56 protein-coding genes and 2 pseudogenes (1 of these 58 running past the window's edge) are annotated in these 56,897 nt (G+C 68.4%); 17 read left to right on the top strand and 41 right to left on the bottom strand.

Annotated features, from left to right (window positions below; translation table 11 throughout):
* The 4 genes and pseudogenes from ON31_RS18360 to ON31_RS18370 form a co-directional block, all read right to left on the bottom strand.
* Positions 1–1,674, bottom strand: a 1,674-nt coding sequence (locus ON31_RS18360; protein ID WP_115061578.1) for a DEAD/DEAH box helicase, incomplete at its 3' end; no start/stop codon positions are given.
* A gap of 175 nt (positions 1,675–1,849) precedes the next feature.
* Positions 1,850–2,005 (bottom strand): annotated as a pseudogene (locus tag ON31_RS35695) (pyrimidine/purine nucleoside phosphorylase); the annotation flags it as partial.
* A gap of 37 nt (positions 2,006–2,042) precedes the next feature.
* Positions 2,043–4,532, bottom strand: coding sequence for a RelA/SpoT family protein (locus ON31_RS18365; protein WP_039815311.1), 2,490 nt, complete (start codon positions 4,530–4,532; stop codon positions 2,043–2,045).
* 241 nt (positions 4,533–4,773) lie between these two features.
* A complete protein-coding gene (locus ON31_RS18370; protein ID WP_039815313.1) occupies positions 4,774–6,372 on the bottom strand; it encodes an ABC-F family ATP-binding cassette domain-containing protein in 1,599 nt (532 codons plus the stop codon).
* Between the two features lie 242 nt (positions 6,373–6,614).
* Here ON31_RS18370 and ON31_RS18375 point away from each other — a divergent pair, with 242 nt between their 5' ends.
* A complete protein-coding gene (locus ON31_RS18375) occupies positions 6,615–6,905 on the top strand; it encodes a hypothetical protein (protein WP_063821525.1) in 291 nt (96 codons plus the stop codon).
* A gap of 95 nt (positions 6,906–7,000) precedes the next feature.
* Complete coding sequence (locus ON31_RS18380) at positions 7,001–7,294, top strand: hypothetical protein (RefSeq protein ID WP_051037444.1); 294 nt, start codon at positions 7,001–7,003, stop codon at positions 7,292–7,294.
* 16 nt (positions 7,295–7,310) lie between these two features.
* Here ON31_RS18380 and ON31_RS18385 read toward each other — a convergent pair whose 3' ends face one another.
* From ON31_RS18385 to ON31_RS18410, 6 genes are all read right to left on the bottom strand, one after another.
* A complete protein-coding gene (locus tag ON31_RS18385) occupies positions 7,311–7,883 on the bottom strand; it encodes an adenine phosphoribosyltransferase (RefSeq protein WP_029924278.1) in 573 nt (190 codons plus the stop codon).
* Positions 7,884–7,915: 32 nt separating this feature from the next.
* On the bottom strand, positions 7,916–9,613 hold the full coding sequence (locus ON31_RS18390) for an ABC transporter substrate-binding protein (protein WP_039815385.1): 1,698 nt from the start codon (positions 9,611–9,613) through the stop codon (positions 7,916–7,918).
* A 471-nt stretch (positions 9,614–10,084) separates the two neighbouring features.
* Positions 10,085–11,287, bottom strand: coding sequence for a protein translocase subunit SecF (secF, locus tag ON31_RS18395; protein WP_039815315.1), 1,203 nt, complete (start codon positions 11,285–11,287; stop codon positions 10,085–10,087).
* A gap of 2 nt (positions 11,288–11,289) precedes the next feature.
* The gene (gene secD, locus ON31_RS18400) at positions 11,290–13,080 is read right to left on the bottom strand and encodes a protein translocase subunit SecD (RefSeq protein ID WP_039815317.1); all 1,791 of its coding nucleotides are present in this window, start codon (positions 13,078–13,080) and stop codon (positions 11,290–11,292) included.
* Between the two features lie 98 nt (positions 13,081–13,178).
* Positions 13,179–13,556, bottom strand: a complete 378-nt coding sequence (yajC, locus tag ON31_RS18405; protein ID WP_039815319.1) for a preprotein translocase subunit YajC — start codon at positions 13,554–13,556, stop codon at positions 13,179–13,181.
* 90 nt (positions 13,557–13,646) lie between these two features.
* Positions 13,647–15,140 (bottom strand): flavin-containing monooxygenase, encoded by a 1,494-nt coding sequence (locus tag ON31_RS18410; protein WP_039815321.1) that lies wholly within the window; start codon positions 15,138–15,140, stop codon positions 13,647–13,649.
* 38 nt (positions 15,141–15,178) lie between these two features.
* Here ON31_RS18410 and ON31_RS18415 point away from each other — a divergent pair, with 38 nt between their 5' ends.
* Together ON31_RS18415 and ON31_RS18420 are read left to right on the top strand one after the other, a co-directional pair.
* Positions 15,179–15,853: a TetR/AcrR family transcriptional regulator gene (locus ON31_RS18415; protein WP_051037445.1), complete on the top strand. Its 675-nt coding sequence runs from the start codon at positions 15,179–15,181 to the stop codon at positions 15,851–15,853.
* 168 nt (positions 15,854–16,021) lie between these two features.
* Positions 16,022–16,573 carry a DivIVA domain-containing protein gene (locus ON31_RS18420; RefSeq protein WP_039815324.1) on the top strand — a complete coding sequence of 184 codons (552 nt, stop codon included), beginning with the start codon at positions 16,022–16,024 and terminating at the stop codon, positions 16,571–16,573.
* A 196-nt stretch (positions 16,574–16,769) separates the two neighbouring features.
* On the opposite strand, the gene ON31_RS18425 is transcribed toward ON31_RS18420, so the two are convergent.
* The 9 genes from ON31_RS18425 to ON31_RS18465 form a co-directional block, all read right to left on the bottom strand.
* Complete coding sequence (locus tag ON31_RS18425) at positions 16,770–17,579, bottom strand: TetR/AcrR family transcriptional regulator (RefSeq protein WP_051037446.1); 810 nt, start codon at positions 17,577–17,579, stop codon at positions 16,770–16,772.
* Positions 17,576–19,111, bottom strand: a complete 1,536-nt coding sequence (locus ON31_RS18430; protein ID WP_051037447.1) for a cytochrome P450 — start codon at positions 19,109–19,111, stop codon at positions 17,576–17,578. Before ON31_RS18430 ends, ON31_RS18425 begins: the two co-directional genes overlap by 4 nt.
* Positions 19,112–19,205: 94 nt before the next feature.
* On the bottom strand, positions 19,206–19,409 hold the full coding sequence (locus ON31_RS18435) for a hypothetical protein (protein ID WP_029924266.1): 204 nt from the start codon (positions 19,407–19,409) through the stop codon (positions 19,206–19,208).
* Between the two features lie 88 nt (positions 19,410–19,497).
* A complete protein-coding gene (locus ON31_RS18440) occupies positions 19,498–20,931 on the bottom strand; it encodes a sensor histidine kinase (RefSeq protein WP_051037448.1) in 1,434 nt (477 codons plus the stop codon).
* Between the two features lie 143 nt (positions 20,932–21,074).
* Complete coding sequence (gene ruvB / locus ON31_RS18445; protein WP_029924264.1) at positions 21,075–22,166, bottom strand: Holliday junction branch migration DNA helicase RuvB; 1,092 nt, start codon at positions 22,164–22,166, stop codon at positions 21,075–21,077.
* Between the two features lie 9 nt (positions 22,167–22,175).
* A complete protein-coding gene (ruvA, locus tag ON31_RS18450) occupies positions 22,176–22,781 on the bottom strand; it encodes a Holliday junction branch migration protein RuvA (protein ID WP_039815327.1) in 606 nt (201 codons plus the stop codon).
* 289 nt (positions 22,782–23,070) lie between these two features.
* Positions 23,071–23,589 carry an O-acetyl-ADP-ribose deacetylase gene (locus ON31_RS18455; RefSeq protein WP_029924262.1) on the bottom strand — a complete coding sequence of 173 codons (519 nt, stop codon included), beginning with the start codon at positions 23,587–23,589 and terminating at the stop codon, positions 23,071–23,073.
* A gap of 151 nt (positions 23,590–23,740) precedes the next feature.
* Positions 23,741–23,941: a hypothetical protein gene (locus ON31_RS18460; RefSeq protein WP_147287151.1), complete on the bottom strand. Its 201-nt coding sequence runs from the start codon at positions 23,939–23,941 to the stop codon at positions 23,741–23,743.
* Positions 23,938–24,153, bottom strand: coding sequence for a hypothetical protein (locus tag ON31_RS18465; RefSeq protein ID WP_029924260.1), 216 nt, complete (start codon positions 24,151–24,153; stop codon positions 23,938–23,940). The genes ON31_RS18460 and ON31_RS18465 overlap by 4 nt, the downstream gene beginning before the upstream one ends.
* A 402-nt stretch (positions 24,154–24,555) precedes the next feature.
* On the opposite strand from ON31_RS18465, the gene ON31_RS18470 reads away from it, so the two are divergent.
* Both ON31_RS18470 and ON31_RS18475 read left to right on the top strand, forming a co-directional pair.
* Positions 24,556–25,443 carry a helix-turn-helix domain-containing protein gene (locus tag ON31_RS18470; RefSeq protein ID WP_039815333.1) on the top strand — a complete coding sequence of 296 codons (888 nt, stop codon included), beginning with the start codon at positions 24,556–24,558 and terminating at the stop codon, positions 25,441–25,443.
* A complete protein-coding gene (locus tag ON31_RS18475; RefSeq protein WP_039815334.1) occupies positions 25,440–25,649 on the top strand; it encodes a DUF397 domain-containing protein in 210 nt (69 codons plus the stop codon). Before ON31_RS18470 ends, ON31_RS18475 begins: the two co-directional genes overlap by 4 nt.
* A 7-nt stretch (positions 25,650–25,656) precedes the next feature.
* On the opposite strand, the gene ON31_RS36775 is transcribed toward ON31_RS18475, so the two are convergent.
* The 4 genes from ON31_RS36775 to ON31_RS36780 all read right to left on the bottom strand — a co-directional run bounded on the left by ON31_RS36775 (position 25,657) and on the right by ON31_RS36780 (position 29,667).
* Positions 25,657–26,424, bottom strand: coding sequence for a hypothetical protein (locus ON31_RS36775; RefSeq protein WP_147287150.1), 768 nt, complete (start codon positions 26,422–26,424; stop codon positions 25,657–25,659).
* A gap of 23 nt (positions 26,425–26,447) precedes the next feature.
* Positions 26,448–29,021, bottom strand: coding sequence for a TPR repeat domain-containing protein (locus ON31_RS18480; RefSeq protein WP_157533724.1), 2,574 nt, complete (start codon positions 29,019–29,021; stop codon positions 26,448–26,450).
* 40 nt (positions 29,022–29,061) lie between these two features.
* On the bottom strand, positions 29,062–29,385 hold the full coding sequence (locus ON31_RS18485) for a hypothetical protein (RefSeq protein ID WP_029924255.1): 324 nt from the start codon (positions 29,383–29,385) through the stop codon (positions 29,062–29,064).
* Positions 29,386–29,457: 72 nt separating this feature from the next.
* Entirely contained in the window at positions 29,458–29,667 is a 210-nt protein-coding gene (locus tag ON31_RS36780; RefSeq protein ID WP_039815338.1) for a hypothetical protein, read from the bottom strand.
* Between the two features lie 205 nt (positions 29,668–29,872).
* Between ON31_RS36780 and ON31_RS18495 the strand changes: the two genes are divergently transcribed.
* Entirely contained in the window at positions 29,873–30,328 is a 456-nt protein-coding gene (locus ON31_RS18495) for a DUF4383 domain-containing protein (RefSeq protein ID WP_029924254.1), read from the top strand.
* Between the two features lie 73 nt (positions 30,329–30,401).
* Here ON31_RS18495 and ON31_RS18500 read toward each other — a convergent pair whose 3' ends face one another.
* Genes ON31_RS18500 through ON31_RS18510 form a run of 3 tightly spaced genes read right to left on the bottom strand, consistent with a single transcriptional unit; the run spans position 30,402 to position 32,730 of the window.
* Entirely contained in the window at positions 30,402–31,157 is a 756-nt protein-coding gene (locus tag ON31_RS18500) for a YebC/PmpR family DNA-binding transcriptional regulator (protein WP_039815340.1), read from the bottom strand.
* A 54-nt stretch (positions 31,158–31,211) separates the two neighbouring features.
* A complete protein-coding gene (gene pdxT / locus ON31_RS18505) occupies positions 31,212–31,835 on the bottom strand; it encodes a pyridoxal 5'-phosphate synthase glutaminase subunit PdxT (protein ID WP_029924252.1) in 624 nt (207 codons plus the stop codon).
* A gap of 46 nt (positions 31,836–31,881) precedes the next feature.
* On the bottom strand, positions 31,882–32,730 hold the full coding sequence (locus tag ON31_RS18510) for an acyl-CoA thioesterase (RefSeq protein ID WP_029924251.1): 849 nt from the start codon (positions 32,728–32,730) through the stop codon (positions 31,882–31,884).
* 85 nt (positions 32,731–32,815) lie between these two features.
* On the opposite strand from ON31_RS18510, the gene ON31_RS18515 reads away from it, so the two are divergent.
* Positions 32,816–33,427 (top strand): nucleoside/nucleotide kinase family protein, encoded by a 612-nt coding sequence (locus ON31_RS18515; RefSeq protein ID WP_039815341.1) that lies wholly within the window; start codon positions 32,816–32,818, stop codon positions 33,425–33,427.
* A 96-nt stretch (positions 33,428–33,523) separates the two neighbouring features.
* Here the strand turns inward: ON31_RS18515 and ON31_RS18520 are convergent, their stop codons facing one another.
* Complete coding sequence (locus tag ON31_RS18520) at positions 33,524–34,141, bottom strand: TetR/AcrR family transcriptional regulator (RefSeq protein ID WP_039815342.1); 618 nt, start codon at positions 34,139–34,141, stop codon at positions 33,524–33,526.
* A gap of 90 nt (positions 34,142–34,231) precedes the next feature.
* Between ON31_RS18520 and ON31_RS18525 the strand changes: the two genes are divergently transcribed.
* From ON31_RS18525 to ON31_RS18535, 3 genes are read left to right on the top strand one after another with little or no spacing between them, the layout of a single operon-like run.
* Positions 34,232–35,254 carry a hypothetical protein gene (locus ON31_RS18525; protein WP_039815393.1) on the top strand — a complete coding sequence of 341 codons (1,023 nt, stop codon included), beginning with the start codon at positions 34,232–34,234 and terminating at the stop codon, positions 35,252–35,254.
* Positions 35,251–36,066 carry a methyltransferase domain-containing protein gene (locus ON31_RS18530; RefSeq protein WP_039815343.1) on the top strand — a complete coding sequence of 272 codons (816 nt, stop codon included), beginning with the start codon at positions 35,251–35,253 and terminating at the stop codon, positions 36,064–36,066. Before ON31_RS18525 ends, ON31_RS18530 begins: the two co-directional genes overlap by 4 nt.
* A 41-nt stretch (positions 36,067–36,107) precedes the next feature.
* Positions 36,108–37,139: an alpha/beta fold hydrolase gene (locus tag ON31_RS18535; protein ID WP_051037449.1), complete on the top strand. Its 1,032-nt coding sequence runs from the start codon at positions 36,108–36,110 to the stop codon at positions 37,137–37,139.
* Positions 37,140–37,159: 20 nt separating this feature from the next.
* On the opposite strand, the gene ON31_RS18540 is transcribed toward ON31_RS18535, so the two are convergent.
* Positions 37,160–37,597, bottom strand: a complete 438-nt coding sequence (locus ON31_RS18540) for an SgcJ/EcaC family oxidoreductase (protein ID WP_081592552.1) — start codon at positions 37,595–37,597, stop codon at positions 37,160–37,162.
* 88 nt (positions 37,598–37,685) lie between these two features.
* Here ON31_RS18540 and ON31_RS18545 point away from each other — a divergent pair, with 88 nt between their 5' ends.
* The gene (locus ON31_RS18545) at positions 37,686–38,516 is read left to right on the top strand and encodes a helix-turn-helix domain-containing protein (protein WP_039815345.1); all 831 of its coding nucleotides are present in this window, start codon (positions 37,686–37,688) and stop codon (positions 38,514–38,516) included.
* Between the two features lie 113 nt (positions 38,517–38,629).
* On the top strand, positions 38,630–39,466 hold the full coding sequence (locus ON31_RS18550) for a hypothetical protein (protein ID WP_039815346.1): 837 nt from the start codon (positions 38,630–38,632) through the stop codon (positions 39,464–39,466).
* An 18-nt stretch (positions 39,467–39,484) separates the two neighbouring features.
* On the opposite strand, the gene ON31_RS18555 is transcribed toward ON31_RS18550, so the two are convergent.
* From ON31_RS18555 to ON31_RS18565, 3 genes are all read right to left on the bottom strand, one after another.
* The gene (locus tag ON31_RS18555) at positions 39,485–40,333 is read right to left on the bottom strand and encodes an MHYT domain-containing protein (RefSeq protein ID WP_081592553.1); all 849 of its coding nucleotides are present in this window, start codon (positions 40,331–40,333) and stop codon (positions 39,485–39,487) included.
* A 229-nt stretch (positions 40,334–40,562) separates the two neighbouring features.
* The gene (pdxS, locus tag ON31_RS18560; protein WP_029924241.1) at positions 40,563–41,480 is read right to left on the bottom strand and encodes a pyridoxal 5'-phosphate synthase lyase subunit PdxS; all 918 of its coding nucleotides are present in this window, start codon (positions 41,478–41,480) and stop codon (positions 40,563–40,565) included.
* Between the two features lie 131 nt (positions 41,481–41,611).
* Positions 41,612–42,292, bottom strand: a complete 681-nt coding sequence (locus ON31_RS18565) for a winged helix-turn-helix transcriptional regulator (RefSeq protein ID WP_051037450.1) — start codon at positions 42,290–42,292, stop codon at positions 41,612–41,614.
* An 80-nt stretch (positions 42,293–42,372) separates the two neighbouring features.
* Here ON31_RS18565 and ON31_RS18570 point away from each other — a divergent pair, with 80 nt between their 5' ends.
* Positions 42,373–43,512 (top strand): acyl-CoA dehydrogenase family protein, encoded by a 1,140-nt coding sequence (locus ON31_RS18570; RefSeq protein WP_039815348.1) that lies wholly within the window; start codon positions 42,373–42,375, stop codon positions 43,510–43,512.
* 17 nt (positions 43,513–43,529) lie between these two features.
* Here ON31_RS18570 and ON31_RS34745 read toward each other — a convergent pair whose 3' ends face one another.
* Together ON31_RS34745 and ON31_RS18580 are read right to left on the bottom strand one after the other, a co-directional pair.
* Complete coding sequence (locus tag ON31_RS34745) at positions 43,530–43,997, bottom strand: aggregation-promoting factor C-terminal-like domain-containing protein (protein ID WP_029924238.1); 468 nt, start codon at positions 43,995–43,997, stop codon at positions 43,530–43,532.
* 254 nt (positions 43,998–44,251) lie between these two features.
* The gene (locus ON31_RS18580; RefSeq protein WP_051037451.1) at positions 44,252–44,959 is read right to left on the bottom strand and encodes an EthD domain-containing protein; all 708 of its coding nucleotides are present in this window, start codon (positions 44,957–44,959) and stop codon (positions 44,252–44,254) included.
* Positions 44,960–45,146: 187 nt separating this feature from the next.
* On the opposite strand from ON31_RS18580, the gene ON31_RS18585 reads away from it, so the two are divergent.
* Positions 45,147–46,424: a hypothetical protein gene (locus ON31_RS18585; protein WP_051037452.1), complete on the top strand. Its 1,278-nt coding sequence runs from the start codon at positions 45,147–45,149 to the stop codon at positions 46,422–46,424.
* Between the two features lie 66 nt (positions 46,425–46,490).
* Here the strand turns inward: ON31_RS18585 and ON31_RS18590 are convergent, their stop codons facing one another.
* The 8 genes and pseudogenes from ON31_RS18590 to ON31_RS18625 all read right to left on the bottom strand — a co-directional run bounded on the left by ON31_RS18590 (position 46,491) and on the right by ON31_RS18625 (position 54,789).
* Entirely contained in the window at positions 46,491–47,534 is a 1,044-nt protein-coding gene (locus tag ON31_RS18590; RefSeq protein ID WP_029924235.1) for an NUDIX hydrolase, read from the bottom strand.
* Positions 47,534–48,658, bottom strand: coding sequence for a glycosyltransferase family 4 protein (locus ON31_RS18595; protein WP_039815350.1), 1,125 nt, complete (start codon positions 48,656–48,658; stop codon positions 47,534–47,536). The genes ON31_RS18590 and ON31_RS18595 overlap by 1 nt, the downstream gene beginning before the upstream one ends.
* Before the next feature lie 257 nt (positions 48,659–48,915).
* A pseudogene (locus tag ON31_RS18600) lies at positions 48,916–49,851 on the bottom strand (phosphatidylinositol mannoside acyltransferase); the annotation flags it as partial.
* Positions 49,848–50,519, bottom strand: coding sequence for a phosphatidylinositol phosphate synthase (gene pgsA / locus ON31_RS18605; RefSeq protein WP_039815352.1), 672 nt, complete (start codon positions 50,517–50,519; stop codon positions 49,848–49,850). The pseudogene ON31_RS18600 and the gene pgsA, both read right to left, overlap by 4 nt.
* Before the next feature lies 1 nt (position 50,520).
* Positions 50,521–51,114, bottom strand: coding sequence for an ATP adenylyltransferase (locus ON31_RS18610; protein WP_029924231.1), 594 nt, complete (start codon positions 51,112–51,114; stop codon positions 50,521–50,523).
* A gap of 26 nt (positions 51,115–51,140) precedes the next feature.
* Positions 51,141–53,198 (bottom strand): threonine--tRNA ligase, encoded by a 2,058-nt coding sequence (gene thrS, locus ON31_RS18615; protein WP_039815354.1) that lies wholly within the window; start codon positions 53,196–53,198, stop codon positions 51,141–51,143.
* Between the two features lie 458 nt (positions 53,199–53,656).
* A complete protein-coding gene (locus ON31_RS18620; RefSeq protein ID WP_039815356.1) occupies positions 53,657–54,394 on the bottom strand; it encodes a (2Fe-2S)-binding protein in 738 nt (245 codons plus the stop codon).
* A complete protein-coding gene (locus ON31_RS18625) occupies positions 54,361–54,789 on the bottom strand; it encodes a TIGR02611 family protein (protein WP_039815359.1) in 429 nt (142 codons plus the stop codon). Before ON31_RS18625 ends, ON31_RS18620 begins: the two co-directional genes overlap by 34 nt.
* 291 nt (positions 54,790–55,080) lie before the next feature.
* On the opposite strand from ON31_RS18625, the gene ON31_RS18630 reads away from it, so the two are divergent.
* Together ON31_RS18630 and adh are read left to right on the top strand one after the other, a co-directional pair.
* Complete coding sequence (locus ON31_RS18630) at positions 55,081–56,313, top strand: transcriptional regulator (RefSeq protein ID WP_255222165.1); 1,233 nt, start codon at positions 55,081–55,083, stop codon at positions 56,311–56,313.
* 92 nt (positions 56,314–56,405) lie between these two features.
* A protein-coding gene (gene adh / locus ON31_RS18635; protein WP_039815363.1) for an aldehyde dehydrogenase crosses the window boundary here: on the top strand, positions 56,406–56,897 show its 5' portion. The gene runs 1,032 nt beyond the window's last position; only the first 492 of its 1,524 coding nucleotides appear in the window; the start codon lies at positions 56,406–56,408; the stop codon falls past the right edge of the window.

Below are 56,897 nucleotides of genomic sequence, written 5' to 3' on the forward strand. Positions count from 1 at the left end.
GCGGCGGCCGGTCTGGCGGGCCGCGGGCTGACCACCGGTGCGCGTACGCTGCGGGCGAGCCGAAGCCTGTGACCGTGTGCTCGACTCAGCGACGCGGTCGGCGTGACGCGTCACCTCCAGCCGAGCGGCGCGCCTCGGAGCTTGCGACCGAGTACCGCTCGCATCGGCGGTGGTCCGGTCGGCATGACGCGGTCGGCCACCGCGAGCCGGTGTCTCCGAGCCGGTACGGGCCGACTCGGCAGCGCGCGTAGCCGACCGGTCGGCGTGACGCGTGCGCGGTGGACGGGCCGGAGCCTGGGAGCCACTGCCGCGCGAATCGGCCGTGCGGGTGGCCGTTCCGGTACCGATGTGGCGGCCGCGACCGGGGGATTCGCCCGTGCCGCGGGTGCGGCCGGAGTGGGCGCGGCGGGCATCGGACACCGTGGCCTTGCGGGCGGCGGGACGCCGATCGCGTTCCGGCGATGTCGCGGCGGGCTCGGGGCGGGCGGTCACCAGCGGAGCGATGGGGCCGACCAGGGTGGTCACCTCGGCCGAATTCCCGGTCACCCGTTGCGGGGTGGCGGTGATGGCCGCCTTGCGGAGCAGGGCGGCGACGTCGCGGCGCTGCTCGGGCAGGACCACGGTCACCACATCGCCGGAGCTGCCCGCGCGGGCGGTGCGGCCGGAACGATGCAGGTACGCCTTGTGTTCGGCGGGCGGGTCCACGTGGACGACCAGTTCCACGTCGTCCACGTGCACACCGCGGGCGGCGATATCGGTGGCGACCAGCACGCGGGCGGTACCCGCGGCGAAGGCGGCGAGGTTGCGGTCGCGCACCGCCTGGGAGAGGTTGCCGTGCAGATCGGTGGCGGGAATGCCAACGGCCGTCAGCTGTTTGGCCAAGCGGCGGGCGTGGTGTTTGGTGCGCATGAACAGGATGCGGCGGCCGGTGCCGGAGGCCAGCACCTGCACCAGATCGCGTTTGGCGCCGGCGTCGGTGACCTCGAAGATATGGTGGGTCATGGCCGGAACCGGCGAATGCGCCTCATCCACGCTGTGCGACAGCGGATTTCGCAGGAAGCGTTTAACCAGTTTGTTCACGCCGTTGTCCAGGGTGGCGGAGAACAGCAGCCGCTGACCGGTATCCGGAGTGGCCGCGAGAATACGGGTCACGCCGGGTAGGAAGCCGAGATCGGCCATATGGTCGGCCTCGTCGAGCACGGTGATGCGCACCGCGTCCAGCGAGACCAGGCCCTGCTTCATGAGGTCCTCGAGGCGGCCGGGGCAGGCCACCACGATCTGCGCGGTCTTCAGCGCGCGCGCCTGCCGATTCTGCGGGACGCCACCGAAGATCGTCGTCACCCGCAGCCCGCACGCGGTGGCCATGGGTTCCAGGGTCGCGGCGATCTGGGTCGCCAGCTCCCGCGTGGGGGCCAGGATCAGCCCGGCCGGACGCGCGGGCGTGACCGCCACACCGGCGAGCCGGTGCACCATCGGAATGGAGAAGGCGAGGGTTTTACCGCTGCCGGTCTTACCGCGCGCCAGCACGTCGCGACCGGCGAGGGTGTCGGGCAGCGTGGCCGCCTGAATCGGGAAGGGCGCGGTGATCCCGTTCGCGGACAGCGCGTCGATCAGGTCGGTGCGCAGGCCGAGCGCGGCGAAGGTGGTGGCAGGGCTCGATGAACGAGTCGTCATGGGTATTCGGGGTGCCTTTCGAGCATCTGGGGTGACCGCAGCGGTGCACGAAAGAAAGACATCCACGACGGAAAGGAGTACAAGATCAGTACTCGACTCCAGAACTATAGCTCACCCCGGCCGCTCGGGGCGGACAATGTGTCCCGTCCCGCACCGGCCGGGGGTGCGTTGACGGTCAGCCGTAGTGGCAGACGTAGTGCACCGGCGAGAGCACCTCGATCTGGAAGGAGCTGTTCGCGGGCACGTCGAAGGACTGCCCACCCCGGTAGGTGACGGCCTCGCTCGCCCCCGCGAGGGTGATCCGGCACTCCCCGTCCAGGAGCTCCATGACCTCGGGCGTGGCGCCGCCCCCGGGAACCTCGGGGAGGTCAGGCCGCGGAGGTCACGCGGTAGACGTCGTAGACGCCCTCCACATTGCGGACCACGTTGAGCAGGTGGCCGAGATGTTTGGGGTCACCCATCTCGAAGGTGAACTTGGAGATGGCCACCCGGTCACCGGAGGTCATGACCGAGGCGGAGAGGATATTGACCTTCTCGTCGGCGAGCACCTTGGTGACGTCGGAGAGCAGCCGGGTGCGATCCAGGGCCTCGATCTGGATGGCGACCAGGAAGACCGAGGACGGGGACGGTGCCCATTTCACCTCGATGATGCGTTCCGGCTCGCTGCGCAGCGAGTCGGCATTGGTGCAGTCGGTGCGGTGTACCGACACCGCACCGCCGCGGGTCACGAACCCCATGATCTCGTCACCCGGCACCGGGGTGCAGCACTTGGCCAGCTTGGCCACGGTGCCGGACGCGCCCGGAATCTCCACACCCGCGTCACCGGTGCCACGCTGGCGCGCCGGAACCGTGGAGGGCGTGGACCGTTCGGCGAGTTCGTTCTCCACATCGCCGACGCCGCCGAGCTGTGCCATGAGCCGCTGCACCACATGGTGCGCCGACACCTGGCTCTCGCCGACCGCTGCGTAGAGCGCCGAGATATCCGGGTAGTGCAGTTCGTGAGCCAGCGCCGACATGGCGTCGGCGCTCATCAGGCGCTGCAACGGCAGGCCCGAACGCCGGACCTCCTTGCTGATGGCCTCCTTGCCCGCCTCGAGGGCCTCTTCGCGGCGCTCCTTGGCGAACCACTGCCGGATCTTCGCCTTGGCGCGCGGGGAGACCACGAAGTTCTGCCAGTCGCGGCTGGGTCCGGCGTTCTGCGCCTTGGAGGTGAAGATCTCGACGACCTCACCGTTCTCCAGCTGCCGTTCCAGCGCGACCAGGCGGCCGTTCACGCGCGCTCCGATACAGCGGTGGCCGACCTCGGTGTGCACGGCGTAGGCGAAATCCACCGGGGTGGACTTCTGCGGCAGCGTGATCACATCGCCCTTGGGGGTGAACACGAAGATCTCGGGCGATTTCAGATCGAAGCGCAGCGACTCCAGGAACTCGGCCGGATCGGCGGCCTCCCGCTGCCAGTCCAGCAGCTGCCGCATCCACGCCATGTCATCGACCTCGGTCGAATCATTGGAGTGTTTGCCCTTGGTTTCCTTGTACCGCCAGTGCGCGGCGATGCCGAACTCGGCGGTCCGGTGCATGTCCTGGGTGCGGATCTGCACCTCCAGGGGTTTGCCGTCCGGACCGACCACGGTGGTGTGCAGCGACTGGTAGACGCCGTAGCGCGGCTGGGCGATGTAGTCCTTGAACCGGCCCGCCATGGGCTGCCACAGCGAGTGCACCACGCCGACCGCGGCATAGCAGTCGCGCACCTCGTCGCAGAGGATGCGGATGCCGACCAGGTCGTGGATGTCGTCGAAGTCCTTACCCTTGACGATCATTTTCTGGTAGATCGACCAGTAGTGCTTGGGGCGGCCCTCGACGATGGCATTGATCCGGCTGGCGGCGAGGGTGTTGACGATCTCGGCGCGCACCTTGGCCAGGTAGGTGTCGCGGGAGGGCGCGCGGTCGGCGACCAGGCGCACGATCTCGTCGTATTTCTTGGGGTGCAGGATCGCGAAGGCAAGATCCTCCAGCTCCCATTTGACCGTCGCCATACCGAGCCGGTGCGCCAGCGGCGCGATGACCTCGAGGGTTTCGCGGGCCTTCTTGGCCTGCTTCTCCGGCGGCAGGAACCGCATGGTGCGCATATTGTGCAGCCGGTCGGCCACCTTGATCACCAGCACGCGCGGGTCGCGGGCCATGGCGATGATCATCTTGCGAATGGTCTCGGCCTCGGCGGCCGCGCCCAGGTTCACCTTGTCCAGCTTGGTGACGCCGTCGACCAGGTGCGCGACCTCCTGACCGAATTCATTGGTCAGCTCGTCGAGCGAGTAGCCGGTGTCCTCGACGGTGTCGTGCAGCAGTGCGGCCACCAGCGTGGTGGTGTCCATGCCCAGCTCGGCCAGGATATTGGCCACCGCCAGCGGATGGGTGATGTACGGATCGCCGGATTTGCGGAACTGATGCGCGTGCTTCTCGTCGGCCACGTCGAAGGCCCGCTGCAACAGCTGCAGGTTGGCCTTCGGATACAGCTCGCGATGGACGGTCGCGAGGGGTTCGAGCACCGGCTTGACGGCGGCGATACCGCGCTGGCCGGTCATGCGGCGGGCCAGGCGGGCGCGCACGCGCCGGGAGGCGGAGGTCGGCACCGCGGCGGGCGCGCCGCCCTGCCGTTGCGCCACGGGGAGGCTTGGGCGCTGTGACGTCGCACCGCCCTGGCGCTGAGCCGCCGGATCACCCTGGCGCTGAGCCGCCGGATCGCCCTGGCGCTGTGATGTCGGATCGCCCTGGCGCTGGGGCATGGAATTAGGGGTGGGCGGGGTGGCCGATGCGTCATTGTTCGATTGCCCGGCATTCGCCTGTTCCAAATGCTGAGTCATGCCACACCACCTCTCCCGGCCGCGATCGGAACACCATATCGGACCGTGCAACCACCCGGACCACCAACTTTAGTCCGGGTTTCGTCTCGGGGTCGCCGACGGTGACTACCGCCCGTCCGGACGTGCCCATACCGACGTGATCACCCCCCTTTCTACCGTGTTCGGGGCGGCGTTGCGTACGGATTGCTCCGCACCCGACGCCGCCCCTCGCCCCGGGGCCGCGGCACCCGGCCAAACCTCGCTACTCGGACGGGATTTCGGCCAATCCGTGTGCCGACAGCTCCATGCGGCGGGTGACCCCGATCTCGTCGAGAAAGCGCGGATCGTGGCTGACCACGATGAGCGCACCCTGGAACGCGGCGAGGGCCTCGGTGAGATGCCGCAGGCTGGGCAGGTCCAGGTTGTTGGTGGGCTCGTCGAGCAGCAGCAGCTTCGGCGCGGGTTCGGCCAGCAGCAGCATGGCCAGCGCCGCCCGCAGCCGCTCCCCACCCGACAGTGCCTCGGCGGCCACATCGGCGTCCGTTCCCCGGAACAGGAAGCGGGCCAGTTGGGCTCGAATCCGTTCCGCGGACGCGTGCGGCGCGGCGGCGGCCACATTCTCGAACACCGTCTTCGACTCGTCGAAGATATCGAGGCGCTGCGGCAGCATGCGCCAGGGCACCTTCGGCGATTCGTCCCGGATGCGGTGCAGGAGCGTGGTTTTGCCGGAACCGTTGCGGCCGGTGAGGGCGATCCGCTCCGGTCCGGAGACCTTCAGGGTCACCACCGGGCCGTTGGCGAGGGTCACCTCCTCCAGGTCGATGACATCCTGTCCGGGGTAGAGCAGGGTGGCGGGCAGGTCGACGCGGATCTCCCGGTCGTCGCGCAGCAGCTCCTGTGCCTGAGTGAGCTGATCCTTCGCCTCCTCGAGCTTGCCGATGTGGTTGTTGCGCAACTTGCCCGCCGACACCTGGGCCTGGCGTTTGCGTTCGGCCATCACGATCTTGGGTTCCCGCTTGGTATCCCACATCTTCTGGCCGTAGCGCAGGCGGCGGTCGAGTTTGATCCGCGCCTCGACCAGTTCCCGCGCCTGCTTGCGCACATCGCCGCGGGCGTCGCGGACGGCCGCCCGGGCCGCCGCCTGCTCGGCCGCCACAATCTGCTCGTACTCGCTGAAATTCCCGCCGAAACACCGGATCTCGCCGTGGCGCAGTTCGGCGATGCCGTCCACGCGCTCCAGCAGTTCGCGGTCGTGGCTGACCGTGAGCACCGTGCCCGCGAACTGCCCGATCACCTCGTAGAGGCGTTGGCGCGCAACCTGGTCCAGGTTGTTGGTGGGCTCGTCGAGCACCAGCACCTCGGGTTCACGCAGCAGCTCGGCGACCAGGCCGAGCAGCACCGTCTCCCCGCCGGAAAGGGTGTCGAGACGGCGGTCCAACTGCCCGACATCCCCGGCGACATAGTGCAATCCGAGTTTGCCCAGCAATGCCACGGCCTGCTCCTCGACATCCCAGCGGGTACCGATCAGCTCGAAATCGGCGTCGGTGCCGGCACCGGATTCGATGCGGTGCAGCGCATTCCGGATCGGTGCGATGCCGAGCACCTCGTCCACCCGCTGTCCGGCGGACAGGCCGAGATCCTGCCGCAGATACCCGAGCCGTTCGGGCGGGGTGATCGAGCCACGCTGGGGCCGCAATTCTCCGGCGATCAGGCGCAGCAGCGTGGACTTGCCCGCGCCGTTGCTCCCGACCAGACCGATATGCCCCGGTCCGAGGGCGGCATCGAGGCCGTCGAATACCGGTGTGCCGTCGGGCCAGGTGAAGGTGAGATCGGAAATGGAAACGACAAACGTACTGGACATGCACACTCCTCGAGGTAGGCGAAAGAGAACGCGGCGCGCGAATGCGGGCCACCGGGGCGCTACCTCAGAAGATCAACGTGCATAACTCCGATCGTGCGGCAATGAGACGTTTCCAAGTTATCCAGGCCAACCCGACCGTGCAAGGGGTTATTTCGAGACCCAGCTCACGACGTGGCGGCGAATCGATAGCGACACGCACGCGGCCGGTTCTGTGGCTCGGCGTGGCGGGAATATCCTGCGCTATGGCCGCTTCGTATCGCACCAATGAGGGCACCGCCCGCATCATCGGCGGCGTCGGAACACTCTTCGCGGTCGTCGAGGCCGCCTACATCCTGCTGTTCGTCTTCGAGGCCGATCCGGCCAACAAGCTCTACACCTTCGTCGAGTCCTGGGCGAACCCCCTGGCATTGTTCTTCCCCGGCCTCTTCCGCACCGACAGCACCAAACTCGACGTGGTGTTGAACTATGGTCTGGCCGCCATCTTCTGGCTGGTCGTCACCAGTTTTCTGGCCCGGCTGGTGGCCCGGCTCTGAACTGCCCGCCCGGTGCGGCCGACTGATCAGAACGTTTCGGTCTCGATGCCTGTCAGGGGCTGTTTCGACCGGCGCGAGCGGGGAATTTCGAACGTATGCCGTACACGTACTACCGCGAGAGCACCGCCGCTCGGATCATCAGTACGGTCGGTGCGGTCTTCGCACTGATCGAGGGCATCTACATCCTGCTGCGGGTGTTCGATGCCGACCAGTCCAATCCGTTCTACCGATTCATCGAGAACCTGGCCGAACCGCTGGCGCTGTTCTTCCCGGGACTGTTCGAGACCGGGAACGCCAATCTCGACATCGTGCTGGACTACGGACTGGCCGCCGTCTTCTGGCTCGTCGTCACCGGCATCCTGGCCCGGCTGGTCTCCGGCACCAGGTGACACCGATTTCCGATCGTCAGAGCTTGACCACGGAGGTCAGCGGATAGTCGCCCTGACGATCCCGCCCGCCGAGGAAGCCCAGTTCGAGGACCACCGCGGCGGCGACCACCTGCGCCCCGGCCTCGGTGAAGATGTCCGCGGCGGCCGCGAGCGTACCACCGGTGGCGAGCACGTCATCGAGCAGCAGCACCTTGCGCCCCCGCAGTTCCACGCCGTCGGCGGGAATCTCCAGTGCGGCGGAACCGTATTCGAGCGAGTACTCGCGGGAGAACACCGGCGGCGGCAGCTTGCCCGCCTTGCGCACCGCGATCACGCCGGTACCCAGCAGCGCCGCCACACCCGCACCCAGCAGGAAGCCGCGCGCGTCCACGCCCGCCACCAGATCGGCGTCCGGCGCGCACGCGGCCAGACAGTCCAGGACCGCCCGGTAGCCCTCGGCATCGGCGAATACCGGCGTCAGATCCGCGAACCGCACACCCGGGGTCGGGAAATCGTCGTGCCAGCGGGTCAGCCGCTGCACCGCCGCCTCGGCCCGCGCCGCCCGCTCACCGACCCGCTCGGGCGTCTCCACCAGTTCGTGCTTGCTCATCTACACCCACTCCTCGTCACCACGCCGCAGCCTCACCGCTTCAGTACCCAGCGGTCCATGTTCCAGCCCGCACCGGCCCGGGTGGGGTTGGCGATTCCGTTCTCCATACCGTCACCGAAGGCGATGGTGCGCGGTGTGGCGAACAGCGGAATCGACGGCATCTCGTTCCACAGCAGGTTCTCCTGCTCGGTCAACAGATTCAGCACTACCGTCGAGTTTCGCTCCGCCGCAAGCTGATCCGCGATGGCATCGTAGCGGGGGTTGACGAAACCCCCGAAATCGAGGCCCTGGCCGCTATGCAGCGCCGCGACGGCGGCCACGCCCGGCAGCGACCCGGCCGGTCCCGGTGCGGCGGCGGTTCCGGCCAGTACGGCGTCCACCGCGCCCTCGCGCAGCTGGGCCGCCGTGAAGTCCGGTGTCGAGGCGTCAACCACCGTGATGCCGGCGGCCTTGCACGACTCGGCGATGAGCTGGATGGTCCGCGCGCGCCGCTCGTCGGGCGCCGAGTAACCGACGCGAATGGTCGGATTCTGGAGGTTCGCCGCGCCCAGGGCCTTCTTCGCCGCGGCGACATCGGGATTCTCGTACCGGTCCGCCGCGCCGGTCACCGCCGAGTAGTACAGCGAATCCTGTTGCAGGATGCGCGAATCCAGCGGTCCGGCACCCAGCCCCGAATCCACCTCGAAATCCGGATGGCCGAGCTGGTTGTAGAGCTCCTGGCGCGGGGTACACAGCGCCAGCGCGCGCCGCGCCTCCGGAGAGGTGAGGACACCGCCGGTCGACAGCACCAGCTGTTCGGCGCCGCGACTGGGCATGTTCCCCACCGTGAAGCCACTCAGGTCCGCGTCACCCAGCGAGCCGGCACCGACGTCGAGTACACCGACCTCCTTGTCGGCGACCTTGGACTTCAGGTCGAAGTTCTTGGGCCACACCACGATGCGCGGTGTCTTGGCCGCATTGCCCCACCACTTCTCGTTCTTCACCAGGACCAGGCCGTCGTCGGCGGTGAACGATTCGATCCGATACGGCCCCGACGACGGGAGCAGGGTGGCGTCGATCTCCCCGGGGGTGAGGATCCAACCGGTATTCCAGAACTCGGCGATCCGCTCGGCCGCCGCGGTATCCCCGGAGAGCAGGGCGGTGGCCGCGTTCGGCACGTTCGCCGCCTGCGCCGCCACGTGGGCGGGCATGAGTTCACCGGCGCTGAACAGCGTCTTCCAGTCGGCGTAGGTGCGACCCGGCCGGAAGGTCACGGTGGCGTCCTTGGAGCCGGGCTGGCATTCCACCCGCTCGATATCGGAGTAGCCGAGCGTGCTGGCGGCATCGAAGAGCGGAACCGGCCCGCCCGGACCGGGTTTCGTGAAGCGGCCGCCCCGCGCCGACCAGGCCAGCACCAGATCGTCGCAGGAGGTCGGGGTGCCGTCGGACCAGACGCCGTCCGGATTGAGCCGGTACTGGATGGTCTGCGTCTCCCCCGGCACCTCCTTGGCGGTGCCGGTATCGGTGTCGGCGACCTGCTGCCCGTCCGGACCGGTGTAGAAGAAGCCGGTCAGTACGCGCGAGAACACCGCCGCCGTACCACTGTTGGCCCCCAGGGTGGAACCGCCGTTGTACGAGGCCACCACCGCGTCGACGCCGTAACCGATGGACGGCACCTGGTTCTTCCCGGCGCAGCCCACCAGCGCCCCGGCCGCCACCGCGCCCGCGGCCACCACGGCCGCACCGCGCACCGACCGCCGCGCCCGCGCCGGACGTCCGACCCGCCACGCGCGCCCGCCGGTCAGAGTTGCCCCGGTGTCGGTCGGGCGCACCGCCTGTTCCACGCCTCCGGCCGCGGTGCGCCCGGCGGATTCCGTCTCGCACGCTGCGGACTCGGATGCCCACGTGCCCGGCTCGGATGCACGCGCACCGATCTCACACGCACCAGGTTCGGCTGCACTGGTGGCGGTATCGGGCGCGGGAGGCACCGCCCCGGCAGCAGTGCCGCACACGGCGGTATCGGCCGCGCGCTCCGCATGTTCCGGTGCTCCCACAACGGTGCCGCACGCGCCGGATTCCGTAGCGTGCGTTGGGAACTCGGTCGCGCGGGCAGCGGTATCCGCCTGGGGCGGCACCGGCCCGGGAAGCCGGTGTGCGCCCGTGTCCCTCTCGTGTTCCGCCGCTTCGGTTTCGCGCCGTCGCACTCCAGTTACCCCCTGCGCTCAGTGCCGTCGCTTGTGTCGTTTTCCGCTCGGCCGGGCGCCGGGGCGCGGTCCCTCCGACGTCCGCGAGCGCGGGGCCGATGCTTCGCGCGCCGCGACGGGGCGGCTGGCCGAGCCCGCGCGCTGGGCGGCGGCGGAACCCACCCGGGTGGTCGTCGCGCCGGAGCGCTTGGCGAGCACCTTCCTGGTGTGCGCGGCCACCGGCCCGAAGCGTTCCTTGATGCTCACCAACAGCGGCACCGCGAAGAAGATCGACGAGTAGGTGCCGACGATCATGCCGACCAACTGCACCAGCGCGAGATCCTTGAGGGTGCCGACGCCGAGCATCCACACCGCGATCACCAGCAGGCCGATGATCGGCAGGATGCCTATGACGGTGGTGGAGATCGAGCGCATCAGCGTCTGGTTGGCCGCCAGGTTGGCCTGTTCGGCATAGGTGCGCCGGGTCAGGTGCAGCACACCGCGGGTGTTCTCCTCGACCTTGTCGAAGACGACGACATTGTCGTAGAGCACGAAGCCCAGAATGGTGAGCAGACCGATCACCGCCGCCGGGGTCACCTCGAAACCGACCAGCGAGTAGATGCCCGCGGTCACGATGAGGTTGAAGAACAGCGAGGTGATGGCCGCGACGGACATATCGCGTTCGAAGCGGATCGCGATATAGATCATGGTCAGGGCCACGAACACCAGCAGCGCGATCACCGCCTGCCGGGTGACCTGACCACCCCAGGTCTCACTGATCTCGGCGATGCTGATGGCCGCCGGACTGGGATTGCCCGAGGTGTCCTTGGGCTGGAACGCCTCGAACAGCGCGTTCTGCAACTGCGCGGAGTCGGCGGCGTCCAGCGTGTCGGACCGCAGCTGGATGGTGGCGGTCTCCCCGGAGCCCACCCGCTGCACGGTCACCGGATCGTGGCCGAGCGTATCGCGGTACACCTGCTCCACCTGCTCCACGCTGGTGCCCTCGGCGGGCAGCTGGATGCGTGAACCACCGGCGAAGTCGATGCCGAGGGTGAAGCCGCGCACCGCGATGCTCAGCAGCGAGATGAGCACGAAGGTGGCGCTCAGCGCGTAGAAGAACTTCCGGCGGCCGACGATCTCGAATCCGCCGGTGCCGGTGTAGAGCCGTTCGAAGAATCCGTGACGCGGCGCGTCGGTCGGTTCCACGTAGTCGATGTCGGAGTCCATCACCGAGTTGCTCATCCTCACGCCTCCCTGGCCGCGACGGCGGCAGCGGCGGCCTTGCGCTCGCGGGCGATCTGCGACACCACGCCGAGACCGTTGACCGAGGGCTTGGCCCAGAACGGTGACTTGGACGCCATCATCATCAGCGGCGCGGTCACCAGGTACAGCACGATCACGTCCAGCACGGTGGTGACACCGAGGGTGAACGCGAAGCCCTTCACCTGACCGGCGGCCAGGATGTACAGCACGACGGAGGCGATGAGGCTGACCGTCTTACCGGAGAGGTTGGTGCGCTGGGCGCGCTGCCAGCCGCGCGGCACCGCCGAGCGGAAGGTGCGGCCCTCGCGCATCTCGTCCTTGATGCGTTCGAAGAACACCACGAAGGAGTCGGCGGTCAGACCGATACCGATGATCAGACCGGCGATACCGGCCAGATCGAGGGTGAAGCCGATCCACCGGCCCAGCAGCACGATCAGACCGTAGACGGCCGCACCGGCCATGAGCAGCGAGAACCCCGCCAGCAGACCGAGCAGTCGATAGACGAGCAGGCAGTACAGCAGCACCAGCACCATGCCGATCGCGCCCGCGATCAGACTGGCCTTGAGCGAGTACAGGCCCAGCGTGGCCGAGACGGATTCGGCCTCGGAGGTGGTGAACGACAGCGGCAGCGAACCGTACTTCAGCTGGTTGGCCAGCTCCTTGGAGGTTTCGCCGGTGAAGTTGCCGGAGATCTGGGTGCTGCCGCCGAACTGGTTGGCGGCCTGCACGACCGGGGCGCTCACGACCTGCGTATCGAGGGTGAAGGCCAACTGCTGCTGGTAGAACTCGTTGGTCAGCTTGCCCCAGGTGTCGGCGCCGCCGGACTTGAACTCGACGTTCACCACCCAGCGCGACTGCTGCGGATCCAGTACCGCGGAGGCGTCCTTGATCTCCTGGCCGTCCAGGCGGCTCGGGCCGAGCGTGTACACGTACTGGCCGTCGGTGCTGCACGTGACCAGCGGCAGGTTCGGATCGTCGTTACCGGCCAGCGGGTCCGGCTTGCTGCAGTCCATGGACAGCATGGCCAGCTGCTGGGTCTGCGGATCGGTGCTCTGCCGCAGGGCCTTCGCGGCGGCGATCTCCTGCTGCACGTCCTGCGGGGTGCCGCTCGGCTCCGGAGTGGGGGCGGGCTCGGTGGTCGGCGCGGGTTCCTGCGTCGGCGCGGGCTCCTCCGTCGGCGTCGGCTCGTCGGTCGGGGCCTGCGCCGGGAACACCCGGTTCTGCGGGGCGGGCGCCTCCGCGCCGTCCGGCGCGGGCGCGTCGGTGGTCACGGGCGCGTCCGGCGACACCGGGGTGTCGGCGGGGGCGTCGGTCGCCGGGGTCTCACCCGGTGCGGGCGTGTCCTGCGGCGGGGCCTGCTCGCCCGGAGGCTGCTGACCTTGCTGCTGCGCCGGAATCGGCTGGCCGACCACCGGGCGCACGTACAGCTTGGCGGTGGTGGCGAGGGTCTTCGCCTGGGAGCCGCTGTCACCCGGCACCGTGATGACCAGATTGTCACCGTCGATGACGACCTCGGACCCGGAGACGCCGAGACCGTTGACGCGCTGCTCGATGATGCTCTGCGCCTGACGCAGGCTGTCCTGGCTGGGCTTGCCGCCGTCGGGGGTGCGCGGGGTCAGCGTGACCCGGGTACCACCCTGCAGGTCGATACCCAGTTTCGGGGTGGCGGCCTTGTCTCCGGTGAAGAAGATCAGCAGGTAGATCACGGCCACCAGCGCGGCCCAGACGCCGAGCAGGCGCCATGGATGCGCCGATCCCTGGGAAGGTGGCACGGTTCGTATCTCCTAGGCGGGAAGAGTTGCGGGGGTGGGCGGACACACCTCGGCCCCGCTGCCCACCCCTGGCGGGCGGGCAGCGGGGCTCGGGGCGATCAGTCCTTGGTCAGCCGGGTGGTCTCGTCGGACGGCGTCGACTCGATGCGCTCGGCGGTCTGCGTCGGGGTCTCCTCGACGGTCGCGGCCTCGGTGAGCTCGCTGGATTCGGTGGCCTCCACCTCGTCCGCGCGAACCTCGCGAATCGACTGCCGTAGCCAGGTCGTGACGACGTCCTCGGCGATCTCCAGATCGACGGTGAGGTCGTCGAGATCGACGACGGTGCCGTACAGACCCGAAGTGGTGGTGACCCGATCGCCGACCTTCAGGGAGTCCTGCATCTCGGTGACCTTGGCCATCTCACGCTTCTGGCGACGAACGCCGAGGAACATCGGGACGAGCAAGGCAACCAACAGCAGCGGAAGCAGAAGGTCCATTCTCGAAGTCAGCCCCTAGTCATGGTCGGATGGGTGCGTATCCCCCACAGTCTGCCAGCTGTCGGAGCCACTGCCACATCGGCACCACCTTTAGGCGGGGATCCGCTCGTAGGTGTAGTCGTCCAGCGGGAAGCTCACCGCGTGGCGGTGGGTGGTCAACGTGCTGTTGGGGCGCAGCAGCGCCGCTTCGCCGTGCTGGTTGAAGTAGTAGCTGCGGGCGGTCGAGCACTGGCCGCCGTAGAACACCGAGGAGCCCAGCTTGTCGGTGACGGACTCCAGGAAGGCGGCGTTGGCCGCCTCGGTGACCTCGAAGACCTGGGCGCCGCGGCGGAACATCTCACCGAACAGGCGGCCCATATGCTTCATCTGCGCCTCGATGGTGGTGAAGTACGACAGGCCGCTGTAGGAGTACGGGCTGTTGAGCGAGACGAAGTTGGGGAACTTCGGGATCGAGATGCCCTCGTAGGCCTGGAAGCGGTTGTCGCGCCAGTACTTTCCGAGGTTCACCCCGTCGCGGCCGATGATCTCGATGGCCGGGAAGTTCACGTCCCACAGATTGAATCCGGTGGCCAGCACCAGGGTGTCGATCTCGGTCTTGTGCCCGTCCGCGGTGACGATGCCGTCGGGTTCGATGTGGTCGATGGAGTTCGTCTCCAGCCGCACATGCGGTTCGTTGAAGGTCTTGAAGTAGTGATTGGAGAAGGTGGGCCGCTTGCAGCCGAAGTCGTAGTCGGGGGTCAGCTTCGCGCGGGTTTCCTTGTCGCGCACCTGCGCCCGCAGATGTGCCTTGGCGAGGGCGGCGGCGGCCTTGTTCAGCGGCTTGGCCTGCTTGAAGTGCAGCACACCGACCACCATGAGCGCTTCCAACATGGTGGTGTTCACCAGGCGCGCACCCTGCTGGGTCACCGGGAAGCGCTCGAACAGCTGCCGCACCGGCGCGGGAATGGGGGCGTCGACCTTGGGCACCACCCAGATCGGAGTGCGCTGGAAGACGGTGAGCGCCGAAACCCGCTTGGCCAGTTCGGGAATGAGCTGTACGGCGGTCGCGCCGGTGCCGATGATGGCTGCCTTGCGGCCGGTGAGGTCGTAGTCGTCCTCCCACGCCGTGGTGTGGATGATCTTGCCCGCGAAGCTGTCGATACCCGGGAACGGCGGGGTGTAGGGCTGGGACAGGAATCCGGTGGCGGCGAGCAGGTAACGCGCGGTGAGGGTTTCGCCGTTCTCGATCGACACCACCCAGTGCTGCTGTTCGCCGTCCCAGCGCGCGCCCCCGACCACCGTGTCGAAGCGCATGCGGCGGCGCAGGTCGTACTTGTCGGCGACGTGCTCGGCGTACTTCTTCAGCTCCGCGCCCGGCGCGAACAGCCGCGACCAGTGCGGGTTGGGTTCGAAGGAGTACGAGTAGGTCACCGAGGCGATATCCACGGCCAGTCCCGGGTAGCGGTTGACGTGCCAGGTGCCGCCGAGATCGTTCTCCCGCTCCAGGATCACGAAGTCGCTCAGCCCGAGCCGATCCAATTCGATGCCCGCGCCCATTCCGCCGAAGCCCGCGCCGACCACGATGGCGTCGTACTGAGGTGCCACGCCGAACCTCCCATTGAAAATGATTCACGTATCACGGAATGACATCTCATTCCGTTTGTGAACACCGTATCATCGGGGGCGTGACGAAGCCATCCTCGAGAATCGAACGCCGTAAGGCCGAACTCCGGCAGGAGATCATCGACACCGCGTTCGCCTGTTTCGCCGAGCGGGGCTATCACGCCACCGGCATCGCCGATATCGCCGCCGAGCTGGGCATCGGCCACGGCACCTTCTACCGCTACTTCGCCAACAAGCGCGACATCATCGATCACGTCATCGACGATCTGGCCACCCGCATCGTGGAGGCGCTGGGCACCGAGAACGCCCCGGACGCTCCCACCAGCCTGCAGGAGTACCGGGAGCAGACCGAGCGCATCGGGGCGGCGCTGAACCGCATCTTCCTGGAGGACCGCCGGGTGGCGCAGCTGCTGCTGTTCCAGGCCACCGGTATCGACTCCGAACTGACCATGCGGCTCTACGGGCTGCTCGACACCGCCGATATGCTCACCGCCGGATATCTGGAGCACGGCGTGGAGCTGGGCTATCTGCGCGAGGATCTGGACACCCGCAATACCGCCCGCGCCGTGACCGGCATGATTCTGGCCGCCATCCTGCACGGGCTGCGCGATACCCGCGACGGCGAGGAGACCGATATGTCGGAGATGACCCAGGCGATCCGCCGCCTGCTCATCGACGGCGTCCGAAAAGACTGAGCCGTCCGGAAAGACTGAGCCGTCCGGAAAGACTCAGCCGTCCGGAATGGACCGCGCCGCCCCGAAAGACCGATAGATCCGACCATCACCGTGCGGAATCACGCTGCGAGGCAGGCCATCCCACCTGATCGGACCTCGCTCGCGACCGGCTCCGGCCCGCCGTGCACAATGACCCGCGTGACTCCCGAGGAAGTCCGCCGCAAGCGATTCGGCAAAGCCCGCCACCACGGCTACAACCCGGCCGAGGTGGATGCCTTCTGCGCGCGCATAGCCGATACCATCCTCGGCCGCGACCACCTCACGGCCGCCGATATCCGCCAGGTCCAGTTCGGCGCACCGCCGTTCGGGCACCGCGGCTACGATCAGGAACAGGTCGACGACTTCCTCGACCACGTGTGCATCGAGCTGGAATACCTCCGCCGGGGCCGCCGCCGAGTGCCCACCGCGAACGTCGCACCGGCCCTCACCCACGACGACGTGCTGCGCATCCAGTTCTCCGCTCCCCCGTACGGCCTACCCGGCTACGCGGCCGCGGAGGTGGGCGCGTTCCTGGACCGCCTCGCGGCCACCCTGGCCCACGACGGCCCCAGTCGACTCACCGCGGACGAGGTGCGCCACACCGAGTTCCACACCGCCGCCCACGGCTACCCCGCCTACCACCGCGAGGAGGTGGACGCCTTCCTCGACTTGGTCGTCCGCCAACTCGACCGACAGCGCTGACCCGAAGCCCCTGGAGGGCACGGCTATTCGGGTGTTCTCACCGGTCGAGCGCTCTCGTCGGTCGGGGCACTCTCGTTGGCCAGGGTGCTCCCGTTGGCCAGGGTGCGCTCCTCGGCCGGGCGCTCCCACTGGTCGGATGCCCTCGTCGGTCGGGGTGCTCCCGCTCGTCGCGTGCTGCCAGTGGTGGGCACAGCCGCTAGTCGGGCTCCGCCACCGGTCGAGCGCTCTCGTCGGTCGGGCGCTGCCGCTGGCCGGGCATCGCCGCGGGTGTCCGCGCGGCGTCGGCGAACAGTTCGCCGAGCACCGCCGCCAGGTTGTCGGTCCGGTCGAAGCGGTATCCGAGGTCGGCCGCGTGCCCGGCGAACAGGTGCCAGACCGACGAGGTGAGCAGGCGGGCGATGGCCTCCGGATCGGCGAAGGCGGGATCGTCGGGGTTGTCGACCCCGTGCGTCACCACGCCCTGGACGAGGCCGACCACGCCGTATACGAGCGGCCGGAACGACTCGACCTCGATACTCAGCACCGCTGCCCACGACGAGAAGCGCTGCCAGAGGATTTCGGCGATCCGATTCCGCGCGATGCTCAGGCTGGTCTCCGCGCCGTCATGACCGTGCACCGGCCCGCTCTGCCCGAACCGGTACAACCGGGGATGCTCCCTCGCCCAGCGCACCACCGAGCGCATGACCGTGAGAATGACGTCGTCGGCGGACTTTCCGGGATCGAGCACCAGTCCGGATTCGAACTCCGCGACGAATCGGCGCAGGATGAACGCGCGGATACGGGCGTCGAGGTCGTCGCGGTTCTCGAACTGCCGGTAGACCACCGAGCGCGCCACCCCGGCCCGCTCCGCGATCTCCCGTACCGAAACCTCCTGTCCCGCATCCTGTTCCTCGATGAGGTCGACCGCGGCCGCCAGAATGGCGTGCTGCCGCTCCGTATTGTGCTCCTGCCAGCGCCGGTGTCCGCCGCGGCGACGATGGTGGCGCGGATCGGGCGGCGGTTTCACCCGGTGGACTCCACGGCGGTGCCGAGCGGCCGAGCGTCGTCGAGGAAGCGCGGCCGCATGGGCAGCGGCCCGTCGGGGCCGCCGGTGAACGAGATCTGGCGGCGCACACGCTGATCCGAGACCGCGTCGAACCGCAGGTGCTGGGCGAAGGTGGCGACCACGAGCGCGGCCTCCATACTCGCGAACCCCGAGGCGACGCACATGCGCTTGCCCGCACCGAACGGGATGGAGGCCCGTTTCTGCTGGCGCTGCAGGTTTTCCGGCAGGTAGCGACCGGGATCGAACTCCTCGGGCCGCTCCCACACCCGCGCGTGATGGTGGACGCCGTGCAGGATGATCGCCACCGTGGTGCCGGGCCGAATGGGGTAGCCGCCCAGCACATCGGCCTGCTTGGCGGTGCGGGCGAGGCCGATGACCGGCGGCAGCAGGCGCATGGTCTCGGCGACGACGGCCTGGGTCCAGGGCAGCCGGTCCAGGTCGGCGGCGGTGGCGGGCCGATCGCCGAGGACCGTGCGCACCTCGTCGTAGAGGCGGTCGCGGGCCCGCGGATTCTCCGCGAGCAGCTGCCACACCCACGCCAGCGCCGTCGCGGTGGTCTCCATTCCGGCGCCGATGAAGGTCATGAGTTCGTCGTGGATCTCCTGATCGCTGTACCGGTAGCCGGTTTCGGGATCGGTGGCGTCCATGAGCAGGGCGAGCAGGTTGTCCTTGCGGTCGATGCGACCGGCGCGGTGATCGGCGATCAGGCCGTCGACCACGCGTTCGGCGTGGCGCAGATCCCGCATGGCGCGCGGCTCGACCACCCAGCCCGCGGCCCGCATCGCCCGCATGGGCCAGCGGGAGTTGGCGGCCTCGCCCGCGCGGCCGGTGCGCCGGTGCAGCCAGGTGGCGACATTGTGCAGCGGATGGCTGGCATTGGTCATGAACCCGCGCCCGAAGAAGCGCAGCAGCCGGGCCAGCACCACCTCGGACATGGGGCCGGTGATGTCGGTGCCGAACATCGTGCGCGAGGTGACATCCAGGGTGAGCCGATTCATCTCGGCGTTCACATCCACGGTGTCGCCGGATGCGGACAGTTCACGGATGCGCGCGACGGCGTCCTGGGCCGCCGCCACCATGAGCGGTGCGAACCCGTCCACATTGCGCTTACCGAAGATCGGCTGCACCAGACGCCGATTCCGTTGCCAGCGAGCGTCGTTCAGATCCGTGACCAGTCCGCGCCCGAAGGCCACGGCGAGCATGTCGTATTCGGGGCTCTTGGTGTAGTTGTTCTGATTGGTCACCAGCACGTGTCGCGCCAGTTCCGGACTGCGCACGATGACGAACTTCTTGAACGGCACCCGCGCCACCATGACGTCGTCCTCGCCCGGCAGCCGGGTGACGTAGTCGAGCACGGTGTGGTCGCGCACCCGCGGCAGGATGCCGAGCGCCAGACGGATGGACTCACGCCAGCGCACCGGCGTGCCGTGCCATCGGATGAAGGTCGGCGTCCAGGGCGGTGGATGCAATCTCGAATCGACAGCCTCGGCCATGGCGGCTTCCTCACCGGGTGAAGTGAGTGGGACTTGATGTCCCACTCACTTTAGTGAGACACGATGACTCGGTCAACGGCCGTGGCGGCTCCGGTCAACGGCGCGCCCGGCGCCAGCTCCAGGACCGTCCACCCAGACCCGACCGGCTGCCGTTGCCGTACCCGGCGAGGTGCAGTGCGATGAGCAGGAGCCCGACGATGACGAGCGTGCCCGAGGTGACGGTATCCCCGAGGGTGGCATCGACCAGGTCGAAGATGAGCGCGAGCCCGAAGGATACGGCGGCGGCGATGGCGAGCATGAGTACCTCCTGTGTTCGCCGGGCGGATACCCGCCGGTGGCGGGATCAATCGGCATCGACAGCGTGGGTTCGGCGCGCCGCGTCGGAATCAGCGGTCGACGGCGAATCTGACCTCGATCGCCGTGCCGGTGGTGTCCAGACGTCGGACGACACCGTTCAATTGCGCCGCCAATGCCGTAACCAGGCGCAGCCCAAGGGATTTGGTGGTGCGGAAGTCCAGTTCGGGCGGCATGCCCACGCCGTCGTCGCTGACCAGTAGGCGTAGGACGCCGCCGTCGAGCGGGCAGAGCTCGACCAGGATCTCTCCGGCGCGATCGCCGGGAAAGGCGTGCTTGAGGGCGTTGGTGACCAATTCGCTGACCAGCAGGCCGCACGGTACCGCGATGTCGACGCCCAGCCGGACGTTCTCGACCTTCGCGCGGAGCTGGATCCGCTGCTGGTCGAGACCGTAGGAACGAATGAGATTGCCGGTCAGGGTGTGAATGTAGTCCCCGGCGTCGATCTGCGCCGAACCCTCGGACTGGTACAGCTTTTCGTGAATGAGCGACATCGAGCGGATGCGGTCCTGGCTGGCGGTGAACGCGTCCTGCACCCGGCGATCGGTCAGGCGGCGGGTTTGCAGGCTGAGCAGGCTGGTGATGATCTGGAGATTGTTCTTGACGCGGTGGTGGATCTCGTCGAGCAGGGTCGCCTTCTCCTCGAGCGCCGCCCTGATTCGGTCGTCGGAGTGCTTGCGGTCGGTGATATCCCGGAACACCTCGATGGTCAGGGCGTCGGCACCGGCTCCCATCGAGTTCAGCACGACGTCGATGGGGAATTCGGAACCGTCCCGGCGGCGGGCGCGGAACTCGGCGTCGGGTGAGCGGCCGTCGGCAGGATCGGTGAAGTTGTCCCGGTGCGCGCGGTGCCGCTCACGAAGCCCCTCGGCGATCAGCGATTCCACCGAACGGCCCACCAGTTCCCCGGCCGGATAGCCGAACATGAGCTCGGTGCGCGAATTAGCTTGGACGACGCGGCCGGCGGCGTCAAGGACGACGACACTGTCGGGAGCGGACTCGAACAGACCACGCAATCGCGACTCGCTCGATCGCAGCGCCTCCTCCGCTTGGCGGCGTTCGCCGCTCTCCTGCCGCAATTCGGTGTAGAGCCGCTCCACTTCGGCCCGCACGGCCTCGGTCTGTTCGGCGCGCCGCTTGGTGGTGGCCGCGAGCGAACCGACCGTACCGGCCGTAATGACGAAGACCGCCAACAGAATCCAGTCATCGAGATATGCCGGGGCTTCGAACCACCCCAGATACGGTGAGAGAAATACCGAATTCCAGACGAGGATCGCGGCGACCGAGGTCGCCAGTGCGGGAGTTCGCCCCCACCGCAGCGCGACCAACAGGACGACTAGCACATAGACGAGTGCCGACGTCCCCGGATTGTCCCGGATCAGTTCGCGCAGCGGCCAGAGGACAGTGGTGACGACCACCAGCCCCGACAGCGCGGCTAGATAAGGAATCGCCTTCCCGTCCTTCAAGATCGGCGCCCCCCATCACAGTCGGACTCGCCGTCCATCCTAAGCGCCCCGGCCGCTCCGCAGTATCGCATGAGGTGTCGCCACGGCTGGACAGTCCGCACGACATACCCGCTGGTCGTCTGTCTGCGCGACCATGTGGCGAACTAGTCGAAGAGGTCCAGGGTCGGCTGATCTTCGCGGGCGCGCACCTCGATGGAACCGAAGACCAGATCGGGCGGCGGCACCAGGCCGAGATGCTCCCAGGCGGCGGCGGTGGCGACGCGGCCGCGCGGGGTGCGCGCCACCAGACCGGCACGCACCAGGAAGGGTTCGCAGACCTCCTCCACGGTGGCGGCCTCCTCACCCACCGCGACCGCGAGCGTGGAGACGCCGACCGGCCCGCCGTTGAAGCTGCGGACCAGCGCGCCGAGCACCGCCCGGTCGAGGCGGTCCAGGCCGAGCACGTCCACGTCGTAGACCGCGAGGGCGGCATGGGCGATCTCGCGGGTGACCAGGCCGTCGGCCTTGACCTCGGCGTAGTCGCGGACCCGGCGCAGCAGGCGGTTGGCGATCCGGGGCGTGCCCCGGGAGCGGCCCGCGATCTCGGCGGCGGCATCCGTGTCGATGCGCACGCCGAGAATCTGCGCCGAGCGCAGCAGAATCCGTTGCAGCTCTTCGGGTTCGTAGAAATCCATATGGCCGGTGAAGCCGAAGCGGTCGCGCAGCGGGCCGGTGAGCGCACCCGATCGCGTGGTCGCGCCGACCAGGGTGAACGGTGCGATATCCAACGGAATCGACGTCGCCCCCGGACCTTTGCCGACCACCACGTCGACCCGGAAATCCTCCATGGCGAGGTAGAGCATCTCCTCGGCCGGGCGGGCGATGCGGTGGATCTCGTCGATGAACAGCACATCGCCCTCGCCGAGATTGCTGAGCATGGCCGCCAGGTCGCCCGCGCGTTCCAGGGCCGGGCCGGAGGTGATGCGCAGTGCCGAGCCCAGTTCCCCGGCGATGATCATCGCCATCGAGGTCTTACCCAAACCCGGTGGGCCGGAGAGCAATACGTGATCCGGGGTGCCGCCGCGCCGTTTCGCGCCGCGCAGCACCAGGGCCAACTGCTCACGCACCCGGGGCTGACCGATGAAGTCATCCAGCGCTTTCGGGCGCAGGCTGGCCTCGACCTCACCGTCGGTTTGCTGATAGCTCGCGCTGACCGGAGAGTCGCTGTCGTCGAATTCGTCGGAGTCGTCGAACATTCGGGCGTCCTATCGGTTCTTTCCCAGCACACTCAGCGCCGCGCGCAGCGTATGCGAGGTGCCGAGATCGGGCTGCTCGGCCAGAATGGCGTCCACGGCGGGTTCGGCCTGTTTGACTCCGAAACCCAGCCCGACGAGCGCCTCGACGACCTGCTCGCGTACCGGCGTGACCGTCGGCGCGGGACCCGATCCGGGCGGACCCGATTGCACCGGAACGAGATTCACCTTGTCGCGCAGTTCCACCACCATGCGCTCGGCCCCACGCTTGCCGATACCGGGCACCCGGGTGAGCGCGGCGACATTGGATTCGGCCAGGGCCTTGCGCAGCGCCTCGGGTTCCAGCACGGCCAGCACCGCCATGGCGAGTTTCGGTCCCACGCCGGATACGGTCTGCAACAGGCCGAACAGTTCGCGCGCCTCGGTATCGGCGAAACCGAACAGCGTCATGGAATCCTCGCGCACGATCATGGCCGTGTAGAGCCGCGACTCCTCCCCGCGGGTGAGCGTGGCCAGCGTGGCGGGGGTGGCATTGAGCCGGTACCCGACCCCCGCGGCCTCCAGCACCACATGGTCGAGCCCGATCTCGAGCACCTCACCGCGTACCGACGCGATCACCCGGATACCGCCTTCCGTTGCCGGTCCAGCCTGTCCCTGTACAGCCGCCGCGCGGCCAGCCCGAGGATACGCGCCACCCCCATCCACTCACCGCACACGAACAACTGTTCGAGAGTCTAACGGACCGGCGCGGGCCACCCGCCGACCGACACGGGCACGCGTCCATCACGGCCGCGGCAACTCAGCCCGCGCCGCTCGGTTACTCAGGCCGCGCCGCTCAGTGACTCAGCCACGCCGCTCGGCAACGCAAGCCACACCGCTCGGCAACGCAAGCCGCGCCGCTCAGAACTCAGGCCGCACCGCTCACTGCCGCGTCGAACGCCCGATACGCATCCTCGCTGAACAACACGAACCGCACTTCCCGCACGGACGTTCCGGCCGCGCGCACGGTCTGCACCGCGATGCGCGCGCCGTCGTCCATGGGCCACCGGAATATCCCGGTCGACACCGCCGGAAAGGCCACCGACTCCGCGCCCAGCTCATCCGCGACCCGCAGCGATTCGCGGTAGCAGGACGCCAGCACCGCCGACCGATCCTCACTCGCCGACCACACCGGCCCCACGGTGTGAATCACCCACCGCGCGGGCAACTTTCCCGCCGTCGTCGCCACCGCCCGCCCCTGCGGCAGCCCCCGCCCGTACTTGGCCGCCCGCAATGCCCGGCACTCAGCCAGAATCTCCGGCCCACCCTTGCGATGAATGGCCCCGTCGACCCCGCCCCCACCCAGCAGCGACGAATTGGCCGCGTTCACCACCGCGTCCACCTCCTGCTCGGTGATATCGCCGCGCACGATCAGCAGATCGACCATGCGGGCGATTCTTCCACGCGGCCGCACCGCTACGCGGCCGGAATTCCCGCACGGCTGGCGGCCACAGTTCCCGCACCGCTACGCAGCGCGAACCCCCGCACCGCCACCCGGCGTGAACCCCCGCACCGCTACCCGGCGTGAACTCCCGCCCCTACGCGGCAAGGATCATGAGCCGCGACCGGTTCGGCGACCGTCCGCGGGCCTCGCGGTCGAGCCGGGCTCGGATCTCCGCGACGGTACGCCCGGCTCCACGACGGACGGCGTGCTCGGCCCGGTGCGCGGTCGCCAATCGCCAACCGACCAGGATGCCCATTGCCGCGCCGAGTGCCAGATACGCGATCGCGCCGATCATCTCGCCCACCTCGAACCATCGGAGTCGCCGACGGAGTCACGGCCGTCCACCGGGCGCTGTCCTTGGCTCAGCGCGGGCACCAAGGCGAGGAAGTAGCGCCGCGCGGCGCAGTCGTCGCCGCAGTCCCGGTGTCGCGCCAGCGCGCGTTGCGCCACCTCGAGGTTCAGGATCGGATGATCCGGAACCCGGTGAAAGATCGGATTGTCGCCCATGTCGTCAGCTCCCCACATGCGGGGCATCGGCGGGCACCAGCTTGCCCGCCTCGATCAGCAGCCGCTTCGCCTGCGCCTTCGCCGGACACACCGAAACCGGACAACCTCTGTGGTCCTGCATGATTCGATGCGCGCGCGACGGCGTGAGCGTGGAATCCGGTACCGCGCTGTGCGCCACCGGGGAAGTTCGTGCATGGTCGGCCACCTCCTCGGAACTCTGGAATGCGTTAGGGCTCTGGAGAATCCCCTGACCTCGGCGAATGCCGTCAGTACACTCCGAATCACCGGGACTGCGCACCCCCGGACACGCGTTTCGGCCGAGAAAGCGCGGCATTTCCACCCAGCACGCTTCCACGGCAGAGCTTTCCAGAATTGGGTTAATCCGATAGCGAGGCAAACGAAATGCTGACCGGATCCACACTCGCCCGCCGCGCGCTGGGACGCGAACTCAAGCGCCTGCGCGAGGCCCACGGCATGAACCAGTCCGCCGCCGGGCGGGTGATCGGAGTGTCGCCCCAGACCATCGGGCGTATGGAGGACGGACTACCGACAAAGGTGTCGGACCTGTACATGAACGCCCTGTGCGACGCGTACGAGGCAACCGCGACCGAACGGACGACGCTGTTGGAGCTGGCCTACGAGGTTCGGACCACCCGCAAGTCCGGTGGTGGCTGGTGGCGCGCGTACGTCGATGAAATGCGCGTCGGCTTCGACCACTACATGAGCTTGGAGGAATCGGCACGGAAGCTGAGCATCTGGAAGACAGCCGTCGTTCCGGGTCTCCTCCAAACCGCCGAATACCGCCGTTCGATCGAATGGACGGAGCACCCCGATATGCCGTCCGAACAGGTCGAGAAGCGCATCGAGATAGCCATGAGAAGACAGAATCGGCTCGACGAGAGCGGCTTCGCGGTCGACGCCATACTGTGGGAAGCCGTCCTCCGCGACCAGATCGGCGGACCAGAGGTGATGGCGGATCAACTGCGCAGGCTTTGGGAAGTCTCGCAACTGCCGAACGTTTCGGTCCGCGCCGTCCCATTCAGCGCCCCACGGCACCTCGGCTCCTGCGTGGGATCTTTTGTGCTGCTGGAGTTCCCGAAGCTCTCAGCGTCCGGATTGACGGGACCGCCAGTGGTATTCGTGGAAGAATACGCGGGAGACCTCTACCTGGAACGCGAGGCCGAAGTGAGGCGCTACCGCGACGCGTTCGCCGAGATCGGCCGAGCCGCAGTGGACGAGGATGCGACCAGACAGCTGATCCTGTCGATAGCGAAGGAGAACGCAGGGTGAAGATCGATCCAGCACAGGCGAAGTGGTTCAAGTCCAGCCACAGCACATCCGGCGGTGAATGCGTCGAGGCCGCGCACCTGCACGGCGGCATGGTCGGCGTGCGAGATTCCACCTTGGGCACCGAGAGTCCCGTCCTGCTGTTCGACGGACCAGCTTGGGACGCGTTCACCGATTCCGTTCGAGCCGGGGGCTTCGATCACGCGTAACACCGGATCAAAGCCGATACCGGGACCATCCGGGGTAGGCGGGCAAGGTTTCCGGCGGTTCGTCGGTTGTCACGGTCGTGCGTTCGACTGGTGCGTCGGGATCAATGGTCGCTATCCAGGGCGCACACCGTTCATTGTGGGAATCACCGGTCGGATTCAGATTGACTGTCCACCCGCGAAATAGGTTGTCCTCCGGTGCCTGCCACACGGGAGGACTGGCAGGAACCGATAGGGGGGCTGCGGTCGTCGTCGCGGTGGGCTTCGACGGGTCCGTATTCGGCGGACGGTAGTCCAGATCATTGCTGATGAAGGTTATCGTTTGCAGATTACCGGTGCGGCTGCGGGAAGAATTGTACTTGCCGTCACGCTCCCGAGCGTAATCTTTGAACGATTCGCAGACGTACGAGATGAATCCCGTGTCTGTAGGGACTATTTCGAGAATGTGCCGGTACAGCGTTCCGTAAATCATGGTGCCGCGACTTGCTGTCACGCGGAAGTAGAGATCCCGTATCCGGTCGTCGGTTACAGCCTCGTCGAACCCCGGATACGAGTTCTCCACCCCTGCTTTCGTCGCTACTTCGAGGGCTTCCTCAGCGGCGCGGGTGAGGGTGGGAAACGAGTCGAACAGGTCGATTCCGGGGTCGGCGGACCAGATCACCGTGGCATTCAGTACCTCCGCAGGCGGTGTATACGCCTGTGTGCCCGGTCCGATCGGCGCATCGGTTTCGCTCCCGGTGCAGGCAGCTGCCAGGAACGCCGTGACCACGATAGACACAGCGCGAGGATACGCACTTCTCGTCATTCCCGGTGCCTCCATTGGTTGTACCTGTCAGAGCTCGCGCCGCCGTTCTTCAGCACGCTCTCGAGGGCCACAGTGTTGCTACTATTGCCTCTGTACAGCACCTCACGATCGTTGATCAGCGCTGCCTCGGTGACCGCGTCGGTGTAGTCGGTCTTGTTCGTCAAACCGGCATTCTCCAAAATCCTCGGCAACGCGTTATATCCCGCATTCACCACGCGCGCAACCTCATCATTGTTTGCCGCGTTCGTCTCCGCACTCAATTGCACGTAGGTCTTGAGTGTTCCATCGGCGTTGCGGAATACCTCTGGTACCGTCGCGGGGTCGATATGCCCACCGTTGACGAGCCCCTGCATCATGGCGTACATGCGGTTGTTCGCATCGCCGATCTCGGCCGGGTTGTAGTTCTTGAATTCCTCCCCATCCGCGCTCTGAATCCCGACCTCCGGGAACGGATTCACGAATGTCCCGTCCACCGAGATGATGTCGTTCTTGAAGAACTCCGTTACCGCCGCCGCACCCGCATATCCGGGGCCGAATCCACCGAGCGCGATCTGTGCGGCGGTGTAGGCGGCGGCGTACTTCTGCTGTTTGGTGGTATCGGCGTCTTGGGCGTTGAGCTGCCGGTCGGCGATCTCGGCTTCCATACCGGCGTTGACCAGCCAGCGCAGATCACCGGACTGGGTGCCGAGCAGGTGGTTTTCCTCGCCGTTGGCGTAGCGGTCGGCGTAGATGCCGTCTATGCGTTCAGCTTCGGCCAGCGCGGCGCTGTTGATGATGGTGGCCGCCTCGGGGTCGCTGTTCAGGATGCTGACCACCCGCGTGGCCTCGACCGGCCCGCCGAGCGGGCCGAATCCGGCGGTGTTCTTCAGATCGTCATTGGCGTCGACAAGATCGAGGGTGTACGGGGCGAGCGCGGCGGCCAATGCCTTGGTGGCGACCGGGTTCACCTCCCCGAGCGACTGCCCGTCATGGCCGGGCATATCGAGCCAGTTCTCGTACAGGTTCGTGCCGTTCGCTCCCGACTCGGTGGTGGAGAGCAGCTGCGCCAGGCCGTACGCCGCTTCACCGGCCCGCTCCGCGCGTTCGACCTGCGCCGGGTTGTCGGGGTCGGTGATGCGCGCGTCCTCGTTGGTCCAGGTGAACATCTCCGACAGCGCCGCGCCGTCGTCGCTCCACCCGTGCTGGAGCAGCGGCACGATCACATCGTCGCGGTGGTAGCCGTCGTATGCCTGCCCGGGGGTGTCCTTGCCGAACAGCTCCTCCGGGCCGTTGCCGGTGAGCAGTGCGTAATTGGCCTCGTCGCTGCGGGTTCCGGCACTGACGAAGTTCTGGATCGTCTGCTCACCGGCCCCGTCGTAACTGCCACCGCCGGACCAGGCGTCGGCCAGACCCGCCAGGTGCGCGCCCTGGCGGGTCAGCTCCATGCCGAACCGCTGCCCGGGTTCGTTGCCTTCCCCGGCCGCATCGACCAGACTGGCGAACCGCCCCAGGTCGCGTTGATAGTCCGGGCTCGCGCCGCTGTTCCCGCCGAACAGCCCGCCGGTCCGGTAGTCGTCGGGCACCTCGCGGGTATTGCCGTCCGGTGTGTCCAGGCCCGGCCGGGTGCCGACCAGCTCACGAATCTCAGGGGGCAGCCGATCGTATCCACCGCGCACCACTCCCGAGGGCCGCACACCGTCACGCACGACGACCTTGTCGTTCGACAGCGTCATCAGACCGTTGGCGAGGTTCTCGCGCAGCTGTATCGCCTGCGGAGAACCGTTGCTCTCCAATTGCGTTGCGAACTCGAGCAACCCGTCACGCCCGGCGCTGGCGTAGAACTCGGTCAGATATGCCATGGACGACAACGGGACGGTGACTTCCTGACCGATGGCGAGCGCTTCGAGCTGGTCCGGGGTCAGGCCCGTCTCGGCGAGCCGCGCCGCGATGCGCTGCATCTGGGCATCGGTCGCGGTGCCGTCCGCGATGGCGATACCGTCCTCCCGGCCGGTCTCGTACCCCAGCTCGGAATCATCGACCAATCCGCCTTCGGGCAGCGGGGAATTGATTCCGTCACCGAAGTAGATGCCGCGATCACGCGCCTCCCCGGACGCGGCGACGATCTTCTGCGCTTCCTCCATGGCGGCATCGCGCAGCGACAGCAGCGCCGTGCGTATGGCGTCCTGATGGAACTTGCAGTTGTCGCGGATCTGCTTGGCCTGCTCATCGGTCACGCCCTCGGGCTTGGTCGCTCCGACCAACCAGGAATCATTGACCGTATAGGTTTCCCCCGCGACCGCGCCCGCCGGGTCTTCGGCGTCGGCGACCTTGTTCAGCAGATTCTCGCGTTCATTGTGCAATCGGGTGTCGGCGGCCCGCAGTGCGGTGACGACGTCGTCGACCTCATCACCGACCTTCAGGCTTTCCCGGTGCTCCTCGCCGACTCGGTTGTAGGCGGCATCATGTGCGTTACCCGCCCAACTGCCGTTCAGGTTCGCGAAGTGTTCGGCATCGATCCCGACAACTCGCCGTACGTCTTCGCCGCCGCCTCGATCGTCGCCGCCAGGTCCGACAGCGCGCTGGTACGCCATGCGGTGACGTTCGCCCGGGTCAGGTTCCATTCCTGGGCCATCAGCCGTTGTCCGCCGCCCGGAAGTCGAATCCGGCCATCAGCTCCACGAACTCGCCCTCGGACACCGTCTCGGCGGCGTTGTACACACCGGTGGCCTGGTCGATCGCGGAACCGATCCGCCCGATCCGCTCGGCCACCCGATACCAGGCGCGTTCGATGTTCTCGGTCGCCAGGTCGGCGGTGTCACCGAGCGCCGTACCCGGCAATGCGGCACCGACGGACTCCGCGAACGATCGGACATCGATGCCGTCGATCGCGACCTTCACCCCCGCCAGTGTTGTGGCCAAGGTCCTCAGCTGATCGATATCGGCCTGCACCAACATTGGTCATCCCCCCTCCCGCAGCGCACGGACTTCAGTCGGATTCCAAGGCCCGATCGTACGACAGCACGCGATCTACCACCATGGAGGATCGATGATGCTGCCGCGCATGGGTTCGGCCTCCCAGTCCTCGTAACTCATGGTGGTCTCGGTGGGCTCGGTCGTCGGCGGTTCGGCCGACGCTGTCGTCGACGCCTGAGGTGCGGGCGAGGCTTCCGCTTCCTCGGATTCCCGCATCGCTCGCACGAACTCCGCCGGAAGCCCGGCATATGGGTCGGTCGCCATCCCATCTCCTCCCCGCCCGTTCCGTGCCTTCCAGTCAACCACGACGGCACGCCCGCCCATTGTCGTGCGCGAGTGGACGACGTACCGACGCGTCACGCCGCTGTTTGTCGTCCGCACCCCAGGGTAAGTCGCCGACAGGCCCGGCATTTCGGGCAGCGCGATCCGCGGTGTTCCGAGTGCCGGATCGTAGAAAGGCGATGAGGATATGGCGACCTACAACACCAGCACCAGACGATGGACTCCGGTACAGCTCGCCTCCGCCGCCGTCGGCGCGGTATTCCTGCTGGTAGGCGTGCTCGGATTCATTCCAGGCGTCACGACCGACTTCGACACCATGAAGTTCGCGGGCCACGAGTCCGGGGCCGAACTGCTCGGCGTCTTCCAGGTGTCGATCCTGCACAATATCGTCCACCTGCTCTTCGGCGTCGTGGGCGTCCTGGCGGCCCGCACCGTATCGATGTCACGCGGCTTCCTGATCGGCGGCGGCGTGATCTACCTGGCCCTCTGGATCTACGGCCTGGTGATCGACAAGACCTCCGACGCCAACTTCGTTCCCCTCAACACCGCCGACGACTGGCTGCACTTCGGCCTCGGCGTCGGCATGGTCCTGCTGGGCCTGCTGCTCCCGCGCCTCGCCACCCAGACCGTGGCACGGACCTGACGATCGATCCCGATATCCCCGGAACACGGACGACCCCCGGCAGCGTGGCTGCCGGGGGTCGTCGGGTATCGCGCTATTCCGCGTCGAGTTGCGCCAGCACCTCGTCCGAGACGTCGATATTGGTGTACACGTTCTGCACGTCGTCGCAGTCCTCGAGGGCGTCGACGAGCTTGAACACCTTCTTGGCCAGGTCGGCGTCGGCGGGGACCGACACCGACGGCTGGAAGCCGGATTCGGCCGAGTTGTAGTCGATGCCCGCGCCCTGCAGGGCGCTGCGGACCGCCACCAGGTCGCCCGGTTCGGAGATGATCTCGAACTCCTCGCCCAGGTCGTTGACCTCTTCGGCACCGGCGTCGAGCACGGCCATCAGGACGTCGTCCTCGGACAGGCCGTTCTTCTCCAGGGTCACGACGCCCTTGCGGGAGAACAGGTACGACACCGAGCCCGGGTCGGCCATATTGCCGCCGTTGCGGGTCACCGCCACGCGGACCTCGCCCGCGGCGCGGTTGCGGTTGTCGGTGAGGCATTCCACCAGCACCGCGACACCGCTGGGACCGTAGCCCTCGTACATGATGGTCTGCCAGTCGGCACCGCCGGCCTCTTCGCCGCCGCCGCGCTTGCGGGCGCGCTCGATATTGTCCAGCGGCACCGAGTTCTTGCGGGCCTTCTGGATGGCGTCGTAGAGCGTCGGGTTGCCATCCGGGTCACCACCACCGGTCCGCGCCGCCACCTCGATGTTCTTGATCAGCTTCGCGAAGAGCTTGCCCCGCTTGGCGTCGAGGGCAGCCTTCTTGTGCTTGGTGGTGGCCCATTTGGAGTGGCCGCTCATTCCCTACTTCCTCTTTTCAGGGGACGTGTTTTCCCGATAGAGACTATCGCGCGTTCACACACCGGCGCGTGGGCGCACCATGGTGTCGACGAACAGCCGGTGAACTCGCAGATCGCCGGTGACCTCCGGATGGAACGAGGTCGCCATGACATTGCCCTGCCGAACGGCCACCATCCGGCCCGCCGCGGGGCCGGAGGGCACGGTCGCCAGCACCTCGACCCCGTCGCCGATCTTCTCCACCCACGGGGCGCGGATGAACACCGCGCGCACCTGGCCGTCGTCGAGTCCGGTGTAGTCGAGATCGGTTTCGAAACTATCCACCTGACGGCCGAAAGCGTTGCGCCGCACCGTCATATCGATGCCGTACAGCGGCTGCATATCCGGCCGGGTGTCGAGCACCTCCGAGGCCAGCAGGATCATGCCCGCACAGGAGCCGTACGCGGGCATCCCGTCGCGCAGCCGCTGCCGCAGCGGCTCCAGCAGGTCGAAGACCTCGAGCAGCTTGCTGATGGTGGTCGATTCCCCGCCGGGCAGCACCAGCGCGTCCACCGCGGCGAGTTCGGCGGCCCGCCGCACCGGAACCGGCTCGGCCCCGCATTCGGCGAGCGCGCGCATATGCTCGCGGACGTCGCCCTGCAGAGCCAGCACACCAATGGTCGGATTCACGGCTTCGAGCATACGGACCGCGGTCCTGGTGACCCGGCACACCCACGGGCGGCGCGGATCAGTTGGTGCCGGGCGGGAACGACGCACCCGGCTCGCGCAGGGTGCGGATGAGCCCCTCCTGCAGCACGACCGCCACCAACTCGCCGCGCTGATTCCAGATCCGCCCGGCGGTCAGCGCCCGGCCCAGCCCGGCGGAGGGCGACTGCTGGTCGTAGAGCAGCCAGTCGTCGGCGCGGAACGGGCGCAGGAACCACATGGCGTGATCGAGCGACGCGTTCTGGGTGGGTTCGTCGGGGTGGATGACCTTCGAGGACCCCAGCAGCGTCATATCGCTCATATAGGCCAGCGTGCACACGTGGAACAGCGGATCGTCGGGCAGCGGGTGCCGGTAGCGGAACCACACCTGCTGCTGGGCGGCCAGTCCGTCGCGGCGCGATACCTGCTCCTGCGGGATGGTGCGGATATCCCAGTGCTCCCATTCGCGCATGGCCCACAGCCGCTCCGGGCTCATGGTGGTCTTGGCGTCGGGCATGTCGTGCGGCGGCGGCACGACGGGCATGGTGTCCTGGTGCTGCGGCCCCTCGTCGCCCACATGGAACGACGCCGACATGGTGAAGATGGCCTCGCCGTTCTGCACGCCGGTCACCCGGCGGGTGCAGAAGGAGCGTCCGTCGCGAATCCGGTCGACCAGGTACACGGTCGGCTCCACCGGATTGCCGGGGCGCAGGAAGTAGCCGTGCAGGGAATGCACCTGGAAGCGCGGTTCCACGGTGCGCACCGCCGCGACCAGCGCCTGCCCGGCGACCTGCCCTCCGAATGTGCGCGGCAGCTGCGTCTTGGTGGACGCGCCGCGGAAGATGTCGCGCTCGATGTGCTCTATCTCGAGGGCCTCTTCGATCGTCGCCATGCACCGTCCCTTTCCGGATTGTCCGGCTCAGGCTAACAACCTGGCGGCGACGTTCGAGCGAATGGTGCCGGGTATAGATGGTGGGGTGCCCGAGTTCGCCGCTCTCACCCCGGAGGCTCTCGCCGACCGCATCGCCGACCGCGCCTTCTCCCTCCCCGAACCCGCCGTGGTGGCCGTGGACGGGGCCGACGCCGCCGATCCCGTGCGCTTCGCCCGCACCGTCGCCGACCGGGCCGTCGGCCACGGCCGCACCGCCGCCGTGATCGCCCTGCACGACTTCGTCCGCCCCGCCTCCCTGCGCTACGAATTCGGCCGCACCGACGAACTGTCCTACCGCACCGCCTGGTTCGACTATTCGGCCCTGAATCGCGAAGTCCTGCAACCACTCCGCACCCACCACCGCTACCTCCCCGCCCTGTGGGACGAACGCACCGACCGCTCCGCCCGCGCCACCACCCGCGAAACCCCACCGAACACCGTCCTGCTCGTCGCGGGCCCGATGCTGCTCGGCCGCAACCTACCCTTCGATCTGACGGTAGCCCTGCGCATGTCCGACACCGCCCTCCACCGCACCACCCCCGAAGCGGACACGTTCACGATCGCCGCCCTGCACGAACACGACCGCGGCCACCACGAGGAACCCGACATCATCGTCGCCTGGGACCACCCCACCCGCCCCGCCCTCCGGCTGCGATAGCCCGACCCGAACGACGCGCAGCAGAATCTCCGGCAGCACGTGGCCTTCCCTCTTGGCGCTCCGGCGGTGGACATCCGCCTGGAGCCCCGCTTCGTTTCAGCGGGGTCCGCGCCTCGCGCGCCCGTGGATGAGCGGTAGGTATATCTCGTCGACGATGTCGATGATCACCTGCTCGGACACCGTGGTGACGCCCCGGGTGACGAACTCGTTGCGCAGCAGCACCACGGCTGTCGTCGCCACCCTGGGGTGCAGGGCTTCCGGTGGCGCCTCGCCGCGCGTCACCGCGCGCTCCAGGACGGTCAGCCACATCCGCGATCCGGCATCCCCACCGTGTTCGCGCAACTGCGCCAGTAGTTCCGGCTCGTCGGCGGCGTGGGACAGCAGGCTGCGCAGGATATCGCCGAGGGGTGAGGCGAGGTGCCGGTTGGCGCGGCGCAGCAGTTCCAGAGCGTCGTCGCGCAGGTTTCCGGTATCGGGGATCCGGGTTTCGGTGAGTGCCAGCTGCCGGTAGGCGGCGATGCCCAGCGCGGCGCGGTTGGGCCAGCGGCGGTAGATGGCGTTCTTGTTGGTGCCCGCCCGGGTAGCGACGGCGTCCATGGTCATGCCCGCGTAGCCGGAAGCGAGGAGTTCGTCGACGGCCGCTCGCAGGATGGCCTGTTCCAGTTCCGCTCCGCGCCGCCGCCGGGGGCGTTCTTCGACCTCAGTACTGTCCATTTGAGTACGGATCGTACCGAACAACCAACCTTGCGGCACACCGTCTGCGGAATATAAGGTACGTGTCGTACCTTAAAGAACGGAGTGACCATGCGCGCGATCGGCATCACCTACGACACCGGCTTCTTCCACCGCGGCCACTGCACGCACGAGCCCTTCACCCCGGAGGGGGTGCGGGAGGATATGCGGGCGATTCGAGAGGAGCTGGGTTGCGATGCGGTGCGTGTGACCGGCGGCGACCGCCATCGCCTGCGACTGGCCGCGCGCTGCGCCGCCGACGCCGGGTTGGAGGTCTGGCTCTGCCCGTTCACCAATGAGGTCGCCGCCGACGATCTGCTCGAATTCCTCGGCGACTGCGCCGATTACGCCGAGAGCCTGCGATCGGAGGGCGCGCGGGTGGTGCTGGCTCTGGGGTCCGAACTCAGCCTGTTCGTCCCCGGTTTCCTTCCCGGTGACACCTTCACCGAGCGCGCCGCCCTGCTATCCACCCCACGACTGGCCGAATTGCTCCCCGAACTCTCCGCCCGGATCAACGCATTCCTGATGCGCGCCGTGGCGGTGGCGCGACGGTCCTTCACCGGCCCCCTCACCTACTGCTCGCTCCCGTTCGAAGGTGTGGATTGGACACCTTTCGACTATGTCGCCACCGACGCCGGATACCGTTCCGCCGAACTGGCCGACGGCTACCGCGCCCGCATCCGCGCCGCGGCCACCGGACCCACACCGCTGGCGATCACCGAATTCGGTTGTGCCACTTACCGTGGCGCGCCCGATGCCGGACCGCGCGGCGGCGATATCGTCATGTGGGATCCGGAAACCGCCCATCCCCTGGCACTCGACGGCGACCACACGCGTGATGAAGCCGGCCAGGCCGCACACCTTCTGGAGTTGCTCGACATCTTCGATGCCGAGGGTGTGGACATCGCGTTCTGGTACACGTTCGCGTCATACCATCTGCCCCACCGCGACGATCCCCGCACCGACCTGGACCTGGCCAGCAACGGTGTGGTGAAGGTGCACGACCCGGCGCGGCGCACCTCGGCCCGGCGCTGGGAACCCAAGGCGGCGTTCGCGGCCCTCGCCCGGCGAACTTCGGGTACAACGGCATCATGACCGAGCACACCGCCGGGCCGTCGTTCCACGCCGATCGGATCGGGGACGACGAGCAGCAGGAATTTCTCGTGGAGGTTCTCGACGCGCAGGCCGCGCTGCCGGGGGTGCGGCGGTTACGGGAGTGGACCAGGGCTGCCCTGCGGATCGCGGCCGGGGATCGGGCCCTGGATATCGGATCGGGGACCGGGTCGGAGGTGCTGGCCATGGCGCGGCTGGCGGGGCCCGGCGGCGCGGCCGTCGGGGTGGATCCGAATCCCGGCATGCTGGCGGAAGCGCGGGCGCGGGCCGCGGCGGCGGGGATCGCGGCGGAGTTCGTCGAGGGCAGCGGGTATGCGCTGCCGTTTCCCGACGACAGCTTCGATGCCGTGCGATGCGAGCGGGTCTTCCAGCATCTCGACCATCCGGAGCGGGCCACCGCGGAGATCGCCCGGGTGCTGCGCCCCGGCGGCCGGGTGGCCCTGGTCGACAGTGACTGGTCGACCGCCATCATCCACCCGGGTGATCCGGATGTCGTTGCGGCACTGCTGGAGTCATGGCTTTCCCACACCGCGAACCGCCATTCCGGCCGCCGCCTGCCCGGACTGCTCACCGCGGCGGGCCTGACCGTCGACGACATCGGGGCCGATGCCGTGGTCTGGGACCGCTCCTTCATCGACACCATGCTGACCGCGGGCCTGGACCAGGCCGTGGCCGCCGGTGCCGTCACCCTCGACCAGCGCGACCGTTTCCTGTCCGACCTCACCCGCGGCGCCGAGGTGGGCGATTACCACTGCTCGGTGACCATGTTCGCGGTGGTTGCCCACCTGCCCTGACGCCCGAGCACCCACCGGAACGAGCGGATACAGTCGCTGCCGTGCGATGGCAGCGGAAACGGTCGAATGCGGATGCGGCCCTGGGCTACTACCGGCGCGGGATGGCTCGGGTCCGGGATGCGGGATTCCTCGAGAAACAGGCCGAGATCGACGGATACCGAATCAACTACGCCGAGGGTCCCGCCGCCGGGCGACCACTGCTGTTGATCCACGGACAGGGCTCCCGTTGGCAGGACTACCAACGGGTGCTGCCGGAACTCGCCGAGCACCACCATGTGTACGTCATCGATGTCCCCGGTCACGGCGGTTCGGCGCGACTGCCCGCCGACGAGTACACCAATGCCGGTGTCGGCGCCCGGATCGCCCGGTTCATCGAGGAGATCATCGGCGCACCCGCGCTCGTCTCGGGCCATTCCTCCGGGGGACTGCTCACCACCTGGCTGGCCGCCGAGCGGCCGGACCTGGTGCGCGGCGTGGTGCTGGAGGACCCGCCGTACTACTCGTCGATCATGCCCCGGGCGGCGCTGACCACCGGCGGAGATATGGCCCGGGTGACCTACGAATTCCTGACCCAGGACAGCGAGCGCGACTTCACCCGCTACTACGTCGAGCGCAGTCGCATATTCTCGTTCTTCGGTCCGCTCGCCGGACCGATCACCCGGTATTGTGTCCGCTACCTCCGCAACCGTCCCGGCCGGCCCCTGGAGGTCTTCTTCCTGCCCCCGGTTCTGAACATCTACTTCCGTGGTATCGCCGACTACGATCCGGTATTCGGCGCGGCCTGGTACGACAACTCCTGGTACCGCGGATTCGACACCGATGCGAGCCTGTCCGCGATCACCGCACCGGCCGTGCTGATCCACACCAATTACTGGTTCCGCCACCGCAAGTCCTACTACGACAAGCATGGTGTGCTCATGGCGGCCATGGATGACAAGGATGTCGCCAGGACGCTGAGCCACCTACCCGCCGCGACACTGGTCGAGGTCGACTCGGGCCACAATGTTCATTTCGAGCGACCTGCGGTATTCCTCGGCGCGGTCGGCGATCTCGCGACCGCGCTCGAGAGTTGACTTTTGCGATAGGCAATGCCCTAACCCGGATGCACCTGCCGGTGCGTGTTGTGGAAGTGCGCGAACCGCCATGTACCGTTCGCGCGCACCGCGATTCGGGTCTGGATCGACTCTTCGGCGGCGTGCACGCCGGGTGGGGACGGGCGCGGGGTGATGGTGACCATGACGGCGAGGTCGGGGACGGGGAAGTCGATGGTGAGTGTGGTGGGCTCCGACATGCGGGTGCCACGCATGAAACCGTCGAATCCCTGCTGCATGACGGTCGCGAGTTCGGCACGGCCGCAGATGTATTCGCCGAGCACGGAGATGAACACGGCGTCGTCGGTGAACGTCCCCGCGAAGGCGGTGCCGTCCCCGGCCGCCCAGGCGTCCATCTGGGCGTGCAGGAGGTCGAGCACGGCGGCGCGCGCGGCCACGGTGTCGGTGTCGGTGGGTGTTGCGTCGGTGGGTGTCGTCATGACCGTCACGCTGCCAGCGGTCGGGTCATGCGCTCAATGACCTCACAGGTCATCGCGGACCGCATCCGCGCCCGGTTAGCCTGGTCGCGTGACCCGTCCCGCGCAGCACTCCCCGGTCGGCACGCTACTGCGGGAGTGGCGGCAGCGACGGCGACTGAGCCAGCTGGACCTGGCGCTCGCCGCGGGCTCCTCCGCGCGGCATCTGTCCTGTATCGAGACCGGCCGGGCACGCCCCAGTCGGGCCATGGTGCTCACCCTGTGCGAGGCACTGGACGTCCCACTGCGCGAACGCAATACGGTGCTGCTGGCGGGCGGTTTCGCTCCCGAGTACCGGGAGCGCGATCTCGGGGACGCGGATATGGCCGCCGCGCGGGCGGCCCTGTCGGCCGTGCTGACCGCCCACGAGCCGTATCCGGCCGTCGCGGTGGACCGCTATTGGAATGTGGTCGCCACCAATCGCACCATGGGCCTGTTCGAGGACGAGATTCCCGCCCACCTGGCCGCCGAGCCATTGAACGTGTACCGACTCGCCCTGTATCCCGGCGACCCGTCCACCGCCTACATGGTGAACTACGCACAGGTCCGGGAGTACCTGCTGGACCGGTTGCTGCGGCAGGTCCGCGCGACGGGCGACCCGGCGCTGCGCGACCTCTACGACGAGGTGTCCGCCTACCCGATGCAGCCCGAGGACGAATCCGACAGCGCCGCACTGCCTTCGAGCCCGTTCTCGGTACCGCTGCGCATTCGCACCCCGCACGGCGAACTGCGCCTGTTCAGCACCATGGTCACCTTCGGCGCGCCCGCCGACGTGACACTCGCCGAACTGGCCGTCGAATTGTTCTATCCCCTCGACGATGCCACCGCGGTGGCACTGCGCGCGCTGGCCGAGCCCCGGGTCGAAGCAGACCGGCGCGGCTGACTTCCGGTGCCAACCTCCCCAGACCCGGCGGTTCGTGCGGCGGTTCCGGCGCACACTGGACAGCACGGGTGGGCGCTCGGCATGCGCACGACTCATGAAGGACGGTGAGTGGCATGACCTCCGCCGAAGACCATCTCGCCACGGATCGTCTCGATGTACCGGAGGCACCGCCGCTCGACGCGGACGACGCGATATCCGCCTTCGCCACGGCCGCGACGACGCACTGGAAATCCTGGGCGGCGGCCTACGAGGAGTGCCGAAAGGCGGGGATGAAGCGGGAGAAGCTGATGCGGGCCGCCGCGGACGCACTCTCGACGCCGGACACCACCCAGCAGGAGCGAATCAAGGACGACAAACTCGCCGTCTTCGATACCGCCTATCGCACCCAGCGGGTCGGCCACAGCGATACGTACACCAAGCTGGGCTGGGCGTTGCGCACCACGTGGCGGGCGGCGACCGACAGCACGTCCTATTACGAGAACACGCCGCAGCCCAGCGCGGGACGCATTCTGTCCTGGCAGAATCAGCGGTGCTCGGCGCGGGAGCCGTTGCGCAACTCGGACATCTACTATTTCCAGTACTACCGCGCCTCCACCACGCACCCCCTGCCGCCGCTGCGCTACGTGCGCAGACAGCAGGCGTACGCGCGGACGACGCAGCCCGTCTACGACTACCTGCGCTACCTCCACGACCCCGCCGGGGACGGCGCCCTGCCCGCGGCCGTCTACCCGGCCGGTACGGCGAAGTACTACGCCCTGCTCGGCACCATGAACGGCACGGCCCCCGCGTTTCTGGTCGTCGACTGGGCTCGGGAGCTGGGCATCACGGGAATCTCCGCCATCGAGCTCGACGCCGCGCTCAACATGTACTTCCACTTCTCCCCCGCCGGGCCGGAGTCCGGGTCCACATCGTCGAGTTCGTCGTCGAGCAGTTCATCCGGTAGTTCGTAGAACTCGACAACGGAGAACTCAATAGCGGCGGTGCCGTGACCGCAACGACTGGGTGGGGAAGTCGTCGGCGGGATCGGCCACCGCGCCACCTCCGTCTCGGCTGGGCCAGAACCGACTCGCGCGCTGCCCGCGGATCCGGCTCAGGTCGGGTTCGTCGATCTCGGTGATGCCCACCTGGAGCAGGGTCAGCATGGTCGCCATGCTGACGGCCACGATGAGCGGTGCGAGCAGTTGACCCGCCTGCGCGCCCGACGGCGCGTGCACATGCTCGGCGACATGCGCGCTCATGGAGAACATTCCGGTGTAGTGCATTCCGGATACCGCCACCCCCATGATGAGGGCCGCGCCGACCGTGGACCCGAACCCGCGCACGTGCAGGGTGAACCACAGTGCGGCGGTGGCGGCGACAATGGCGATCACCAGGGACAGCAGGACGATCCAGGGGTCGTAGCGCACCACCGCGTCGGTCTTCATGGCGTACATGCCCGAGTAGTGCATGGCCCCCACCCCGAGCCCGGTGATCGCGCCGCCGGTGATCAGGGCGAACGCCTCGGCGTGCTGATGCACCACGATGGACAGTCCGACCCACACCACCCCCATGGCGACGGCGGCGCTGAACAGCGTGACCGGTACGTCGTAGCGAATGGTGGTGTCCCGCACCGAGAATCCGAGCATGGCGATGAAATGCATGACCCAGATGCCGGTGCCGCCGAGGGCGACGGCCCCGATGGCCACCCACCCGCCGTGCCCACCCCGCGCGCGGGCCCGCACCATGCAGCGCAGCGCCAGCAACGAGCCGGTGACCGACATGACGTAGGCGAGGACCGGCGTCAGCCAGCCATAGGTGAATTGATCGATCTCCAGCATGCGGACTCCTTGCCAGGATGCTTCATGTCGACAGTTCACCGGTGACTGGCTCGAAGGCTAGCGAGGAATCAGCAGGTCGTAAATTTGCCGCAGCATAATCCGCGAAATGTTGCCGCGTTTGCTGGAGGGTATGCGCGCAGGTAGCGGGCGCGCGGCCGGGTCGAGCCGGGACGGCGGATTCCTGTCTCCCGGCCTTGACGTCAGCGCACGGCCCGCTACCGCCGGTGGCTTACCAGCCGCGCTCGGCGAGACGGTGCGGCTGCGGGATCTCCTCCACGTTGATGCCGACCATGGCCTCACCCAGGCCACGCGACACCTTGGCGAGCACGTCCGGATCGTCGTAGAAGGTGGTGGCCTTGACGATGGCGGCGGCGCGCTGCTCCGGATTGCCGGACTTGAAGATGCCGGAACCGACGAACACGCCCTCGGCCCCGAGCTGCATCATCATGGCGGCGTCGGCAGGGGTGGCGATACCACCGGCGGTGAACAGCACCACCGGCAGCTTGCCGGTCTGGGCCACCTCGCGCACCAGCTCGTAGGGGGCCTGGAGCTCCTTGGCGGCGACGTACAGCTCGTCCTCGGGCAGCGAGGTCAGGCGGCGGATCTCGTCGCGGATCTTGCGCATGTGGGTGGTGGCGTTGGAGACGTCACCGGTGCCCGCCTCACCCTTGGAGCGAATCATGGCCGCGCCCTCGGTGATTCGGCGCAGCGCCTCGCCCAGGTTGGTCGCACCGCAGACGAACGGCACGGTGAAGGCGAACTTGTCGATGTGGTTGGAGTAGTCCGCCGGGGTCAGCACCTCGGACTCGTCGATATAGTCGACGCCGAGGGACTGCAGGATCTGGGCCTCCACGAAGTGGCCGATCCGGGCCTTGGCCATGACCGGGATGGAGACGGCGTTGATGATGCCGTCGATCATGTCCGGATCGCTCATGCGGGAGACGCCGCCCTGGGCGCGGATATCGGCGGGCACGCGCTCGAGCGCCATGACGGCGACGGCGCCCGCGTCCTCGGCGATCTTGGCCTGCTCCGGCGTGACGACATCCATGATCACACCGCCCTTCAGCATCTCGGCCATGCCGCGCTTCACGCGGGCGGTGCCGATGGTGGTGGTGTCGGACGTGGTCACGGCAAACTCCTGTGTCATCTGGGCCTATCGGATCTCGCTCGGAATCGAACACCCCGATTCTAGGCCCCTCCCCCAGGCCACTAGATAGCCAGTTGAGTACGACTGGACCGCCTACCCGCCAGCCCAGTAGCGCAGATCACGTTTACCGGCTATCCCGCCGCTACGGGCGGCAGCGGGGTCAACCGCAGCACCGACGGCATCCGGCGGGTCAGCATGCGCGGACCGGTGAACTCCAGGCGACCGGTGCGGATGGCATGGTCGATGGGCAGGCGACGCAGCCACACCTGGTACAGCGAACTCACGTCCGAGGTGATGGTCACATCCACCGCGAAACCGGGATCGGTCACGCACACCGACGGCACGCCCGCCTCCACCACGATCCAGTAGCGGCGCGGATCATCGGTGAACCGCACGCCGAGCACCTGACGCTTACCCGGGAACGACGAGGTGTCCAGACGGGTGTGCATCCACCACACCAGCAGATCGGCATCGAGTTCCTCCGGCTGCGGCTCGCCGAAGGTCCAGCGCGCACCCCAGTGGCCGAGTCCGAACAGGATGGGTTCGAGGTCACGCCCGGCGGCGGTGAGCCGGTAGTGCTGTTCGGACTTCACGACCAGTCCGGAGCGTTCGAACTGCCGCAGCCGTTTGGCGAGCAGACTGCGCGACAGGCCGGGCAGCCCGCGGGCGAGATCGTTGAACCGGGTGGTGCCGGTGAGCAGATCGCGCAGGATGAGCAGCGACCAGCGTTCGCCGAGCACATCCAGGGCACGGGAAATCGGACAGTACTGGCCGTAGCTTTCACTGGGTGAGCCTTCGCCGGGTGCGTGCATGGAGACCTCGCCGGGGGTGCGATCGGGGAGTCCACTTTCTGGACTATCCGGTTATCGCGGGCGTCCCTAACTTTCGAAACATGACCTCTACCGACGTGCACCTCCCCTCCTCCACCGCTACCTGGGTCGCCGCGGCGACCGGCGTCGGCACCGCCCTGCGCGACGGTGTCGCCGACCGCGACCGCAGCGGCGAGATCGCCACCGACGCGGTCGATCTGCTCCGTTCCTCCGGCCTGTCCCGGGCGCTCGTCCCCGTCGAATTCGGCGGTGGCGGGGCCACCCACCGCGATCTGGGCGCGGTCCTGCGCGAGTTGGGCCGCCACGACCCGTCCACCGCCGTGGCCTTCGCCATGCACACCCACCTGGTGGCCGCCCAGGTGTGGCGGCACAAGCACGGCATGGACGCCGCCGCCGTCTTCGAGAAGGTGGCGGCCGGGGCGATCCTGGTCAGCACCGGCGCGTCGGACTGGGTGGAATCCAATGGCCGTGCCCGGCGGGTGGACGGCGGCTACCGGGTGAGCGCCCACAAACTGCCCGCCAGCGGATGCGAGGTGGGCACCATCGCGGTGACCAGCGTCCGCTGGGACGACGCACCCGAGGGGCCGCAGGTGCTGCACTGCGCCATCCCGCTGTCCGCGCCGGGGGTGCGAATCGAGAAGACTTGGGACACTTTGGGTTTGCGGGCCAGCGGCTCGCACACCATCGTTTTCGAGGAGGTCTTCGTCCCGGACGCGGCGATCTCGCTGGTGCGCCCGGCGGGCGTCTGGCCGCCGATTCTGAACATGGTCGCCGGAGCGGCCATGCCGCTGGTGCTGTCGGCCTATCTCGGCATCGCGGACCGGGCGGTGGAATTCGCGACCGGATCGGTGGCGCAACGCGCCGAGGAGCACACCGTGGCGCTGGTGGGCGAGATGGCGAATGCCCACACCACGGCCGCCGATCTCATCGACGCCATGTTCACCGCCGCCGACGATCTCGCCTTCGCCAATACCGACGAGCACGCGGCCCGTACGCTCAGCCGCAAGACGGTAGCAGCGGACAATCTCGTCGCGACGGTGCGGCTGGCCATCGAAACCGTTGGCGGCGTGGGCTATTCACGCACCAGCCCGCTCGAAATGTGGTACCGGGATATCCACGGCTGCCTGTTCCACCCGCTGCCGCGCGCCAAGCAGCTGCGGTTCAGCGGCCACGTACTGCTCGGCCGTGGACCGCTGGGGTAGCCGGGTGGCCGACGCGGTCAGTACCAGCCGTTGGCCTGCCAGAACGCCCAGGCGGCGGTGGGGCTGCCGTAGCGCTCGTTCATGTAGTCGTAGGCCCAGCGAATCTGCGTGACCGGGTTGAACATCCAATCCGGTCCGTGGCTGGACATCTTGTGCGCCGGAAGCGCCTGCGGCAGACCGTAGGCGCCACTGGTCGGGTTGAGCGCGAAGATATCCCAACCGCTTTCGCGGGTGATGATGTTGTCGAAGGCCGGAAACTCGTGCGCCGGAACGATGATCAGGGCGATGGCCTTGGGCGTGAGCCCGTACAGGGCCGCGCCCGCGCTCAGGCCCAGACCCAGCAGATTCGGCACCAGGCCACCGGCCACGGGCGCGGCGTCCTCCGCGCAGTGCGCCGTGCACTCCGCCTTCGCCGTCGCTGCGCTGCCGATCGTCATCGCACCGGCCGCCAGCGCGGCCACGATGAATTTCGCGACATATCGCATTCCGGAGAGCAAACCACTAGTTATCCGAAATGCCGGTATTCGCTATCGGCGTGTCCGCGCGGAAAATACCGCGGGATCTGCGGCGTTACCCCGCGGCGCTACCCCGCGATGGGTCCGATGACGAGTAGCGTCGCCCAGTATTCGGCCGCCGACGGGCCCATATAGGGCAACAGGAAGTCGTAGAGCAGATAAGACACGAAACCATTCACCTCCAACGAGCGCGCCGCATCCGTCACGGCGCGCCGCGTCCGACCCTAGTGGAGATCGCCGCCCGGCACAGCCGCTCCCGGTACCGGGCTCAGCGCGTACAGGTAGCGGCTGGTGGGCACGACGTCGAGATCCAGATGCGCTCCGAAGGCCACCACGCTCTCCATCATGCGGCTGATGCGGCGCTGCAGCTCGGCCTCGTCGCCGCCGGTGCCGTAGAAGGCGTGCGGGTCGGTCATGGCCGCCATCGGAAACAGTTCCTCGACCAGCGCGTCGACCCGTTTACCGTCGGTGATCGACTCGACGACGGTGTTCTGGACATACCCGAACGTGGCCTGCGTTTCGATGGCGACCGTGGTGTGCGTACCGTGCCAGTGCCGCAACCACTCCTCCCGGGTGAGGTCGGCGGGAATGCGCAACAGGGCGACATTGGCCAGCGCCTCGGCCCGCACCCCGTCCCCGGTCGTCGGCGCGACGATGGGCACCCGCTCGTCCACGATCCACCCGTTCACCTCGTCGGCCACGGAACGCAGTGCGGCGGTGACGGATTCGTGCCCGCCCCCGGTGCGCACCGAAACGATCGCGGCGATCGACTCCGGATAGGTGCTGTGCCGCACCTGCGCCGCCGCCACCTCCGCATCCCGCACATTCACCTGCAATTCGGTGGCCCCGCACTCGCCCAGTCGCCGCCGCAACTCCACACCGTGCAGGCGCTCGTCCAGCCCGGCACCCCACAGCGCGTACATCAGCTTCATATCGATCCTCGTGGCCGCTCGGCAGTACCGAAGCCACGGTAAGCGGGCCACCCTCACATCGAGCGCGCAATCGCGAACCTGTCCCACCCATCGGGCATATGTGCCGCCACGCCCAGCGAACAACCGTATCGTGCCGGGCCGGATATCCGATTGCTCCGAGGTCGGCTGTCGCACAAGATTGTCGGCGATGACTGATGTACTCGAATCGGCTCGCGGCCTGCTGGCCGCGGGCGATGTGCCCGGTGCCGTGCGCGCCCTGCGTCCGGTGGCCGAGACCGCGCCCCTGCCCGAACTCTCCGACCTGGTGGAGCAGGCTGCGGCCGCCATCGGTTTCGACGACTTGGCCGAGGCGGCCAGCACGGCGGCCCGAACGCCCGACGATCCGGTGGCCCTGTTCCACTTCGCCGTCGGCTGCAAGGAACGCGGGATCGCCTTCTGCGCGATTCCGGCGCTGCGGGCCGCACTTCGCCTGGCGCCCGGCCAGCTCGCCATCCTGGGCAGCCTGTCCGATGCTCTGGAACGCGAGTACCGCCACGGGGAGGCGGCGGCGCTGCTGGCCGAGCACGATGCGGTGCTCAGCGCGTGGCCGCACCGCTACCTGCTGGTGTTCAATGCGGTGCTGGCCGACGATCTGCCGCTGGCGCGGGAGCAGTTCGCGCGTCTGCCCGCACCCGAGGACCGGGACTGGTGGCCCGCCTACGATCGGCTGCGAAATATGCTGCGGCGCGCGGAGATCGCGGCGACGGCCGGACCGCTGGACGGGCAGGACCTGCGCGGCTGGCATTTCGTCATCACCGGCGGCTACCTGGCGACCATGTCGCCCTTCGGTTTCGCCGCCGGGATGACCGGCCGGTGGGCGTATACGCAGGACAGCCACGGCCAGTGTCGGCAGACCCTCGATCGGGTGGCGCTGGTGCTCGCGGCGGCCGAACGCCGACCGCGCACGGTCGCACTGCTTCCCGGCCGCGGCGACCGCATTCTGGGCTTGGCGGCGGCCGAACTGCTCGGCCTCCCGACGCGCCCCTACACCCCGGACGCCACCGACACCCTGGTCGTCGCCTACGACCTGCGGGAGCTGGACGGCGAACTGGAGCCGACGCTGCGGGACCGCGCCGACGGCCGCATCCTCGTCGAACACGCCTCCTGCTGGACCTCCCCGCCCCCGCTCAGCGCTGACATCACCGGGCTGCTGGGCCAGCATGTGGTGCCGCCGTGGGAGTCACAGTTGCGCATCACCCCCGACGGCGTCCGCGACGACCTACCCGCCGACGAGCGCCCGGAAGCGGAGATCGCCGCCGATATCGTCGCCGCCGACGGCACCCCCGACCCCGGCGACGGCGACACCCCCGCCGATCCGGACACCGCCCTGACGGCCTTCGTCACCACCACCCACCCCGCCTGGCTCACCGGCCCCCGCTTCGCCGTCGACTCCCCCGGCCCCGTCCGCAGCAACCACTTCGGCTGAAACCGCGAGGGGGAACTGGTGGCGGCATCGCCCGAGTGGCTCCCGCCACCAGTTCCCCCTCGGCGGTCAGCGGATGGAGCGGACCTCGGGGTCGGTGTCGGTGGATGCGGCCGCGAGGGCTTCGGGGAGGAGTTGGTCCAGGTGGTAGGGGTAGACGGTTTCGCCCATGCGGTCCAGGTCGACGATGTCGGCGGGGGTGCACCATTTGTTGCCGGAGATGCAGCGGCGCTCGACGAAGGTCAGGTTCGCCGGTTCGGGGGTGAAGTTGCGCACGCGCAGGACGAAGAACAGCTCCTCGGAGCGGATGAGCTCGCCGTTGAACGGGAATACCGCCACGCGCCGCCAGAGGGGGCCGCGCAGCTGGGAGGAGTCGGCGGTGTAGCCGGTTTCCTCGTAGAGTTCGCGCACCGCGGCCGCGCGCAGGGATTCGCCGGGGTCGACGCCGCCGCCGATGGTGAACCAGAACGGGATGTCGGGGGCCTTGGGGTCGTTGCCGCGTAACAGCAGCACCCGATCCTGTTCGTCGAGCAGCACAACGCGGGCCGAGGTGCGCACCGTGTCGACGTCCAGACCGGTCGAGGCGGCGGGGGTCACCCGTTCGGCGATCTCGAAGTAGGTGGGCAGCGGCGCGGTGCCGCCGAGGTGCAGCAGCCGGACCAGGCGGCGGGTGCGCAGCGCCAGGGTGTCGCGGACGGCGTCGTTGTGGAAGCGGCGCGCGATGAGCACCCGGGCCTCGGCGTCGGCGAGCTCGGCCACCAGCTGCGGCGGCAGATTCGTGATGTCGACGGCGGACAGCGCTGCCGCCAACTGGTTTTCGACGGTTTCCCGGTCGCGCCAGTTGGCCCGCTCGGCACGGTCGGCCAGGGAGGCGAGGCGGCGGGCCTGGTCTACGACCTCGGTATCGGCCTCCGGGCGGCCGATGGTGGTGGCCACCGACCGCGCCACCACCGCACGCCGCGCCAGGGCGGCATCGAGGGCGTGCCGGGCCTGGTCGCCGCGCACGTGCAGCCGGTCGAGCCGGTTGGCGGTGGTGTAGGCCCACACGCCGACGGTCAGGATCAGCGCCGTCACCAGCGCGAGAACCAGGATGGTTGTCGCGGAGAAGGTGATCATCCGGCGGTCCTCACCCGGGTGTCGCCGACGGTGACGGTCTCGTAGACGCGTAGGATCTGTTCGGCCACCACCGGCCAATCGTATTCGCCGACAACCTGATTGGCGGTGCGGATGTATTCCTCGCGCCGCCGGGTGTCGGTGAGCATGGTGTCCAGGGCGGTGGCGAGGCGGTCCGAATCGCCGACGGGCACCAGCATTCCGGCGGTGCCGTCACGTAGCACCCGGCGGAAGGCGTCCAGTTCGCTGGCCACCACGGCGGTCCCGGCGGCCATGGCCTCCACCAGCACGATGCCGAAGCTCTCGCCGCCGAGATTCGGCGCGCAGTACACATCGGCGCTGCGCATGGCCGACGCCTTCTCCGCATCGCTGACCTGCCCGAGGAAGCGCAGATGACCGGCGTTGCGCCCGGCTTCGCGCCGCAGCCGCTCCTCATCACCGCGCCCGACGATCAGCACCTGCACGTCGGGGTGGCGGCGCACCAGCTCGGGCAGCGCGCCCAGCAGCACCTCCATCCCCTTGCGCGGTTCGTCGTAGCGCCCCAGGAACAGCACGGTGCCGCCCGGTCGCGGATAGCCGTTCAGCAGCGGCGCGTGCGCGAAGGCGGGCACGTCGACGCCATTGGGGATCTCCACCGCATCGCCGCCGAGCGCCTCCACCTGCCAGCGCCGCGCCAGCTCGCTCACCGCGATCCGACCGCTGATCTTCTCGTGATACGGCCGCAGCACGCCCTGAAAAGTGCTGAGCACCAACGATTTTGTGGTCGAGGTGTGGAAGGTGGCGACGATCGGCCCCTCGGCGATCTTGAGTGCCAGCATGGACAGGCTCGGCGCGTTGGGCTCGTGGATGTGCAGCACGTCGAAGTCGTTCTCGGCGATCCAACGCCGGATGCGGGTGTACGCGGTGGGCCCGAAGGACAGTCGCGCCACCGACCCGTTGTAGGGGATGGCGACCGCGCGGCCCGCCGACACCACGAAATCGGGCAGCGGGGTGTCGTCGGCGGCGGGCGCGAGCACGCTCACCTTGTGCCCGCGTTCGATGAGCACCTGCGCCAGTTCCACGACATGCGCCTGCACTCCACCGGGAACGTCGAACGAGTACGGGCAGACCATGCCGATTCTCATAGCGCGCCTTCCCCCTTGTGTTCGGTGGCGTCGACCCGGCCGTCCGCATTCGGCGCGACCGCCGCGCCGTCGACGGTCGCCGCGACATCGGCAGGGTCGGCACCCGCTGCGCCGACATCGGCCGCGCCGGTAGCCCCTGCGTCGGCACCTCGCGCGACGGTCTCCGCGGCACCGGCACTTCGCGCGCCGACATCCGCGCCCGTCGGGCCGCTCGTCGTCGGCGTCTCGTCTCGGGTGTAGCCGAGTTCACGCTGCGCCGCCGCGATACGGTCCAGTCGGGCCTCCGACAGATCGCTCTCCCACAGCGGTTGCAGCATGTGCCAATCGGCAGGATGGGCGGCGATATTGGCCGCGAAGCGGTCCGCCAATGCCTGGGTTGCCGCCGCCACGCCGCCCGAAACGTCGAGGGCCGGTTCGGTCTTGAAGCCCCACCCCTCATTGCCCGCCGCGGCCTCGGTGAACCAGCAGTGCACCGGGATCAGCGCCGCCCCGGTTTCGACCGCGAGCTTGGCCGCGCCCGCGGGCATCCAGGTGCGCTCCCCGAAGAACGTGACCGGCACGCCCTTACCGGTGAGGTCGCGCTCCCCCATCAGGCAGATGACGCCGCCCGCGCGCAGCCGCTGCGCGAGTTGCGGGAAGGGCGGCTGCTCACCGCCGGTGAGCGGGAAGACCTCGAAGCCGAGGCTCTCCCGGTAGGCGACGAACCGCTCGAACAGCGATTCCGGCTTCAGGCGTTCGGCGACGGTGGCGAAGCGGCCGTTGTTCTGCACCAGCCACACCCCCGCCATATCCCAGTTCCCGGAATGCGGCAGCACCAGGATCACGCCCTTGCCCCGGGCGAGCGCGGACTCCAGATTCTCGACCTGCTGCACCGACAGGCGTGACCCCAGCGCCGCGTGATCCATGGACGGCAGCCGGAACGCCTCACGCCAGTAGCGGGCGTAGGAGCGCATGCTCTTGTGGATGAGCTGATCGGGCACCTGCTCCGGCCGTACCCCCAGCACGCGAGCCAGGTTGCGCCGCAACTGATTCGGCTGTCCGGCACGCGCGGCCCGGTTGGCCCGCCGCGCCGCCGCGTCGGCTCCCGCGTCGAACGCGCGGCGCACCGTGCGCTCGGGCAGGGCGCGCACCAGTCGCCACCCCGCCGCGTACGCCTTGTCGCTGAGCGCGGAGGTGAAATCGGAGGCCGTCACCGCTGTGGTTCCTCCGGGGACTTGGCAGCGAGCGCGATGACGTCGCGCGCACCGGGTGAATTGCGCACCGCCAGCACCCGCTGGAAGACGGTGACGATGCTCAGCACCGCCAGCGCGTACATCGCCGCGTACACCGCATAACTCAGCCATTCGATGCCGTAATGCCCACCGATACCGGTGAATCCGGCCCCGACCAGCACGATGACCAGGCGATCCGGCCGCTCGATGAGACCGCCGTCGGCGGACAGGCCACTGGCCTCGGCGCGCGCCTTGGCGTACGAGATGACCTGGGAGGTCACCAGCACCACCAGGGTGGCGGCGAACAGGTGCCCGCTGTTCTCGTGATAGACCGCCCACCACGCCAGGCCACCGAAGATGGCCCCGTCCGCCACCCGGTCACAGGTGGCGTCCAGTACCGCACCGTATTTCGTGCCGCCGCCGCGGGCGCGTGCCATCGCGCCGTCGAGCATGTCGAACATGACGAACAGCCAGATCACCATGGTTCCCCAGAACAGATGTCCGGTGGGGAACAGGGTGACCGCGGCCGCGATCGACGCGGTGGTGCCGATGAGCGTCATCGCGTCCGGCGTGAGTCCGGTGCTCACCAGCGCCTTGCCCAGCGGGGCGGTCGCCTTGGCGAACGTATCGCGACCGAAGAAGCTCAGCACGCTATGCCGCCTTCCATGCCTCCGCCAGCAGTGCGCGGGTCTCCCGCAACAGCTGCGGCATGACCTTGACTCCGCCGACGACGGTGATGAAGTTCGCGTCGCCGCTCCAGCGCGGCACGATGTGCTGATGCAGGTGGTCGGCGAGCGAACCGCCCGCCACGCCACCGAGATTCAGGCCCACGTTGAAACCCTCGGGCCGCGACACCTTCTTCATGGTGCGGATCGCCTGCTGGGTGAACGACATCAGCTCGAGGCTCTCCTCGGGCGTCAGATCCTCCAGATTCGCCACCCGGCGGTACGGCACCACCATCATGTGGCCGGGGTTGTACGGGTAGAGGTTCAGCACCGCGTACACCCACTGCCCGCGGGCGATGACCAGACCGTCCTCGTCCGACATCTCCGGGATATCGGTGAAGGGGTGCCCGGACTTCTTGGGCGCGTCGGCCTCCCGCTCCGCACGCTCGGCGGCCGCACCGGTGATGTAGGACATCCGGTACGGGGTCCACAGCCGCTGCAGGCGGTCCGGATCGCCCGCGCCGGTATCCATGATCACCTCGCGCGGTGCTGAATCCTGCTGTCCGGCAGCCTCATCCATGAGACCGTCGGACGCCGTACGTTCGCTCATTGCTCACCCTTGCGGATTTCGAACCCCTCCGCGGTCGGAGAGGTGTTCTCGCGGCGCTGCACCCAGTCCACGATGGTGGCGATCGCGTCGGCGACCGGCACACCGTTCACCTGGGTGCCGTCGCGGAAGCGGAAGCTCACCGCGCCCGCCTCCACATCCCGCGCACCCGCGAGCAGCATGAACGGCACCTTCTGCGCGGTGTGGTTGAAGATCTTCTTCTGCATGCGGTCGTCGCCGCGGTCGACCTCGGCGCGGATGCCCTGCGCCGCCAGTTCCTCGACCACCCCGTCGAGGTGTTCGGCGAAGTTCTCCGCGACCGGGATGCCCACCACCTGCACCGGCGACAGCCAGGCCGGGAACGCGCCCGCGTAGTGCTCGGTGAGCACGCCGAAGAAGCGCTCGATGGAGCCGAACAGCGCGCGGTGGATCATGACCGGGCGATGCTTGGCCCCGTCGCGGCCGGTGTACTCCAGTTCGAAGCGTTCGGGCAGGTTGAAGTCCAGCTGGATGGTGGACATCTGCCAGGTGCGCCCGAGCGCGTCCTTGGCCTGCACGGAGATCTTGGGCCCGTAGAAGGCCGCGCCGCCCGGATCCGGCACCAGGTCCAGGCCGGAGTCGGTGGCCACCTTGCGCAGGGTTTCGGTGGCCTCCTCCCACAGCTCGTCGGAGCCGACGAACTTCTTGGGATCCTTGGTGGACAGCTCCAGGTAGAAGTCGTCGAGGCCGTAGTCGCGCAGCAGCGACAGCACGAACTGGAGCGTGGTGGTCAGCTCCGCGTGCATCTGCTCCTTGGTGCAGTAGATGTGCGCGTCGTCCTGGGTCATGCCGCGCACCCGGGTCAGACCGTGGATGACGCCGGACTTCTCGTAGCGGTACACCGAGCCGAACTCGAACATGCGCAGCGGCAGTTCCCGGTACGACCGGCCGCGCGATCGGAAGATCAGGTTGTGCATCGGGCAGTTCATCGGCTTGACGTAGTAGTCCTGGCCGGGCTTGCGTACGGTGCCGTCCTCGTCGAGTTCGGCGTCCAGGTGCATGGCCGGGAACATGCCGTCGCGGTACCAGTCCAGATGGCCGGAGACCTCGAACAGATGACCCTTGGTGATGTGCGGGGTGTTGACGAACTCGTAGCCCGCCGCAATGTGGCGGCGGCGCGAGTAGTCCTCGAGTTCCTTGCGGATGATGCCGCCCTTGGGGTGGAACACCGGCAGGCCCGAGCCCAGCTCGTCCGGGAAGGAGAACAGGTCCAGTTCCAGGCCCAGCTTGCGGTGGTCGCGCTTCTCGGCCTCCGCCAGCAGGCGCAGGTACTCGTCCTGGGCCTCGCTGGACTCCCAGGCGGTGCCGTAGATGCGCTGCAGGTCCTCGCGGCTCTGGTCACCGCGCCAGTAGGCGGCGGAGCTGCGGGTCAGCTTGAAGGCCGGAATGTATTTGGTGGTGGGGATGTGCGGGCCGCGGCACAGGTCGCCCCACACCTTCTCCCCCGAGCGCGGGTCCAGGTTGTCGTAGATGGTCAGCTCCTTGCCGCCGACCTCCATGACCTCCGGATCGTCGATTCCGGACTTGTCGGAGATGAGTTCCAGCTTGAACGGCTCCTTGGCCAGTTCGACGCGGGCGTCCTCCACCTCGACCACCCGGCGCGAAAACCGCTGCGCGCCTTTGATGATCTTCTTCATCCGGGATTCCAGCTTGGCCAGATCCTCCGGGGTGAAGGGGCGGTCCACCTGGAAGTCGTAGTAGAAGCCGTCCTTGATCGGCGGACCGATGCCCAGCTTGGCCTCGGGGAACTCCTGCTGCACCGCCTGGGCCAGCACGTGCGCGGCCGAATGCCGGATCACGCTGCGGCCGTCCTCGGTGTCGGCGGTGACCGCCTCCACCTCGACGTCGGTGTCCGGAATCCAGGACAGATCCTTGAGGTTGCCCTCCGGGTCGCGGACGACGATGACGGCGTTGGGTCCCTTGCCCGGCAGTTCCGCCTCCCGCACCGCCGCGCCCGCGGTAGTCCCCGCGGGCACCCGGACGAGGGCCGCTGGGTTCTTCGGGGCTGAGGTGGTCACGGCTGCGCACTCCTTGGCATTGTCGAGGCGGGTGGTTTGCCCGCCGTACGGTGCGGGGTACCCCCGCGGTGTTCGGTCGCCCGGGACGGATTCCCCGGCAACCACGACCGGACGCGTCCGTGCGCCCGCACGAGACACTTCCTCCGGCGCGACCATGCTATCGGGACGACCCCGGCCACGCGCCGATGGACCCGGCCGGGCGCGTGATCTGTGCTGTTTCGACCGCGAGCACGGCGGCACCGGTAAGCCCTGTTCCCATCTCCCGAGCGCTGCGCCTTCCGAACCCGGCGTCGTCCACAGCGCCGCGACCTCCGGAGCGGTGCGACCACCGGTGCATGCCTGAACATGTCCCGCATACAGCGAGCCGGGCCGCGATATGGCGGTGTAGTCAGCTAGCGGATTCGCCGGAGTGGCTGCGAGCGACCCACCTGGGCGTCCCGTCCGCCGGAGTCGGTATCTCAGCCGCGCGCGGCCAGCTCCGACAGCAGCGCTTCCCGTTGGGCCGCAGGGCGTTTCGGGCAACTCGTGCACATCTCGCAGCCGGGCACCTCGAAGACCAGGCAGCAGGAGATGCGGCGGACGAAGGTGCGCGAGCCGATATCGGTGAAGCGCGGCACCGGCAGCCGTCCGGCGACCTCGCGCGCCAACCGGGCGCCGGCCTCGTGCGCGCCGATGTCCAGGGCGCGATTGCCGATGGCGTCGGCGACGATCGCCCACAGGGACGCCTGACCGGCCCCGGAAACCTCCGCCACCAGCGGAATCACCTCGGCGAGCGTATGACGCAGGGCCGGGCCGACGGAGGTGGCGCAGCACGACGGGCCCGCGTCGCCCGCGCGCACCGGGGCATCGGGCGCATGCGGGCCGGAATCGGACTCGAAGTCCAGCTGTCCGTCCTCGCTCACCGTCGGGATGGACAGCACCCGCTCCACGCCGCCGTCGGGGCGGATCTCGCAGGCGATCCGGGCCAGCGCCGGATTCATGGCGGGACGGCCGTCGGCGTAGGCGGCGACGATGGGCGTGACCAGCGACGAGGCCGCCATACACCACCACAGCGTCCCGGCCACCCGGGAATCCGCGGTGCCCCAGGAGATCCCCATGTCGCCGATGCGCTCGGCCAACCACTCCCGGCGCAGCAGTTCACCACCGGGGACTATGGCCGCGTTCACCGGAACAGCGGACTGTTCAAGAATTCCCATTCGACTCCGATCGCGCCGCCGAGCATCCCGAAGGTGCCGAGCAGCCACAGCGTCGCCAGCACCAGCGCCACCGTGGCGATCGCGGCCAGTCCGCGCAGCAGCGGCCCGCGGGCGGCGTACCACCCCATGGCCCACTGATATCGCCGACGCGTCCAGAGCAGAGCCCGCTGCGCCCAAGCGAATTCGGTGGCGAGGATACCCAGCCCCGCGAAGACGATCAGCCAGCCCGGACCCGGGTACGGGATCGCCAGGATCCCCACCGCCAGGACCACGACACCCAGCACGCCCACCACGATCCGGTAGGCGAGGTTCAGCGTAGGACGTCGCGCCACGCCCGCGCGCCAGGCGCGCCAGCGAGTCGGCGTGGGCGGCGTCGATTCCGGTGCGGTTACCACACCGCCAGGGTACGGACCCGGGCGGCGGCGAGCCCGGACGAGCCGCGCTCACCGGGTGGAATCACCGAGCGGGCACTGTCCGGGATGCCGGGATGCGACCGGTGGCGCGGTGGGCGCAGACCCTCGCCCACCCGATCCCGGGGTCGGTGCCGATGCCGCCCTGACCAGGGTGTGACCGGTGTTACAGTGCTTGTGGGAGAGCACGAAGGACACCGATTGAACAGAGCAGCGCAGGCGAATCCATGGGTCGCGTTCCGGCCGGGGGATGATCTCGGACAGTTGGCGCGACGGATGTCGTCGGCGCACAGTTCGTTCCTGGCGGGAGCCGAATCGCTGCCGGTGATCCGCCCCGAGGGCGAGTCGGTGCGCTCGGTGGTGCTGGATTCCTGGCGGCGCAGCCGCAGCAGCGGTGTCGATCCGGACGGCTTCGGCGATGTGGTGGACCTGCACGGGTCCGAGCTGCGGCAGTACCGGGCCGATCATCCGACCGCGCTCATCCAGCCCGTGGTGCGAAAACTGTTGGTGGAGGACGCCGCCGAATCCGGTCTGCTGGTGGCCGTCAGCGACGCCCAGGGGCGGCTGCTGTGGGTGGAGGGCGATTCCCGGGTCAAGGATCGCGCGCTGGCCATGAATTTCGTGGAGGGCGCGGATTGGAGCGAGGACCGGGTGGGCACCAACGCCCCCGGTACCGCGCTCGCCCTCGACCATCATGTGCAGATCTTCGGGGCGGAGCATTTCAATCGCGCGGTGCACGAGTGGAGCTGTTCGGCCGCCCCGGTGCACGATCCGCTCAGCGGCGCGATCATCGGGGCCATCGATATCACCGGCGGGCCCCGGGTGGCCGCGCCCGAGGTGCTGTCGCTGGTGCGGGCCACGGTGGCGGCGGCCGAATCCGAACTGCGGCTGCTGTTGCTGGAATCGCGGAAACCCCTGGCAGCCACGGCCGCACGGCTCGAGGTGCTGGGGCCCCACCGCCCGACGCTGACCCGCGGCGGCGAGCGCGTCCGCCTGAGCCAGCGCCACGCCGAGATCCTGCTGCTGCTGGCCGAGCATCTGGAGGGGCTCAGCGCCGACCATCTGGCCATCCTGCTCGACGAGGCCGAACTCGATCCGGTGACGGTGCGCGCGGAGCTGTCGCGGGTGCGCAAGCTGCTGGGCGAGGGTGGACTCGGCTCGCGGCCGTATCGGCTGCTCATCGACCTCACCACCGATGTGGACGAGGTGCGCGCCGCACTCGCCCGCGGTGAGACGGCGGCGGCGCTGCGCGCCTATCCCGGACCGATTCTGCCGCGCTCGCTGGCTCCCGGCATCGACGAGTTGCGGGTCGAGCTGCGGGAGCGGCTGCGCGCGGCCCTGCTGCGGTCCGGTGATCGCCGCCTGCTCGCCCGCTGGACCGGGTCGGTGGACGGCCGCGAGGATGTGGCGGCGTGGACCGCCTACCTGGCCGTGCTGGACCGGCAGTCGCCGATGTACACGCAGGTCAAGGCGCAGTTGGGAGTTCTCGACCAGAAGCTGGGCATCTGACCAGTTACTTGCAACCGTAATGCAACATGGCCGCTCCTAGTGTTCCGGATCACACCTGACGCACGAACTGTCAGCCGACCGAGGAGCATTCGATGACCGTCTTCGCCCGCCCCGGCACCCCCGATGCCGCCATGTCGTTCCAGGCTCGCTACGACAACTGGATCGGCGGCGAATGGGTGGCCCCCGTCAAGGGCCAGTACTTCGAGAACCCCACCCCCGTGACGGGCCAGACCTTCTGCGAGGTGGCCCGCGGCACCGCCGAGGACATCGAACTCGCCCTCGACGCCGCCCACGCCGCCGCCCCCGTCTGGGGCAAGACCTCCGCGGCCGAACGCGCGGTCCTGCTCAACAAGATCGCCGACCGGATCGAGGAGAACCTCGAGGCCATCGCCCTCGCCGAGAGCTGGGACAACGGCAAACCCATCCGGGAAACCCTCAACGCCGACATCCCGCTGGCCATCGACCACTTCCGCTACTTCGCCGGAGCCATTCGCGCCCAAGAGGGTTCGCTGTCGGAGATCGACGCCGACACCGTGGCCTACCACTTCCACGAACCGCTGGGCGTGGTCGGCCAGATCATTCCG

The organism is Nocardia otitidiscaviarum NBRC 14405, assembly GCF_000308635.1.
GTDB classification, from domain to species: domain Bacteria; phylum Actinomycetota; class Actinomycetes; order Mycobacteriales; family Mycobacteriaceae; genus Nocardia; species Nocardia otitidiscaviarum.

Coding starts and splice junctions, on each gene's coding strand:
- ON31_RS18365 (WP_039815311.1), bottom strand. CDS start 4,532: ATGACTCAGCATTTGGAACAGGCGAATGCCGGGCAATCGAACAATGAC.
- ON31_RS18370 (WP_039815313.1), bottom strand. CDS start 6,372: ATGTCCAGTACGTTTGTCGTTTCCATTTCCGATCTCACCTTCACCTGG.
- ON31_RS18375 (WP_063821525.1), top strand. CDS start 6,615: ATGGCCGCTTCGTATCGCACCAATGAGGGCACCGCCCGCATCATCGGC.
- ON31_RS18380 (WP_051037444.1), top strand. CDS start 7,001: ATGCCGTACACGTACTACCGCGAGAGCACCGCCGCTCGGATCATCAGT.
- ON31_RS18385 (WP_029924278.1), bottom strand. CDS start 7,883: ATGAGCAAGCACGAACTGGTGGAGACGCCCGAGCGGGTCGGTGAGCGG.
- secF (WP_039815315.1), bottom strand. CDS start 11,287: ATGAGCAACTCGGTGATGGACTCCGACATCGACTACGTGGAACCGACC.
- yajC (WP_039815319.1), bottom strand. CDS start 13,556: ATGGACCTTCTGCTTCCGCTGCTGTTGGTTGCCTTGCTCGTCCCGATG.
- ON31_RS18415 (WP_051037445.1), top strand. CDS start 15,179: ATGACATCTCATTCCGTTTGTGAACACCGTATCATCGGGGGCGTGACG.
- ON31_RS18420 (WP_039815324.1), top strand. CDS start 16,022: ATGACCCGCGTGACTCCCGAGGAAGTCCGCCGCAAGCGATTCGGCAAA.
- ON31_RS18430 (WP_051037447.1), bottom strand. CDS start 19,111: ATGGCCGAGGCTGTCGATTCGAGATTGCATCCACCGCCCTGGACGCCG.
- ON31_RS18435 (WP_029924266.1), bottom strand. CDS start 19,409: ATGCTCGCCATCGCCGCCGCCGTATCCTTCGGGCTCGCGCTCATCTTC.
- ruvB (WP_029924264.1), bottom strand. CDS start 22,166: ATGTTCGACGACTCCGACGAATTCGACGACAGCGACTCTCCGGTCAGC.
- ON31_RS18455 (WP_029924262.1), bottom strand. CDS start 23,589: ATGGTCGATCTGCTGATCGTGCGCGGCGATATCACCGAGCAGGAGGTG.
- ON31_RS18460 (WP_147287151.1), bottom strand. CDS start 23,941: ATGATCGGCGCGATCGCGTATCTGGCACTCGGCGCGGCAATGGGCATC.
- ON31_RS18465 (WP_029924260.1), bottom strand. CDS start 24,153: ATGGGCGACAATCCGATCTTTCACCGGGTTCCGGATCATCCGATCCTG.
- ON31_RS18470 (WP_039815333.1), top strand. CDS start 24,556: ATGCTGACCGGATCCACACTCGCCCGCCGCGCGCTGGGACGCGAACTC.
- ON31_RS18480 (WP_157533724.1), bottom strand. CDS start 29,021: ATGGCGTACCAGCGCGCTGTCGGACCTGGCGGCGACGATCGAGGCGGC.
- ON31_RS18485 (WP_029924255.1), bottom strand. CDS start 29,385: ATGTTGGTGCAGGCCGATATCGATCAGCTGAGGACCTTGGCCACAACA.
- ON31_RS36780 (WP_039815338.1), bottom strand. CDS start 29,667: ATGGCGACCGACCCATATGCCGGGCTTCCGGCGGAGTTCGTGCGAGCG.
- ON31_RS18495 (WP_029924254.1), top strand. CDS start 29,873: ATGGCGACCTACAACACCAGCACCAGACGATGGACTCCGGTACAGCTC.
- ON31_RS18500 (WP_039815340.1), bottom strand. CDS start 31,157: ATGAGCGGCCACTCCAAATGGGCCACCACCAAGCACAAGAAGGCTGCC.
- pdxT (WP_029924252.1), bottom strand. CDS start 31,835: ATGCTCGAAGCCGTGAATCCGACCATTGGTGTGCTGGCTCTGCAGGGC.
- ON31_RS18510 (WP_029924251.1), bottom strand. CDS start 32,730: ATGGCGACGATCGAAGAGGCCCTCGAGATAGAGCACATCGAGCGCGAC.
- ON31_RS18520 (WP_039815342.1), bottom strand. CDS start 34,141: ATGGACAGTACTGAGGTCGAAGAACGCCCCCGGCGGCGGCGCGGAGCG.
- ON31_RS18525 (WP_039815393.1), top strand. CDS start 34,232: ATGCGCGCGATCGGCATCACCTACGACACCGGCTTCTTCCACCGCGGC.
- ON31_RS18530 (WP_039815343.1), top strand. CDS start 35,251: ATGACCGAGCACACCGCCGGGCCGTCGTTCCACGCCGATCGGATCGGG.
- ON31_RS18540 (WP_081592552.1), bottom strand. CDS start 37,597: ATGACGACACCCACCGACGCAACACCCACCGACACCGACACCGTGGCC.
- ON31_RS18550 (WP_039815346.1), top strand. CDS start 38,630: ATGACCTCCGCCGAAGACCATCTCGCCACGGATCGTCTCGATGTACCG.
- ON31_RS18555 (WP_081592553.1), bottom strand. CDS start 40,333: ATGCTGGAGATCGATCAATTCACCTATGGCTGGCTGACGCCGGTCCTC.
- pdxS (WP_029924241.1), bottom strand. CDS start 41,480: ATGACACAGGAGTTTGCCGTGACCACGTCCGACACCACCACCATCGGC.
- ON31_RS18565 (WP_051037450.1), bottom strand. CDS start 42,292: ATGCACGCACCCGGCGAAGGCTCACCCAGTGAAAGCTACGGCCAGTAC.
- ON31_RS18570 (WP_039815348.1), top strand. CDS start 42,373: ATGACCTCTACCGACGTGCACCTCCCCTCCTCCACCGCTACCTGGGTC.
- ON31_RS34745 (WP_029924238.1), bottom strand. CDS start 43,997: ATGCGATATGTCGCGAAATTCATCGTGGCCGCGCTGGCGGCCGGTGCG.
- ON31_RS18580 (WP_051037451.1), bottom strand. CDS start 44,959: ATGAAGCTGATGTACGCGCTGTGGGGTGCCGGGCTGGACGAGCGCCTG.
- ON31_RS18585 (WP_051037452.1), top strand. CDS start 45,147: ATGACTGATGTACTCGAATCGGCTCGCGGCCTGCTGGCCGCGGGCGAT.
- ON31_RS18595 (WP_039815350.1), bottom strand. CDS start 48,658: ATGAGAATCGGCATGGTCTGCCCGTACTCGTTCGACGTTCCCGGTGGA.
- ON31_RS18610 (WP_029924231.1), bottom strand. CDS start 51,114: ATGGATGAGGCTGCCGGACAGCAGGATTCAGCACCGCGCGAGGTGATC.
- ON31_RS18620 (WP_039815356.1), bottom strand. CDS start 54,394: ATGGGAATTCTTGAACAGTCCGCTGTTCCGGTGAACGCGGCCATAGTC.
- ON31_RS18630 (WP_255222165.1), top strand. CDS start 55,081: ATGTCGTCGGCGCACAGTTCGTTCCTGGCGGGAGCCGAATCGCTGCCG.